The organism is Flavimobilis sp. BM9 (assembly GCF_058313055.1).
This window is the reverse complement of record NZ_JBZEMO010000002.1, coordinates 283,534-338,774: the sequence shown is the minus strand read 5'-3', so window position 1 is coordinate 338,774 and position 55,241 is coordinate 283,534. Positions and strand designations below refer to the sequence as shown.

Sequence of the window (55,241 nt, the reverse complement as noted above, 5' to 3'; positions counted from 1 at the left end):
GGTCGTCGTCGCAGGCCTCGTCGCCCTCGTCGTCCTGGTCGGCAACATCCTCCTGCCCATCGCCATCACGACCGGAGTCCTGTCATGACGTTCGAGGCCCCCGACAGCTCCGTCCCCGGCGTCGAGCCCGGATCGATCCTCGACGGCCGCGTCCCCGAGGGCGACCCCCGCACAGCGTGGGAGCGACGCCGCCTCTCCTACAAGCTCGTCAACCCGAACAACCGTCGCAAGTTCCGCGTCATCGTCGTCGGCACCGGTCTCGCCGGCGCTGGCGCGGCCGCTGCCCTCGGCGAGCTCGGCTACGACGTCCACGCGTTCACGTACCACGACGCCCCGCGCCGCGCGCACTCCGTCGCCGCGCAGGGCGGCATCAACGCGGCCCGCGCCCGCAAGGTCGACAACGACTCAGTCGACCGGTTCGTCATCGACACCGTCAAGGGCGGTGACTTCCGCGGACGCGAGGCCGACGCCTTCCGCCTCGGCGAGGAGTCCGTCCGCGTCATCGACCACATGAACGCGATCGGCGCACCGTTCGCCCGCGAGTACGGCGGCCAGCTCGCCACCCGCTCGTTCGGCGGCGTCCAGGTCTCCCGCACGTACTACACGCGTGGGCAGACAGGTCAGCAGCTCCAGATCGCCTCCGCGCAGGCCCTCCTGCGCCAGGTCGACGCCGGCACCGTCACGCTGCGCACCCGCCACGAGATGCTCGACCTCATCATCGAGGACGGCCGCGTGCAGGGCGTCATCATGCGCAACCTGCTCACCGGTGAGATCAGCGCGCACACCGCCCACGCCGTCATCCTCGCGACCGGCGGCTACGGCAACGTCTTCTACTTCTCCACCCTCGCGAAGAACTCCAACGCCTCAGCCGCCTGGCGAGCAGTCCAGCGCGGCGCGCTCCTCGCGAGCCCGAGCTTCATCCAGTTCCACCCGACCGCGCTCCCGGTGTCGAGCAAGTGGCAGTCCAAGACCATCCTCATGAGCGAGTCGCTGCGCAACGACGGCCGCATCTGGGTCCCCGTCGACCCCGACGACAAGCGTGCACCCGGCGACATCCCCGAGGATGAGCGTGACTACTACCTCGAGCGCAAGTACCCGGCGTTCGGCAACCTCACGCCGCGCGACGTCGCCTCGCGCAACGCGCACGAGCAGATCCGCGCAGGCCGCGGCGTCGGCCCGCTCAAGAACTCCGTCTACCTCGACTTCCGCGACGCCATCAAGCGCGTCGGCAAGAAGCAGATCGCGGAGCGCTACGGCAACCTCTTCGAGATGTACACCCACGCCACCGGCGAGGACCCGTACACCGAGCCCATGCGCATCGCCCCCGGCGCCCACTTCACGATGGGCGGCCTCTGGTCCGACTACGACCAGATGACCTCCCTGCCCGGCCTGTTCGTCGGCGGCGAGGCGGGCTGGGGCTACCACGGCGCCAACCGGCTCGGTGCGAACTCGCTGCTCTCGGCCTGCGTCGACGGCTGGTTCACCCTGCCGTACTCCGTGCCGAACTACCTCGCGCCGCTGCTCGGCAGCCAGCGCCTCCCCGACGACGCACCCGCCGTCACCGAGGCTCTCGAGCGCACCCGCGACCGCGTCGACCGCCTCATGTCCGTCCAGGGCGAGCACGGTCCCACGTACTTCCACCGGCTCCTCGGCGACATCCTCTACGAAGGCTGCGGCGTCGAGCGGACCCGCGAGACCCTCACGACGGCGATCGACAAGATCCGTGCGCTGCGGACACGGTTCTGGACCGAGCTGCGGGTCCTCGGCGACGAGGACCGGCTCAACCAGGAGCTCGAGAAGGCGGGCCGCGTCGCGGACTACCTCGAGCTGGCCGAGCTCATGTGCGTCGACGCCCTCGACCGCGAGGAGTCCTGCGGTGCGCACTTCCGCGCCGAGCACCAGCAGGACGGCGAGGCCGTGCGCGACGACGACCGCTGGGCGTTCGTCTCCGCGTGGGGCGTCCCCGGCGACGGTCGGCACGTCCGGCACGCCGAGCCCCTGGCGTTCGACGCCGTCCCGCTGACGAGGAGGAACTACAAGTGAGACTCGTGCTCGAGGTCTGGCGACAGGCCAACCCCGCAGACCAAGGCCGCTTCGAGACCCACGAGGTCGACGACGCCACCCCCGAGATGTCCGTCGTCGAGCTTCTCGACCGCCTCAACGAACGCCTCGTCGAAGAAGGACGTGAACCCTTCGCGTTCGAGTCCGACTGTCGCGAAGGCATCTGCGGCGCGTGCGGCGTCACCGTCGACGAACGGCCCCACGGCCCGCAGCCCAACACGCCGTCGTGCCACCAGCGCCTCAGCTCGTGGACCGACGGGCAGACCGTGCGCATCGAGCCGCTGCGCTCGCGCGTGTACCCGGTCGTCCGCGACCTCGTCGTCGACCGCTCCGCGCTCGACCGCGTCGTCAAGGCCGGCGGCCACATCGCCGTCCAGGCAGGCACCGCGCCCGACGCCGACACGACCCCCGTCGACCACGCGCTCGCCGAGATGGCCCTCGACTTCGCGGCCTGCATCGGCTGCGGCGCGTGCGTCGCCGCGTGCCCCAACGGGGCCGCGCACCTGTTCGTCGGCTCCAAGCTCGCTCACCTCGCCGCCCTGCCGGGCGGGAAGAAGGAGCGCGGACGGCGCGCCCGTGCCATGGTCGACGAGATGGAGCAGGACTTCGGCCCGTGCTCCTCCTACGGCGAGTGCGCCGACGTCTGCCCTGCAGGCATCCCGCTCGCGGCGATCGCCGTCGTCAACCGCGAGCGGATGAGGGTGGTGCTGCGCGGCAGGAACGACTGAGCAACCCACCCGGGCGGAGAATGTGCTCCGCCCGGAACACGGCAAGGGCGCCGTCCGCGCCCGACAGAATGATCTATGGCGGCAACGACGCCGCCGGACCGGCAATGACGCCGGTCGCGCCTACGTGAGCAACGACGCCCACGTATGACGGACGGAGAAGAGATGACCCAGCAATATCGCACAGAGGTCGACCTGCTCGGCCCCAAGGACGTGCCTGCCGACGCCTACTACGGCGTCCATACCCAGCGTGCCATCGAGAACTTCCCCATCAGCCCCGCGAAGATCAGCGACGTTCCCGAGTTCGTGCGGGCGATGGTCATGGTCAAGAAGGCCTCCGCACTCGCGAACAAGGACATGTTCACCCTCCCCGCGGACGTCGCCGACTCGATCGTCGAGGCGTGCGACCTCATCCTCGAGGACGGTCGCTGCATGGACCAGTTTCCCGTGGACGTCTTCCAGGGTGGTGCCGGCACGAGCGTCAACATGAACACCAACGAGGTCGTCGCCAACCTCGCGCTCGAGCTGCGCGGCCTGCCGAAGGGCAGCTACGACGTCATCAACCCGAACGACCACGTCAACCAGTGCCAGTCCACGAACGACGCGTACCCGACCGGGTTCCGCCTCGCCGTCCACACCGTCGTGGAGGGGCTGCGCGAGGAGCTCGGGCTGTTGGCCGAGGCGTTCGAGAAGAAGAGCGTCGAGTTCGCTGACGTCCTCAAGATGGGCCGCACCCAGCTGCAGGACGCCGTCCCCATGACGGTCGGTCAGGAGTTCGGCGCGTTCGGCCTCCTCATGCGCGAGGAGATGCGCTACCTTGCTCGGCAGATCGAGCTGCTGCTCGAGGTGAACCTCGGCGCGACCGCGATCGGGACGGGCATCAACACGCCGCTCGGCTACCCCGAGAAGGCGTCCGCGCGCCTCGCCGAGGTGACCGGGCTGCCGTTCGTCACAGCGGAGAACCTCATCGAGGCGACCTCCGACACCGGCGCCTATGTCGCGGTCCACGCCGGGCTCAAGCGCGTCGCCGTCAAGCTCGGGATGATCTGCAACGACCTGCGCCTCCTGTCCTCCGGACCGCGTGCCGGCCTCAACGAGATCAACCTCCCCGAGCTGCAGGCCGGATCGTCGATCATGCCCGCCAAGGTCAACCCGGTGCTGCCGGAGGTCGTGAACCAGGTCTGCTTCAAGGTCATGGGCAACGACGTGACCCTCACCATGGCCGCCGACGGCGGGCAGCTCCAGCTCAACGTCATGGAGCCCGTCATCGCGCAGTGCGTGTTCGAGTCCGTGAGCCTGCTCCGCAACGCCGCCCGTGCGCTGCGTGAGAAGTGCATCGACGGCATCACCGTCAACGCCGACGTGTGCCTGCGCTACGTCATGAACTCCATCGGGATCGTGACCTACCTCAACCCGATCATCGGTCACCACAACGGCGACCTGGTCGGCAAGGAGTGCGCCCGATCCGGACGGTCCGTGCGAGAGGTGGTCCTCGAGATGGGGCTCCTCGACGAGGAGACGCTCGACGAGATCCTCTCGCCGGCCAACCTCATCCGGCCGCACTACAGCGGCCACCTCTACAAGTCAGACGACGACGTGACAAGGCAGGTTGACGCACGATGATGATTGCAGTCCAGTTCTTGGTCGTCCTCGCGGCGATCTTCCTCGGAGCCCGCCTCGGAGGCATCGCGATCGGCTTCGCCGGTGGTCTCGGTGTGCTCGTCCTCGCCATGCTCGGGGTCACGCCAGGGGCCATGCCTCTCGACGTCGTCTCGATCATCATGTCCGTGATCGCGGCGATCGCCGCGATGCAGGTCGCCGGAGGTATGGACTACCTCGTCGACCTCGCGGACCGGGCGTTGCGGAAGAACCCGAAGCACCTCAACTTCCTCGCCCCGGTCATCACCTACCTGATGACGATCATGGCGGGCACCGGCCACACGGCCTTCTCCACGATGCCGGTCATCACCGAGGTCGCCAAGGAGAACAACATCCGCCCAGCGCGCCCGCTGTCCATCGCGGTCGTCGCGTCGCAGATCGCCATCACGGCCTCACCGATCTCCGCGGCCGTGGTCTTCTTCTCCGGGATGCTCGAGGAGGGCAGCACCGGCGTCGACTACATCGGCCTGCTTGCCGTCGCGATCCCCTCGACGTTCCTCGCCTGCATGGCGACCGCCGCGATCATGATGGCGATCGACAAGGTGCGGGGCACGACGAAGCTCGACACGCTCCCCGAGTACCAAAAGCGCCTCGCCGAGGGCACCGTCGCCGCACCGACGGGGCGCAAGGAGCGCGACATCAGGCCGGGCGCGAAGCTCTCGGTGCTGATCTTCTGCCTCGGCCTCGTCGTGGTCATGACGTACGCGACGATCATCTCGGACAAGGTCGGCCTCATCGAGGAGCCGGTCATGGGCCGTGATGCCGCGATCATCTCGATCATGCTGTCGATCGCGACGATCATCGTCGTCTGCTGCAAGGTCAACACCTCGGAGATCCTGGGGGCGTCGACGTTCAAGTCCGGTATGAGCGCGTCCATCTGCGTGCTCGGTGTCGCCTGGCTCGGCACGACGTTCGTCAAGGCGCACGAGGAGGCGATCATGACGGCGTCCTCCGACATCCTCAAGGAGAACACCTGGCTGCTCGCGGTCGTCCTGCTGTTCGCTGCGGCGCTGCTCTACTCGCAGGCGGCGACGTCAAAGGCGCTCATGCCGACGGCGCTCGCGATCGGCGTCTCGCCGCTCGGCATGGTCGCAGCGTTCCCGGCGGTGTCCGCACTGTTCATCCTCCCGACGTACCCGACGCTGCTCGCAGCCGTCGAGATGGATGACACGGGATCGACGAAGATCGGGAAGGCGGTCTTCAACCACCCGTTCCTGGTCCCGGGCCTGATCAACATCGCGATCGCGGTGGCGCTCGGCTACCTGTTCGGGTCGTTCATCCTCTGACCCGCTGGCAGGACGGCCCTCGCACGCGACCCGTGCGGGGGCCGTCTCTGTGCGTGCTGGCGGCGGCGACGTGACATGGTTCGACGGCGATCGGGCGGCGCCAGCGGGGCGTCTGCCCAGGCCGATACGATCTGTACCGGCCTGGGCGGGTTCGCCGCCTGGCCGCACCAGGTCCGGGACCCCGGCCCGCACGACGACCGAGGAGCTGCCTCCCGTGCCCACCGACGGCCCCCGCCGACCGATCCCGTGGCGCATGCTGGCAGGAGCCAGCCTGCGCACGCTCGTGGCGATCGTCGGCGCGCACCTCGTGTTCGTCGGCCTCTTCGCGGCGACCTACGCGATCCCGGACGCCCCGATCGTCCGCCACGTCTCAGCCGACCTTGCCGCAGGGCGCCTGGCTGACGTCTACCCCGACAACCCGCTCGGTGGGCGCCTCGACGGGTACACGCAGTGCCTGAGCACGACGAGCGGCGTCCTCCCGACGTCGTCGACCACGAGCCTGGTCGACAGGATGACGATGGTGCCCCGTGGGCCGGGCGAGTGCGAGAAGCTCGGCGCCTACTTCGGGAGCCTCGCCACGGACGGCCCCTTCGCTGATCCCGACCGGGGCGAGGCGTTCGGCTACATCCGGTACTGGTCGGGCTACTCGATCGTCTCGCGCCCCCTCCTTGCGCTCGGCGGCATCGTCGCCGCTCAGACGGGCAGCGCGATACTGCTCGTCGGCGCGCTCGCAGGTCTCGCACACGGGGTGCTGCGCCGTGCTGGCGGCCTCGCAGCAGCAGCGCTCGTCGGCACGTACGTGCTCACGTCGAACGTCACGACGACGCCGCTCGCCTACACGATGGCCGTCTCGGAGTCCGTCGCGCTCGCGGGCGCCGCCCTGGTCCTGCTCGTCCCGCGGCGCTGGGTGGTTCCCGCAGCTGCCGCGGCGGCGTCGGCGTTCGTGTTCGTGGACCTCCTCACGGTGCCCAGCACGTCGTGGGCGCTCACGGTGTTCGCCGTGGGTCTGCGCGCGTGGTCCGCGTGGGCGGCAGGGCAACGGACCGCCAGCCCCGCCCGCACCGTGCTGACCGCCGCCGCGGGTGGCGCTGTCGCGTGGTGCGCCGGATACGGGGTCTCCTGGGCATCGCGCTGGGCGTACGCGACGGCATACGTCGGCGTGGACGGGGTGGTCGACGACGTGCTTCGCACGGCGCGCTTCCGGATCGACGGCGACACGACCTTCACCGGGGCGGCCATCGAGCTCAGCGACGTGCCGCTCGGCTCGCTCGGCAAGAATCTCGGCTACTGGGCGATGACCGTGGGCCTGTGGGCCGCCGTCGTCATCGTCGTGGCTCTCGTGGTCACCGTGGTGCTCCGGCGCGCGGACCTGCGCGCGGGCGTCGCGGCACGGGGCGGTTGGACTACTGTCGCCGCACTCGCCGCTCCTGCCCTGCTCGTCGTCGTCTGGTACGAGTTCCTGCGCAACCACAGCCAGATCCACGCGTTCTTCACCCACCGGAGCCTGGGAGCCGCGACGGCGATCCTCGTCGCCGCCCTCGTCATCGGGTGGCGAGGGGCTCCTCGGCCGACGTCGGCACGGGCGGCAGGCGCAGATAGGCGAGACGCATCGACTCCCGACGGAGCCGCAGCACGCCCGTGAGCAGCAGCCCCACAGCCCCGGAGAGGACGCTGAGGATCGCGAGGCTCGACGCAAGGATCGCCGTCGGGAACCGCTCGACGAGACCCGTCTGCGTGAACTCGTAGACGACCGGGATGCCGAGCGCGAGGGACGCCACGAGAAGGAGGGCCGCGACCCCGCCGTAGATCGCGAACGGGCGCTCGTGGACGAGCATGCGCGCGAGCGCCCAGACGATCCTCAACCCGTCGCGTACCGTGCGCAGCTTCGAGGCGGAGCCCTCGGGCCGTTCCTTGAACCCGACCTCGACCTCACGCTGCGGGACGCGCAGCGCCATCGAGTGGATCGTCAGCTCCGTCTCGATCTCGAACTCGCGCGAGAGCGCGGGGAACGACTTGACGAACCGACGTGAGAAGACGCGGTACCCGGAGAACATGTCGGTGACCTTGGCGCCGAAGAGCAGCCCGACGACCTTGTTGAACGCGGCGTTGCCGCGGGCGTGGCCTGGACGGTGGGCCGAGGCCGCCGGGTCGTCAGCACGGCAGCCGAGGACCTGGTCGTACGGTCCCTCGAGGAGCGTGCGGATCAGCTCCGGGGCGGCGCTCGCGTCGTAGGTGTCGTCGCCGTCGATCATGAGGTAGACGTCGGCGTCGATGTCGGCGAACGCGCGCCGCACGACGTTGCCCTTGCCCTTGGTGTCCTCGCACCGCACGATCGCACCGTGCGCGGCTGCGACCTCGGCGGTGCGGTCCGTCGAGCGGTTGTCGTAGACATAGACGTCGATGCCCGGTACCGCCGCGTGCAGGTCGTCGACGACCTTGCCGATCGCGACCTCCTCGTCGTGGCAAGGGACGATCGCCGCGATGGTCAGCCTGTCGGTCACGGTGCCTCCGGACTCCGTCGAGTGTCGCCTGAAGCGTACCGGTCCGGGGTGTGTCGTGGCTGGTGGCGCCGCTACAGCACGACGAGGATCTGGACCAGGAGGATCTTCACGACGATGCCGAGGGCGAAGGTGGCGGCGTACCCGGCGTCGATGCGGTCGTCCATGATGCGGGAGTTGGCGTCGGCGAGGATGACGGGCTGGCCGAGGAGCCCGGCGAACGCTCCGGACGTGCGTTGCGCGCTGATGCCGAGCCGGTGCGCACCGGCGTACAGGACCAGGGCGGCGACCGCGACGACGGCGGCTGCGGACGCGCCGACCGCGAGCCCCTCGAGCGAGAACGCCCGCGCCGCGAAGTCCTGGCCGGAGGAGAGGCCGACGGCGGCCAGGAACAGCACGAGGCCGAGCTGCCGGATCGTGAGGTTGGCGGCGTGGGGCATGCCCCAGACGACGGGACCGGTGCGCTCGAGCCCGCCGAGGATCATCCCGACGAGGAGCGGGCCGGCAGCGGACCCGAGGGAGAAGACGACGCCGCCGGGGAGCGGGATCGACACGAGCCCCGCGAGCAGGCCGACGGCCATGCCGATGCCCATCGTGAGGGCGTCGATCTCGGAGACGCGACGCTCGGAGTCGCCGAGGAGCTTGCGCACCTCCTTGAGGCGGTCGCGCGGCACGACGGGCAGGACGCGGTCGCCGAGCTCGAGGACGAGGTCGTCCTTCGCGAGGAGGTCGGCGTCGCCGCGGCGGACCCGCGTGATGACGCCGCCGTACCGGCCGGGCAGGTCGAGGTCGCCGACGGTGCGGCCGGCGATGCGGCGGTTGGAGACGACGACGCGGCGGTAGTCGACGGACCGGCGGTCGTCCGCGAGGTGCATCTCGACCTCGCGGCCGAGGTGCTCGACGGCGAGCGCGACGGCGTCGGCGGGGCCGACGACGACGACCTGGTCGCCGGGGCGCAGCTCGTCGTCGGGTGCGACGACGCGGGTGCGGCCGCCGCGCGCGAGGTACGACATGCGGACCTCCTGCGCGTCGAAGCCGGGGATCTCTCCGAGCCAGGTCTGGCGCTCGACCTCGACGGTCGTCGCGTACAGGCCGGCGCCCGAGGCTGAGGCGGGGTCACGGCGGGCGTCCCACATGCGACGCACCGTCGAGGCGACGACGAGGATCGCGACGGTCACGCCGACCGGGTAGCCGAGCGAGTAGCCGACCGCGGGGTTGTTGTTGCCGGCGGCCTCGGTCGCGGCGGCGAGAGCGGGGGTCGCGGTGAGCGCTCCGGTGAACATCCCGGCGGCGACCTCGCTGCCGAAGCCGAAGGCCTTGCCGGCGATGCTCGCGACACCGGCGGAGGCGACGATCGCGACGACGGTGACGACCATGAGAGGCCACTGGCGGCGCAGGTCGCGGAAGAACGTGGAGCCGGCGGCGAGGCCGACGCAGTAGACGAACAGCGCGAGGCCGAGGGTGGACAGGAGCCCGAGGCCTTCGCCGAGGCGGGGGTCCGCTGCGCCCACGGCGAGGCCGACGAAGAGCGCGCCGGCGGCGCCGAACCGTAGAGGCCCGAACGGCACGGTGCCGAGGGCGGTGCCGAGCGCGACGACCAGGAAGACGGTCAGGACGGGGGACTGTGCGAGGAGGTCCAGCACGGCGGACACGGTCAGCTCCGGGAAGGTGTGGGGGATCTGGTGTCAACGCTAGAGGGTCACGAGGGCGAATCATAGGATGTTTTGCCGGGTTGTGAGCGACGAGACATGACCGCTGCGTCACGACGCCGTGCAGAGATTCTGACGTTCCATGAGATGGTGTCGTTATGATGTCGGTGACGACCCCACGCGCGACGAAGCGACGTCGTCGGAAGCCTCCGCGCGGCTGGATCCCAGACCAGCACGGAGCCTGGGCGATGCTCGTCGTGCCGCTCCTCGTCGGCGTCGCAGCCTCCGGTGGCGCCTGGGTGCACGTCCCCCTCGCGCTCCTGTGGTTCGTCGGATACTTCGCCTTCTTCACGACCGGCCAGTGGCTCCGTTCGCGTCGCAAGGCCCGCTACTTCCCGCCCGTGCGCGCCTACGTCCTCGCGAGCGCACCGCTAGGCGCCGTCGTCGCGCTCGCCGAGCCGCGGCTCCTGCGCTGGGTTCCCGTCTTCCTGCCGCTGCTCCTCGTCTCGCTGTGGTGCTCCCACCGCCGGAAGGACCGCTCCCTGCTCAACGACGCCGTCTCCGTCACGGCCGCGTGCCTCATGCTGCCCGTCGCGTACGACGCCGGACACGGCCCGGCGGACGGTTGGCCCGCCGTGTGTATCGCGACCGTCCTCGTCCTCGCGTACTTCGTCGGCACCGCGTTCTACGTCAAGACGATCATCAGGGAACGCGGCAACCGCACGTACCTCACGCTGTCGCGCGCCTACCACGCAGCGATGGTCCCCCTGCCGCTCGCGGCTGCCGCGATCACGGGACGGATGGTCCCGGGCGCAACAGGCTCCCAGGTCGCTACGCTCGACCTAGGGCTGCTGGTCGCTCTCAACGTGATCCTGCTGCTCCGCGCGCTGGCCGTGCCTCGGACCGGTGCGACGCCCAAGCAGGTCGGGGTCGGCGAGATCCTCGTCTCGGCGACGTTGACCGTCCTTCTGCTCGTAAAGGTCGTCTGAGATGTCCGAGCTCGCACCTGCCACCCAGTCCGCACCGGCCGACGCCCCCCGCGAGCCTCGCGTCGTCGTCGTCGGCGGAGGCTATGCCGGCGCCACCGTCGCACGCGAGCTCGACGCGGTCGCCGATGTCACCGTCGTCGAGCCGAAGGACCACTTCGTCCACGCGGTCGCGACGCTGCGCGCCACCGTCGACGAGGCGTGGGAGGACAAGGTCTTCCACTCCTACGACAAGCTGCTCGAGCGTGGCCGCGTCATCCACGACACCGCGCGCCTCGTCACGCCGACGCAGGTGCGCCTCTCGCCCGTCTCCACGCTCGACGCCGACTACCTCGTCCTCGCGACCGGCACCACGTACCCGTTCCCCGCCAAGTACATCGAGCAGCAGGCCTGGGTCGCGCGCTCGCGTCTCGCGCGGCTGCGGGAGGCGCTCGCGGTGACGCGCGACGTCCTTCTCGTCGGCGGCGGGCCCGTGGGTGTCGAGCTCGCCGGCGAGCTGCTGCACGCGTTCCCGCACCTCAACATCACGATGGTCGAGCGAGAGTTCGACATCCTCCCGAGCCCCGACTACCTGCCCGAGTTCCGGACCGCGCTCCACGAGCAGCTCGAGGCCGCGGGCGTGCACTTCATCCTCGGGCGCCAGCTCGCCTACTGGCCGTCCGGCGACGTCGGAACGCTGCACGACTTCACCGTCCACACGACCGACGGGCAGCGCATCGACGCGCAGATGTGGTTCCGGTGCTTCGGCAACCAGCAGGAGTCCGACTACCTCGACGCCGCGTTCGCGAACGTGCGCCGTGGCGACGGCCGCCTCGCCGTCCAGCCCACGATGCAGGTCGAGGGGTTCGAGACCGTGTTCGCGGTCGGTGACGTCACGGACGTCCCCGAGTCCAAGCGCGCGCAGGCAGCCATCGCTCACGCGCGCGTGGCGGCGGCCAACATCCGCTCGCTCATCGCCGGTGAGAACCCGACCGTGACCTATACGGCAGCGCGCGAGCAGATCGTGGTTCCCCTCGGGCCGACGGGTGGGGCGTCGCAGCTGCAGCGGCCTGACGGGAAGCGCGTCGTCCTCGGCAGCGAGGAGACTGCGCGGATCAAGGGCGCCGACCTCATGACGGGCCCGATCGAGGAGATCCTGGGCCTCGCCTGACTCGCGGTGCCCGAAGTAGGGCTTCCTGCGCGAGGTAGGGCTTCGCGCGCGAGGTAGGGCCTTGCGCGGGCCTGTCTCCCGTGGAGACCCCTACCTCGTGAGGGTGGGCCTCCCACGGAAAGGGCGGGGTGCGAGTCAGAGGCGCCGGGGTACGAAAAAGCCGCGACCATGTGGTCGCGGCTCTCGTGGGCGGCGCGGGCGGGGGTCCCGCGGCCCTGTGAATGTGCGCGTCAGCGCACGTTCATCCCGGTGAACGGCTCCTGGTGCATCGTGATGGCCGGGCTGATCCGCAGGTGCTCTCCGTGGACCCACGACGTGGCCGTGGCCCGACGCTTGAACCAACGTGCGGCCTTGGCGATGGAGTGCTGTGCGGCGGTCATCTCTCTGCTCCTTATCTCTGTCGTCCCGGTGGAGGAACACCTCTATCTTGACCGCGAATCTGCTTAAGCACAATTGAATCTTCTTTGATCCCCAGTGTAGTGTTGCTACATGACCGCGGACCCGAAGAGACTTGCCTTCCTCTTGGCCGTGCACAGGGCTGGAGGCGTCCTGGCGGCCGCAGACCTGCTGCATGTGACCCCTTCTGCGGTGTCTCAGCAGATTGCCCGGCTTGAGGCCGAGGAGCGTGTCACCGTGCTCGATCGCGGGCCGCGCGGCGTCACCCTGACGCAGGCGGGCCGCATCCTCGCTGAGGCGGCCGAGCACATCGAGGCGGAGCTCGTCACGGCCCGCAAGCGTCTCGCCGCGGCGGGCGACGGGGCGAGCGGGACGGTCACGGTCGCGTCCTTCCAGACGGTCACGATCGCGGCGCTCGTCCCGGCGATCCTCAAGTTGCGCGAGTCCGCTCCCGGCGTCGAGCCGCACGTCCGCGAGATGGAGTACGCGGAGGCGCTGCGCGCGCTGCGCGCGGGCGAGGTCGACGTCGTCCTGCACGAGCGCGACGAGGACACCGCGCCGAACATCCCGCGCGGCCAGCGTGAGATTCCGATCCTCGACGAGCCGTGGCGGCTCGTCATCCCGTCGTCGTTCCCGACGCCGACGTCGCTCCACGACCTCGCCGACGTGCGCTGGGTCGCCCCCGACCCGTCGACTGCGGCCGCGCGCGCCCTCGGGCGAGTCGCGCAGGCGCTCGGCGTCGAGCTGCAGATGCGGCACACGTTCTTCGACTTCGACATCGCGCTCACGCTCGTCGCCGCAGGCGACGGCCCCGCGCTGCTGCCTGCGCTCGCGCTGCAGTCCGGCATCCCTGAGGGGGTCGAGGTCGTGTCGCTCCCTGGGCTCGGCAGCCGCCGCATCGTCGCCCGGCACCGCAAGAGCCGGCACGAGCCGGGTGCCGCGGTCGAGGCGCTCCTCGAGGCGCTCGTCGAAGAGGCGCGTGGGCTCGAGCTCGTCTGAGTGGTCCGGGAACGACGAAGGGGCCGACGGTGTGTCGGCCCCTTCAAAGGTGGGTGTGGGTGGTGGTGCGCCTCATCGGATGATCAGGTTCGGCATCGGGCGGTTCGCCTGGTAGATGTCGACCGCGGTGCGCTGGTCGTGCGACATCGGGTCGCCGTCCGGCACGGCCGCGCGCCTGTAGCGCTGGGTGACCGAGGTGACGGGAGCCCTGAGCGAGCGCCCGCTGCGGAATACGGACATGACGTATCTCTCCTGGTAGATGGGGGGAGTCCTCGTTCTCGAGGACTCCCCGAGTCTGTCGCGGCCCGTCGAGCCCGGGCCACTCATTTATCGGTGGAAAGCCCCACGGTCAGGCGAGGCAGAACTGGTTCCCGTCCGGGTCGGCGAGCGTGGTCCACGTGAATCCGCCCTCCTCGCGGACACCGACGAGAGTTGCGCCCGCCTCGATGAAGCGCGCGACCTCCGTCTCGCGGTCCTCGACGTGGAAGTCGAGGTGCACGCGGTTCTTGCCGGGCGTCGGGTCCGGGACCTTCTGGAAGCCGAGGTTCGGGCTCGCGTCGCCGTACGAGACGACCGTGAACCACTCGTCCTCGTTCTCGATCGTGCCGGCGGTGACCCCCGCCCACCAGCGAGCGAGCGCGACGGCGTCGGAACAGTCGAACGTGACCATGGAGGCTGTGATCTGAGTCATAGCGCTAACGTATCGGCGCCCTCTGACAAGGAACCGACCTGCGAGCGGTGCCCCGACGTCGCGCGGGCAAAAGCGCGGCGACGTCCGTGTGAAGACGTGAGAGGACCCGTGGGTCGCGCGCTCTGCGCCGGTGCGGTGGACTGGTCCGCACCCCCACGGGTCCCGGTGGCCGCCTGGGATTGGCGGACCGTCCGGTCGGGCCGGCAGTCAGCCGGCGACCACCTCGAGAGTCCTGGAGTACTTCATCTCGTGGACCACCTCCTTTCCCTACGTGCGAGCGACGCTACGCCTGCCCCGGAGGCCTCGCACGGCTTTTTCTTCGATGGGCGAGGATGGTGCCCATGACCAGCGCGAACCCCTTCTCGACCGACGGCCCAGCGCTCACCCGGGTCGGCCCGCTGCGCGTGATGATGGTCTGCACGGGCAACATCTGCCGGTCCCCCATGGCGGAGATCGTGCTGCGCGCGCGGCTGCGCGAGCACGGCCTGGACGACCGCGTCGTCGTCGACTCGACCGGCATCAGCTCGGAGGAGCACGGCAACCCGATCGATCGACGCGCCCGCACGGCGCTCGCGCGCCGTGGCTATGCGGGGGACGACGTCGACGCGCACCGCGCGCGTCGCGTGCGGCCCGACGAGATCGGTGAGCGGGACCTCGTCCTCGCGATGACGGCGCACCATGCCGCGACCCTGCGCCGTCTTGCACCCGACGCCGCCGACGGCGTGCACATGTTCCGCTCGTTCGACCCGGCCGCGCCAGCTCCCCGGCGTGACAGCGACCTGGACGTCGCCGACCCCTGGTACGGCGGGCCCGAGGACTTCGAGCTCTGTCTCGACGAGGTCGAGGCAGCGGTCGACGGTCTCATGGCGGAGATCCGCACCGGGCTCGCCCGACAGGCTCGATGACAGGCGGGACGGGGCTAGCGACGTACGCCGTGGATGCGCGCCTCGTGCGTGGGGGCGAGCGATCGGCCGCGCGAGGCAGGATGGACGCATGAAGATCGCTCGCCGGGCCGCCGTCCCCGCCTTCGCCGTCATGGAGATCGTCGCCGCGGCCAACGCCCGCCGCGCCGCCGGTCAGTCGATCATCAACCTGTGTGTCGGCGAGCCGACGACGGGCGCGTCCGACGCGGTGCGCGACCTCGCCCAGGAGATCCTCGCGACGGGCAGCCTCGGCTACACCGAGGCGATGGGCTCGCCCGCCCTGCGCCGCGCGATCGCCGCGCACTACGGCCGCTGGTACGGGACAGACGTCGACCCGTCGCGCGTCGCCGTGACGACCGGGTCGTCTGGCGGGTTCATGCTCGCGTTCCTCGCCGCGTTCGACGTCGGCGACCGCGTCGCGCTCGTCCGCCCCGGCTACCCCGCCTACCGGAACATCCTCGCGTCGCTCGGCTGCGACGTCGTCGAGATCGGCTGCGGCCCCGCCGAGGGGTACGTGCCGACGGTAGCGCAGCTCGACGCCGCGCACGCCGCGGCGCCGCTCGAGGGCCTCGTCCTCGCGAGCCCCGCCAACCCGACGGGCACGATGGTCGACGCCGTCGCGCTCGCCCAGATCGCCTCCTGGTGCACGTCGCACGGCGTGCGCCTGATCAGCGACGAGATCTACCACGGCATCGTGTACGACGACGCGCGCTGGCCTGGCGCGAGCGCCGTGCACCACGTCGAGGGTGGCGCCGTCGTCGTCTCGTCGTTCTCGAAGTACTGGGCGATGACAGGCTGGCGCCTCGGGTGGCTCGTCCTGCCCGACGACCTCGTCGCGCCCGTCGACGCGCTCGCGGGCAACGTCGCGCTGTGCCCGCCCGCCCTCGCGCAAGGTGCGGCGGTCGCGGCGTTCTCCGAGGCGGGCTACGCCGCAGCGCAGGAGAACGTGGCACGCTACGCGGCGTCGCGGGCGCTCCTGCTCGCGCGTCTCGACGAGCTGGGCTGGACCCAGGTCGCGCCCGCGGACGGGGCGTTCTACCTGTACGCCGACATCTCTCGCTCAGGCCTCGACTCGGTGACGTGGTGCGCACGCCTGCTCGACGAGGCCGGCGTCGCGCTCACGCCCGGGACCGACTTCGACGAGGTCGACGGCGCCCGCTGGGTGCGCCTGTCGTTCGCGCAGGACCCCGCGGTCATCGGCGAGGCCGTGGACCGGATCTTCGCCTGGCAGGCGACGACCCGGCCGGGCGTCAGCTGACGTCGCGCCTGCGGAACACGAGCCACACCACGAGCACGACGACGACGGCCATGCCGATCACGTACGTCGCCCCCGCGCTCGTCGTGATGTCGTAGACGACCTCGATGCACCGACGGGAGCCGTCGACCGGGCTGGCACCGCACCTGGTCCACGAAACCTCCGCACCGCCGTTCACGAGCGCCGCGACGTTGGGTCGCACGACCCACGGCTGCAGCGACGGGAACATGCCCCACACGACCGCCTCGACTCCCACCAGGTAGCCGAGGAGGACGCCGAGCACGCCGGTGGTGCTGCGCAGCGCCGCGCCGAGCGAGGCCGCCACGACACCGGACGCGACGGCGAGCGCCGTGCCGCGCGCGGCGACAGAGCCGAGCTCTTTCCAGAGCTCGGCAGACGCATCGAACGTGCCATGAGCGACGGCCACCGCGATCTCGGCGCACACGAGAGCCCCGAGAGCCGACACAGCGAGTGCGAGCGATGTCAGCGCCGCGCTCGCCAGCTTGGCGACGAGCACGCGGGTGCGACGTGGTTCGATCGTCAGCAGCATCGCGAGGCCGCCCGTGGCTCCCTCAGCACCGACGAGGCTGGCACCGACGAGGAACGTGCCCGCCGCGACCACCAGGGCCAGCCGGCTCAGATGAGCGGGGACGAGGTCGCTGAGCTCGATGGTCGACTCGGCCCATTCCTCCCGCACGGGCGGCTCGAGGAACCACTCGCACGAGAACTCGAGCTCCGGGTCGGCGGCGCGCGCCTCGTCCTCGGCCTCGAGACACTTCGCATAGCTCTCCTCGTGGGTCTCCTCCCACCAGGCGAGGTCGCTCGCGTAGAGCGCGTCGAGCTCTGCGCGCTCCGACGCGCTCGGCGGAGCCGTCAGCGAGTACGACTCCGCGACGAACATGGCGGCCAGCCCGAGGAGCGCGACAGCGACCCACCGGACCAGGAGGCGCGAGCGGGCACGCCCGAGCTCGGCGCGCAGCAGGCGGAGCGGACGTAGGCGGGTCAGCCCGTCAGCCGACGTCACGGCGACGGAACACGAGCCACGACGCCAGGACGAGCAGTGCAGCCAGCACGCCCAGGTACAGCGCGCTGTCCGCCTGTGTGAGCACCTTGCTCATCTCGGTGCACACCTCGACACCAGTGGTGGGGTCGGCCTTGCACTCCGTCCAGTACAGCTCCTTGCGACCCTCGATCACGGCCGTCACGTTGTTCAGCAGGAGCCACTGCTGGATCTTGCCCGCACCCATCCCGAACATGGCCTCGAACACGAGGAGGTAGCCGAAGGCGGCCCCCAGGGCGGCCGCCGTGTGCCGCAGCAGCACCCCGAGCGTCGCGCCGACCACGCCGGTCGCGACGGCCAGGAGGATCGCCCGCACCGCCATGAGCGTGAGGTCCTCCCACTGCTGAGAGGTCAGGTCGAGCGCGCCGTTGATGGCAGCGGCGCCCGCGATGCCCGCGATCCCGGCTGCAGCGCCCACGATCGCGTACAGGAGCGACGTGACCGCGACCGCGACGAGCTTCGCCGCGAGGACCGCGCCACGTCTCGGCGCGAACGTGAGCCAGAGCCCAAGGTTTCCCGTGGCGATCTCGGCGGCGAGCAGGCTCGCGCCGATGACGAACGCGCCGCCGAGGAGCACCTGCAGGAAGCCGCTGTACGTGTACGGAGCGACGTCGCTCGCCGTCTGCGTGTAGAGCCAGTCGTCGAGGGTCGGTGCCTTCTTGAGGTTCTCGCACCCATAGTCGATCGTGGGGTCGTTCATGGCCTCACGATCGTCTGCCTGCGACGTGAGGCAGTCCTGGTACTGCTGGACGTGGTTCAGCTCCCAGTCCTTGAGGTTCTCCTCGAAGAACTGCGTCTGCTGCGCGAGCTCGGTCTCGCTCGGGGGGACAGTCGAGGAGTAGACGCTCAGCGCGACCATCGCCGTCACCGCGAGCGTCGCGACGAGCGCGATCCAGACGAGAAGACGGGAGCGGGACCGGCTGAGCTCGGCGCGTACGAGGCGGATCATCGCGCGCCTCCCTCGGTGTCCGTGGCTCTCGGGGCGTAGGGGCTCTCCGGTGCTGCGGGCGGCACCCTGTCGGTGCCGGGGCCTGCGTGCTGCGGACGGGGGGCGGCAAGCGCGCCGGCGCCCGCCGTCGTCCCTGGTCCCTCGCCTGCGGTGAGCTCGAGGAACACCTGCTCGAGGCCAGCCTTCACGGTGACGAGCTCGTTGACCCACAGGTCGTGGTGACCGAGCCTGCGCGCGATCTCCGCTGCGTCGTCGACGCCGCGGACGACCACGTGGCTCGCGTCGTCGGTCAGGTCGAGCCCGGCCTCCCGCAGGACGCGCACGGCAGCAGCATGGTCCTCCGAGCGGACGGCGACGCGGACGGACGAGCCGCCGGCGGCGCTGATGATGTCGGCGACGCGTCCCTCGGCGAGGAGGCGGCCGCGGCCGATGATCGACACGGTGTCGGCGACCTGCTCGACCTCCGCGAGGATGTGGCTCGACACGAGGACCGTCTTGCCGTTCTCCGCGAGCTGGCGCATCGTCTGGCGGATCTCGTGGATGCCCGCCGGGTCGAGGCCGTTGGTGGGCTCGTCGAAGATCAGCAGGTCCGGGTCCTTGAGCAGGGTCGCGGCGATCGCGAGGCGCTGCTTCATGCCGAGGGAATAGGTGCGGTACTTGCTCTTCGCCCGGTCGTGGAGGCCCACGTCCGTGAGCACCTGGTCGACGGCGCGGTCGGGAGCGCCGATCGCGGTCGCGAGGAGCTCGAGGTTGCGGCGGGCCGAGAAGTTCGGGAAGAACTTGGGCGACTCGACGATCGCGCCGACGCGCCCGATGACGTCGGGCAGGGCCTTGGGCACCTGCTGCCCGAAGAGGTGCATCGTGCCGGAGTCTGCCCTGGCGAGGCCGAGGAGCATCCGGATGGACGTCGTCTTGCCGGAGCCGTTGGGGCCGAGGAACCCGTGCACGCCGCCGTACGGGACGCGAAGGTCCAGGCCGGAGACGGCGGTGGAGCGTCCCCGCAGGGACGCGTAGGTCTTGCGGAGCCCGGACGTGCAGACGGCGAGGTCGCGCGGGTCGGGTCCGTCGGTGGGCGGAGGCGGTGCCGGTGTGGTCATGAGTTCCCCTGCTGGTGTCGATGTGATGCTCCCGCCGACCCTAGCGGGGGGCGTCGCGGCGTCGTGCGTGGCACGCCGCCCGCCGTCTGCCGGGTGAACAGCCCAGATGTATCACGTGGTCAGAAAGAAGTTCCTCAGAGTTGCGTCATGGTCTGCGGGCATCGCCCTCTCATGACGTGTGAGCAGCAACGCGCACGACGAAGAGCAACCGCCCGGGGGGGCCGGTGCGCGTGAGAGTGAGGACAGTGACATGACCCTGATGGACACCATGACCCGGCCGACGCTGACGAGGCGTGAGCGTGTGGTGCTGGCGCGGCTGGACGAGGAAGTGACTCTCGAGGAGATCGCGCGCGAGCTGTACGTCACGCGCAACACGGTGAAGTCGCAGGTGCGCAGCGTGTACCGGAAGCTCGGGATCAGCTCGCGCGCGGAGGCCGTGCGGGCGGCGAAGGGCCTCGACCTGCGCTGACCCCCGCCGCAAGTCATGGGATCTCTGGGGAGGTCCTGGCAAGATAGGGGCATGAACCGCAAGCTCGTGGTGGCCGCAGCGATCGTGGACGACCTGTCTGCGCCGTCGATGTTGCTCGGGGCGCGGCGCTCCCGGCCCGAGCACCTCGTGGGCATGTGGGAGTTTCCCGGTGGGAAGGTCGACCCGGGCGAGACGCCCGAGGAGGCGCTGCACCGAGAGCTCTGCGAGGAGCTCGGCGTGAAGGTCGAGCTCGGCAGCGAGGTCGTCGGACCTGACGATGGCGCCTGGATCATCACGGACCGCCACGTCATGCGGCTGTGGTTCGCGCAGGTCTGCGAGGGCGCGCCTGAACCTCTCGTCGAGCACGACCTGGTGCGCTGGCTCGCTCCCGAGGAGTGGGACTCGGTCCCGTGGTTGCCGGGAGACGTGAGGATCGTCGAGGCGCTGCGGCAGCACGTGGGGGCGCGCTTCCGCGGCGCGGACGCGTGAGCCGTCCAGTTTGACGAGGGCGCGGGTCGTTCTTTGTACTAGTTCACATGGATGACAGCTGTAGTACCGACGACCTGCTCCCCAGCGAATGCCGGCGGGGGTGGGTCTGATGGACCAGGACACTCTTGTCTCTGCCGGCCTCGTCCTGGTGTTCATCCTCGTCGGCGGCGTCTTCGCCGGCACGGAGATGGCTCTCGTCTCGCTGCGCGAGTCCCAGGTGGACCGCATGGCCAAGGAGGGCGGGCGCAAGGCCCGCACGGCGCAGCTGGCGCGTGACCCGAACAGGTTCCTCTCCGCGGTGCAGATCGGCGTGACCGTCGCCGGGTTCTTCTCGGCGGCTTTCGGCGCCTCGACGCTCGCGCCTGACGTCGCCCCGCTCTTCGTGAGCGCAGGGCTGTCCAAGGGAGCAGCGGAGACGACGGCGCTCATCGCGCTCACGCTCGTCATCGCGTACCTCTCGCTCGTCCTGGGCGAGCTCGTGCCCAAGCGCATCGCGCTGCAGCGCACGGAGCAGTTCGCGACCCTCGTCGCGCCACCCCTCGACCGGTTCGCGCGGCTCATGCGCCCGGCGGTGTGGACGCTGTCCCGCTCGACCGACGTCGTCGTCAAGCTTCTGGGCGGCGACCCGACGGCGCGCAACGAGGAGATGAGCGAGGAGGAGCTCCGCGGGATCGTCGCGGGCCACGGCGGCCTCGAGGACATGGAGCGGCGCATCCTCGACGATGTCTTCGCTGCAGGTGACCGCTCGCTGAGCGAGGTCATGCGCCCGCGCGGTGAGGTCGCGTTCATGGAGGCGGACCTGACGGTCGCCCAGGCGCTCGACGTCGTGGCGGACGCGCCGTACTCGCGCTACCCGGTGATCGACGACAGCTTCGACGACGTCCTCGGGTTCCTGCACGTGCGCGACCTGCTGGCAGCGGACAGGGAGCTGCTCGTGCGCGACCTCACGCGCGAGATCCTGCTGCTCCCCTCGACGAACCGGCTGCTGCCGTCGATGTCGCGCATGCGCGCCGAGCGGGTGCACATCGCGGTCGTGGTCGACGAGTACGGCGGCACGGACGGCATCGTCACGCTCGAGGACATGGTCGAGGAGCTCATCGGCGACATCCGGGACGAGTACGACACGGACGAGCCGGCGTTCGAGAGCGCGGTCGACGGCGTGTTCACCGTCGACGCGGGGCTCACGATCGAGGAGTTCGAGGAGCAGACGGGCATCACGCTCGTCGACGGCCCGTACGAGACGGCCGCGGGCTACGTGATCGACCGGCTCGGGCGGCTGGCCGAGGTGGGCGACGTCGTGCACGTGGGCGAGGACGAGCTGCGCGTCGCCGAGGTCGAGGCGCGTCGCATCAAGGTGCTCGAGGTGCACCTGGCTGACCGCGACTGACGAGCCTGCGTGCGCCGGCCGTCTCTCCGACGGTCGGCGCGCCGGGGTCAGCTGCTCAGGCGCGCGTCAGCCGGGTGATGACCTCGTAGTGGGCCGTCTGCGGGAACATGTCGAGCACCCGCGCCTCGGCGACGCGCAGGTGCGGCATGGCTGCGAGGTCCCGCGCGAGGGACACGGCGTTGCACGACGAGTAGACGACGTCGCGCACACCTGAACGCTCGAGCCAGCTCGCGACGTCGGCGCCGATGCCGCGCCGCGGCGGGTTGACGATCACGAGGTCCGGGGCGGCGTCCGCGCCGAGCGCGAACGCTGTCGCGTCACCCACCTCGAAGCGCACGCCGAGGCCGGCCTCGGCGGCTGTCCGGCGCGCCGACCCGATCGCCTCGGCGCTCAGCTCGATACCGAGCACGTCGCGCCCGGGTGCGGCGACGTGCAGCGCGAAGCCGCCGACACCGCAGTACAGGTCCCACACGGACCGGGGCGCGGACGCGTCGACCCAGGCCGCCCCCTGCGCGTACAGGGCCTGCGCGATCGCGGTGTTCGTCTGGAAGAACGACTGCGGCCGCAGGTGCAGGTCGAGGGTCCCGACGCGCATGCGCAGCGAGTCCTCGGGCGTCAGCACGATCTCCTCGGGGCCCTCGAGGACCGCCTTGTGCTCCGGCTGGATGTTCGCGGTGACGACCCGGAGTCCCGGGAGCGCCGCCACGAGCGCGGGCAGGTGCTTGCGAAGGCGGGGCACCGCCTCGGTCGAGCGCAGCACGAAGCGCGCCATGAGCTCGCCGTCGGGCGAGAGGGTGAGCAGCACGTGCTTGAGCTCACCGCGCCGCGACGGGACGTCGTACGGGGTCAGGCGCGCAGTGGTGATCGCGGCGGCGACCGCAGGCAGCGCGGCCCGCAGAGGTTCCTCGTGCAGGCCGCAGCCCTGCAGGTCGACGCCGCGACCGGCCTCGTCGAGGATCCCGAGCGTCGGGGCCTCGACGGTCCCGGCGACGACCATCTTCGCCTTGTTGCGGAACCCCTGCTCGGGGCTCGCGACAGGCTCGTGCCAGACCGCGTCCGAGGCGCTCGGGACCTTGCTCAGCAGGGTGCGCGCGTGCGCGTCCTTCGCAGCGAGCTGATCGAGGTACGGCTCACCCAGGTGGGTGCAGGACCGGCACACGCCGGCCGCGTGGTACGCGCAGCGCACGACGCTCGACGGCGTGCTCAGGAGCCGCAGCCGCACCCGCCGCAGCCGCAGCCGCCGGCCTGCGGCGCCTCGGCGTCGGCGAGGATCGCAGCGTCCGCGTCCTCGCGGGAGGTGAGCGAGATGCCGACCGGCCCGACGGCGACGGCCGAGCCCGAGCCGATCATGCCGGTGCCCGCGTAGACGCGCTCGCGCGTGTCCGCGAGGTGGCTGAACTCCTGCTCAGGGCTGTGCGTCGCGATGCCTGCGAGCTCGTAGCCCGCCTCGTCGATCGCCTCGCGCAGCGCGTCCTCAGGGAGCGGGGCGTCCGACACCACGGTGACGGTCGACGCCTCGCCAACGTTCAGGTCCACGCTGACGTTCTTCACGCTGGGCACGGCCTCGAGCTCACGCGTGACGGCGGAGACGCAGTGTCCGCAGGTCATGCCGGTGACGTCGAGCGTGGTGATCGTAGACATCTCGGTTCCTTCGGGCTGGGCAACGGGTCCGGTGCCATTCTCGCACCGCACACCGACATGGAGGAGGGGGTGGTGCGTCACCACGCCGACGGGCGGTAGTCCTTCAGGAACGCGCCGAACACGTCCTCGCCGGCCTCGCCGCGCACGATCGGGTCGTAGACGCGCGCGGCGCCGTCGACCAGGTCGAGGGGAGCGTGGAAGCCCTCCTCGTGGAGCCGCGCCTTCGTCGTGTGCGGACGCTCGTCCGTGATCCAGCCCGTGTCGACGCTCGTCATGAGGATGCGGTCGCTCTCGAACATCTCGCGCGAGCTCGTGCGCGTGAGCATGTTCACGGCGGCCTTCGCCATGTTCGTGTGCGGGTGGCCGGGGCCCTTGTAGCCGCGGTTGAACTGCCCCTCCATCGCCGAGACGTTGACGATGTACTTGCGGCGGGCCGGCGACGCGGCGAGTGCAGCGCGCAGCCGCGAGATGAGGATGAACGGCGCGGTCTCGTTGCAGAGCTGCACCTCGAGCATCTCGAGCGGGTCGACGTCCTGCACCTTGTCGACCCACGAGTTCTGCGAGACCAGGTCGGGTACGAGCCCGCCCGCGTCGATCGCCGTGCCGGTCGCGACACGCTCGAGCGACGACGAGCCGGCACGCAGCGCCAGCTCGGTGAGCAGGCCCGGGGCCGTGACGGACTCGTCGACGACGGTCGACACGGGCTTGCCCTCGTCGCGCCCACCCGCGCGCACCGACGCCTCGAGCGCTGCCGGGTGCGCGTCGTGCGATCGACCGTAGGTCGTCACGGGCGGCAGGAAGCCCGATGGCAGCGGCGCGTCCTCGGCCTTCGCGAGCGGCGCGTACGCGCCGGGCGAGCGACGCACGGTCTGCGCCGCGTTGTTGATGAGGATGTCGAGCGGACCCTCCGCGGCGACGTCGTCGGCAAGCGCCATGACCTGCGCCGGGTCGCGCAGGTCGATGCCGACGATCTTGAGGTTGTGGATCCAGTCCGCCGAGTCCTCCATCGCCGTGAAGCGACGGATCGCGTCGTTGGGGAAGCGCGTCGTGATCGTCGTGTGCGCGCCGTCGCGCAGGAGGCGCAGCGCGATGTACATGCCGATCTTCGCGCGGCCCCCCGTGAGCAGGGCGCGCTTGCCCGTCAGGTCCGTCCGGGCGTCCCGCTTCGCGCGGTTCTCCGCAGCGCAGCGCGGGCAGAGCTGGTGGTAGAAGACGTCGATGTCCTGGTACGGCTCCTTGCACACGTAGCAGCCCTGCGGCTTCGACAGCCGACCCGCGAACGGGCCGGTCGCCGTGCCGGGCCGGATGTCGACGCCAGCCGTCTCGTCGTCGATCCGCGTCGGAGCGCCCGTCGCCGTCGACTCGATGACCGCGCGGTCCGCCTCCTGGATCGCCGACTTCGCCTCGTCGCGGCGCTGCTTCTTCACCGTCTTGTAGAGCTTCGCCGTCGCGCGCTGCAGCGCCACCTTGTCCGGGTGCTCGGGCGGCAGGGCGTTCGCGGCCTCGAGGATCTCGAGAGCGCGCGCGAGCTCGTCCGGGTTCACGCCCGCGGGCACGTCGTCGACAGAGGGGGAGGCTGATTCAGGCACGTGCTCCAGTATCTCAGGCGCTGCAATGACGGGGACCACACCCGCGATCGCATACCTGGGTCGGTTCCGCCCCTACCGACGTCGCAGGTAGCGTCGCGGGGACGCCGCCCACCGGGTGGCGCAGAGGGAGGAGCAGATGGACGTCGCGCTCGGTATGCAGGGGCTGCGCAAGAGGTTCGGCGACAAGGTCGCCGTCGAGCACGTCGACCTCGCCGTGCCCGCGGGGTCGTTCTACGGGCTCGTCGGCCCGAACGGCGCAGGCAAGACGACGACGCTCTCGATGGCGACCGGCCTGCTGCGGCCCGACGCGGGCCGAGTCGACGTGCTCGGCGTCGACCTGTGGGCAGACCCGGTCGCAGCGAAAGGGCTGCTCGGCATCCTGCCCGACGGCGTGCGCCTCTTCGACCGGCTCACCGGGCTGCAGCTCGTCGTCCACGCCGGCATGCTGCAGCGCCTGCCGCGCGCGACCGCCGTCGAGCGGGCACAGTCCCTCCTGCGGGCCCTCGACCTCGAGCAGGACGCCGACACGCTCGTCGCCGACTACTCCGCCGGCATGACCAAGAAGATCGCGCTCGCGTGCGCACTCGTGCACGGGCCGCGCCTTCTCGTCCTCGACGAGCCGTTCGAGGCCGTCGACCCTGTCTCCGCCGCGTCGATCCGCGGCATCCTCGCCGAGTACGTCGCGACGGGCGGCACCGTCATCGTGTCCTCGCACGTCATGGACCTCGTCGAGCGCATGTGCGACCACGTCGCCGTGCTCGCCGCCGGACGCGTCCTCGCGGCAGGGACCGTCGACGAGGTGCGCGCCGGGGCGTCGCTCGAGGACCGCTTCGTCGAGCTCGTCGGCGGACGCCGCACCGGGGAGGGGCTCGAGTGGTTGCACCGCTCCTGAGCCTGCGCTGGCAGGTCTACCTCTCGACCTTGCGGCGCAGCGTCTGGCAGATGATCGGGTTCGCGTTCGCGGCCCTCTACGCCGTCGGCTTCGGCCTCCTCGCGATCGTCGGGCTGCTGTTCCTCGGCCTGCGCGGTGACGTGTCCGACGACGTCGTCGCGCTCGGCTCGCTCCTGGTCGTCGTGTGGACCGTCGGACCGCTCGTCGCGTTCGGCGTCGACGACACGTTCGACCCGCGACGCCTCGCCCAGTTCCCGCTGAGCACGCGCGACCTCATGCTCGGCACGGCCGTCGCCGCACTCATGGGACCCGGCGGGCTGGCCACCGTCCTCGTCACGCTGGGCCTCGTCGCCGCGTGGGTGTCGCAGCCCGCCGCGCTCGTGGCCGCGCTCGTCGGCGCGGTGCTCGCCCTCGCGACCGCCGTCGTCGGGTCACGCGCGACGACATCAGCCGTCCGCCCCCTCCTCGAGGGACGGCGCGGCCGGGACATCATGCTCGGGGCGACCGTCGTCGGCGTCAGCCTCATCGGGCCGGGCATCGTGCTGCTCTCCGGGACCGAGATCGAGTACACCGCGCTCGCCCACCAGGTCGCACCGGTGCTCGCGTGGACCCCCTTCGGAGCGCCCTTCGCGCTCCCCGCCGCCGTCGCCGCAGGCGCCTGGGGCGCCGCGCTCGGTCACCTCGCCGTCGCCGTCGCGAGCCCTGTCCTGCTCACGCTCTGGTGGCGCAGCTCCCTCGAGCGGGCGTTCCTGCGGCCCCGCCGCGCGTCGGCCGGGCGCGGCCACGGGCTCGGCGTGCTCGGCCGCGTCCCCGACTCGCAGCTCGGCGCCGTCCTCGCGCGCTGCCTCACCTACTGGACGCGCGACCCGCGCTACGTGACGTCGCTCCTGTCGATCCCCGTCGTCGTGATCCTCCTCGTCATCTTCGCCGGAGACGGCGCCGGGCTGCTCATCGGCGGGCCCCTGATCGCGTGGACGTGCGGGTGGGCGATCTCGACGGACGTCGCGCTCGACTCCACCGCGTTCTGGACCCACGTCGCCGCACCCCTGCGCGGTACCGCGGACCGCTGGGGCCGGAGCCTCGCGATCGGCGTCCCTGGGCTGGTCCTCAGCCTCCTGGTCGCGCTCGGCACCCTCGGCTACACCGACCGCTGGGACGCGACCGCCGCCGTGCTCGGCGCAACCGTCGGGACGCTCCTCGCGTCGCTCGGTCTTGCGTCCGTCGTCTCCGCGATGGTCGTCTTCCCGGTCACCGCACCCGGTGAGAACCCCTTCGCCGCACAGCAGGGCGGCTCCATGGCCGCGGTCATCTCGCAGACCGTCGGGTCGTTCGCGCTCCTCGTCGTGCTCGCCCCGACCTACGTCGTCGGCGTCCTCGCGATCGTCAAGACGTCCGCCGTCCTCGCGGCCGTCGCCGCGGTGCTCGGCGTCGTGACCGGCGTCGCGGTGCTGCTCGGCGGCATCACGGTCGGCTCGCGACGGCTCGAGGCCGGCGCACCCGAGCTCCTCGCCCGGCTCAGGTCCTTCTGAGGTACGCGGGCGCGCTCACGCCCACGCGTCGTCGGGGTGGTGGTGGGGCGCGCCCGGCGTCTCGTGCGGCGTGAAGTCCGGGTGCGGGCCGCGCTGCAGGTAGGTGCGCGCGAAGAGCAGCGACTGCTCGACGTCGTCCCTGCGCTCCTGCGCGGAGCGCGCCTTGCGCGTCCCGATCTCGACGACGACGTCCCCGTCGAAGTCCGACCTCGCGAGCCGCTCGAGGAGCTGCCGCACCGGCTGCGTGCCACGCCCCGGCACCAGGTGCTCGTCGAAGCCCGACGACGTGCCGTCCGTCAGGTGCACGTGCGCGAGCCGCGACCCGAACTGCTCCGCGAGCTGCAGGCACGACTGCCGCGACGTCGCCGCGTGCGACACGTCGAGCGTCACCTTGTCGTAGTCGTGCTCCGTCGGGTCCCAACCCGGCAGGTAGCCCGTGATCTCCCGCTTGCGGCCCCGCCACGGGTACATGTTCTCGACCGCGATCGTCACACCCATGTCCTCGGTCAGCTCGTGCACCTGGTCGGCAAAGCCGCGCGAGTACTTGCGGTGCCACGCGAAGGGCGGATGCACGACGACCGTGCTCGCCCCGAGGGTGAGCGCCATGTCCACGGTCTTCGCGAGCTTGCTCCGAGGCCGGGCGCCCCACACCTGCTGGCTCACGATGAGCGTCGGCGCGTGGACCGACCGGATCGGTACGCCGTGCTCCTGCGCGAGGTGGCTCAGCGCGACGTCGTCTTGCGAGATCTTGTCGCCCCACACCATGACCTCGACGCCGTCATACCCCAGCTCGGCAGCGAGCTCGAACGCATACGGCACCTTGCGCGGGTACACCGACGCGGTCGAGAGGGTCACGTTGATCTGGCGTGCACTTCCCTCAGCAGGCATATCAGCACGATAGCCCCGACCTGGCGACGCGGCACCGGGTCGCGCAGACACGCACGGCGCAGACCGTCGGCTGGAATGATGGGCGCATGGCCGCTGATCCCCGCTCGCTCTTCCCCGGCAAGCACTTCATCTCCGCGATCCTCGACGCCCTCGAGACCAAGACGGAGATGTCCGGGCTGATCGCCCGTCGCTACCTCATGCGCGCCGGCATGGCTGGGATGCTCATCGGCGTCTTCTACGTCGCCAACTACACCGTGATGGGCGCGTTCGCGCAGGTCGGCGGGGACGGAGAGCTGACGACCATCGGCCGGGTCGCCGGGGCGCTGACGTTCGGGTGGGCGCTCGTGTTCATCTACTACACGCGCTCCGAGCTGCTGACGTCGAACATGATGATCGTCAGCATCGGCCACTACTACCGGCGGGTCAGCCTCGGCAGGTCCCTGCGCCTGCTCGCGATGTGCCTCGGCGGCAACTTTCTGGGCGGGCTGCTCGTCGCCGTCCTGCTGCGGTTCTCGTCGATCCTCGACGGGGTGACCGGTGGCCTCGCGCGACTCTCCGTCGAGCACAAGCTCGACTACGTGACCAGCCTGTCCGGCGCGGGCGACCTGTTCGTCCGCGCGATCCTGTGCAACTTCCTCATCAACGTCGCGATGCTCATGGTCTACAACGGCTACGTCAAGGAAGACCTCACCAAGTCGCTCGTCATGATCGTCGCCGTCGCGCTGTTCGCCTACCTGGGCTTCGAGCACTCCGTGGCGAACACGGTGCTGTTCTCGATCGCAGGGCTCGACGGCGGCCTCGGCCTCGGCGCCGGGGAGATCGGGCTGGCCGCTGCGAACGTCGGGATCGCGCTCGCCGGGAACTTCGTCGGTGGTGGGCTGCTGATCGGCTGGTACTACGCCTACTGCAACGACGACCGGAAGTACGTCACCTCGGCGTGATGCCGGAGGGGCGCGCCGTCAGCCGTTCGCTGGAGGGGCTGCGTCGTCGGCTGCGCCCGACGGGTCCGCGGCGCCGTCCGTGAGGGACTGGTCGCCGGCGTCAGGCGTCGGCTCGACGGGCGGGGCGGTCGGGCTCGGCTCGGGGGTCGGCGTCGGTGCGGGCGTCGTGGGCGCCGGGGACGGCACGTCCGTCGGTGCGGGCTCGGGAGCGGGGGTGGGCTCGGGGCTCGTCGTGGGCTCCGGCGTCGGCTCGTCTGTCGGCGCAGGTGTCTCCTCCGGCGTGGGCTCCGGCGTCGGCTCGTCCGCGGGCGTCCCGCGCTGGGGCCGCACGCCCGAGATGGTCGTCCCCGAACCCTCGTTGCCGCGCACGACGTCGGAGAGAGGCTTGCCGAAGCCCAGCTCGACCGCCGTCACCGCAGCGATCAGCAGCACGAACGTCACGAGCGCCGTCACGACGTACGGGCGACGCGAGCGGCGGGCCGGTGCCATGAGAGCCTCGGGCGACCTGCCCGACCCGTCCTGCGCCCGCCCGCCCCGCAACGCGGGCAGCACCGCGGTCTCGCCGGGAGCGCGCACGACGCGCGGCGCGAGCGTCGTCACGACGTAGTGCGTGCGGACGAGCGACCGCGTGTAGAGGTAGTTCGCGAACGCCGTGAGGATCGCCGCGACGGCCGCACCGATGAGCGTGCCGGCGACACCCAGGTACGAGAGCGCGACCGTCGACGTGAGAGCCGTGAGCACCGACGCGGTGATCTGCACGAAGGACGGCTTCGCGACGTCGGACGGGCGCTGCTCAGACGCAGACGACGGAGCCCCGGTGCTCTCGGGAGAGGCCGGGGCAGGAATTTGGGAGTTGCGAGTGGTGGGAGAAATCATCTCCTGCGACGCTACCGACCGGCCGTGCACCCCGGGTGAAGGCGACGTGAGAAGGCAGGGCGGCTCTCGCTCGCTCCGTGCGCACCGGTGGAGGGCGCTCCGGGGCGGCGCTCGTCAGCCAGCGACGCGCGCCGGCAGGCCCTCCACCGACGCGACCTTCCAGCCCAGGAACGCCTTCGTGACGGTGAACGTCAGCCGCACCGTCTGCCCGACCAGTGCGGAGTCAGGATGCGCTGAATCTTCCGCCTCGCGGAACGTCACGTCGTAGACCGCCGTCGGCGAGTCCTCCGTCGCAGGCGTCACGACCGTCGCGCGCTCCAGGGCGAGCCCTTCTGCCCTGGTGCAGCCCTTGACCTCGCGGAACCGAGCCACGTCGGGGGAGGACGGGTCGGCGAGCATCGCGTCCGTCGTCGGGCAGCCGCTCTTCTCCACGGCAGCCGACCCGACGCCTCGCGGGGCACGCAGGAGCGCCGCGACCCTCTCGGCAGGTGTCGTGTGCTCGAGCGCCGGGAACCGGTCGGCAGCGGCCTGGAACGCCACACCCCCGACGACCCACAGCACGATCGCCGCGACGAACCATCCGACGATCCGCCCGCGGCGACGGTTCCAGGAGCGTTCACGCTCTCTCTCCGCGGCCTGCTGCGGCGTCGCCGGCCGCGAGACTGTTCGTACCTTGCCGTCGACGCGCTCGGACTCGGTCCACGCCGTGCCGTCCCACCAGCGCTCGCCACCCTCGGGATGCCGGTACCAGCCAGCAGGTCCGACGAGGACGTCGCCGCCGCCGTCGGGCGTGGTCACCGTGGTGGTGCGAGGCGTGCCCGGAAGAGGCGGAGGGGTTGCGGTCACACGCGGCAGCGTAGCCGCCGCGGCGGGCGCACGCCCCGGTGCCTCGACACCTTCCGGCGCTCCGGCGCCCCGCCGATCCGCGGCGGGGCGCCAGCCCGGCTAGACGGTGACCTGAGCGCCGCGGGCGGCGCGGGTCGCCGCCACCAGGTTCGTCAGCGCGGGCTCGACCTCGGCGTAGCCGCGAGTCTTGAGACCGCAGTCCGGGTTGATCCACAGGAGGCCCAGGTCGACGTCCGCCGCCGCGAGACCGATCAGCTCACCGAGCTCCTCGACCGACGGCACGCGCGGGGAGTGGATGTCGTAGACGCCCGGCCCCACGCCGCGACCGAAGCCAGAGGCACGCAGCTCGTCGAGGATCCCCATGCGCGAGCGCGCGGCCTCGATCGACGTGACGTCGGCGTCGAGCGCGTCGATCGCACCGATGACCTCGCCGAACTCCGAGTAGCACAGGTGCGTGTGCACCTGGGTGCCCGGACGCACGCCCGACGTCGCGAGCCGGAACGACGACACCGACCAGTCGAGGTAGGCCGGCTGGTCCGCGCGCCGCAGCGGCAACAGCTCTCGCAGCGCCGGCTCGTCGACCTGGATGATCGCGACGCCCGCAGCCTCGAGGTCCGCGAGCTCGTCGCGCAGCGCGAACCCGATCTGGTTCGCGGTCTCGGCGAGGGGGACGTCGTCGCGCACGAACGACCACGCCATGATCGTCACCGGCCCGGTGAGCATGCCCTTGACCGGCCTCGGCGTGAGGGACTGCGCGAACCGTGTCCAGCGGACCGTCATCGGCGCGGGCCGTGACACGTCGCCCCACAGGATCGACGGCCGCGTGCAGCGCGTCCCGTACGACTGCACCCAGCCGTTGCGGGTGACCGCGAAACCGTCGAGCAGCTCGGCGAAGTACTGCACCATGTCGTTGCGCTCCGGCTCGCCGTGCACGAGGACGTCGAGGCCGATCTCCTCCTGCAGCGTGATCACGCGCGCGATCTCCGCCTCCATCGCGGCGTCGTACTGCGCGTCGCTCAGCTCGCCGCGCGCGTGCGCGGCCCGCGCGACACGGATGTCCGTCGTCTGCGGGAACGAGCCGATCGTCGTCGTCGGCAGGGGAGGCAGTCCGAGGCGCTCCGCCTGGGCGGTGCGGCGGTGGGCGGCGTCGCCGCGCTCGAGGTCCGACGGCGTGAGCCCGGCGGTGCGCGCACGCACAGCCTCGACGCGCACGCCGGCCGCGGTCGCACGGTCGGCGAGCGCCGCGCTCGCGGTGGCGAGCTCCTGGGCGACGGCGTCACGGCCCTCGACCAGGCCGCGGGCGAGGGTGACGACCTCGGTGACCTTCTCGTCGGCGAACGCGAGCCACGAGCGCAGGCCCGCGTCGAGCTGAGTCTCGGCGGCGGTGGTGTGCGGGACGTGGAACAGGGACGTCGACGTCCCGACGGTCACCCGGCTGCCGATCGCCGCGAGGGCCTCCACCTGCGCGAGGCGTGCGTCCAGGTCGGCGCGCCACACGTTGTGCCCGTCGACGACTCCCGCGACGAGCGTCTTGCGCGCGAGCCCCGCGACGACGTCGGCAGACGCGGCGGCCGGGCGGCTGCCCGTCCCGGCGGAAGCCGCGCGGTGCCCGCCGTGCCCGCCGTGCCCGCCGTGCCCGCCGTGCGAGTCCGTCACTTCCGGCGCGGGCCCGTCAGTTCCAGCTGACGCAATCGAGCCGGAACTGACGGACTCACGGTAGACAGGGGCCGGGGCGGCCTGGGCAGCCAGGGCGGGGGCCGGGGCGGGAGGGGCAGCGGGCAGGGCCGGGGCGGGGGTGTGGCCCTTGACCAGGTCGAGTGCCACGGCCTCGACGTCCGACGCCGCGACCGTCGGCAGGTTGTCACCGAGGTCCCCGTAGGGGGCGGCGAGCAGGATCGCCGGGCGCTGCCTGCCCACGGCGAGGTCGGACGCGAGCGCGCGGTACGCCGCCGACGTCGCGGCGCGCACCAGCTCGGCGGGCACGTCGAGCGCGTCCGTCACGAGGGCCGGCTCGTCGAGCTGGACCCACGGCGCGCCCGCGTCCGCGAGGCGGCCGAGCAGCTCCGCGTACACGGGCAGCAGGTCGGGGAGGCGGTCGAGCGGGCGGAACCCGGCCGGGGCGTCGTCGCTCGGCTTGCTGAGCAGCAGGAACGTGACCGGCCCGACGACGACGGGCCGAGTCACGACGCCCGCCTCGCGAGCCTCCACGTACTCCGCGACGATCCGGTCGCTCACGAGCCGCAGCTCCGTCTCGGGACCGATCTCCGGGACGAGGTAGTGGTAGTTCGAGTCGAACCACTTCGTCATCTCGAGCGGCGCGACCTCGTCGTCGCCGCGGGCGAGCGCGAAGTACGCGGCGAGGTCGAGCGAGCCGTCTGCGGCGCGGAGGTGCGCGAACCGGGGCGGGACCGCCCCGACCGTGGCGACGACGTCGAGCACCTGGTCGTAGAAGGAGAACGACGACGGCACGGCGGCCGGCTCGGTCAGGCCGAGCGACACGAGGTGGTCGCGCGTGCGGGACCGGAGCTCCGCGACATGCTGCTCGAGCTGGGCCGCGCTGACGCGGCCCGCCCAGAACGACTCGACTGCGCGCTTGAGCTCACGGTTCGGGCCGATGCGCGGGTAACCGAGGACGGTCGCTGCCGGGAATGCGAGGTTTGCGCCCTGGATGAGGGCAGGGCTGTGCTGCTGGTTGGACATGGTGCGTCTCTTCTCGGGGTCAGTCGACGGCGACGGTGTCGCTCGTCGAGCTCAGCTGTGCGTGTGCTGCCCCGACCCACGGCCCGCTGGCCAGGTCTGGCTCCGCCAGCCCGGCCGGAGCCGGGCCCGTGGAACCGCCGCCGAGGTGAACACCCTCGAGCAGGTCAAGTGCTGGACGTGACTTGTTGAACGTGTAGATGTGGAGGCCGGGGGCGCCGGCCTCGAGGACGGCGGAGACGAGCCCCACCGACGCGTGGATGCCGCGCTCGTGGCGAGCCGCGTCGTCGGGCAGGGACTCGAGCTCGCGGACGAGCGCCGACGGCGCGGGCACCCCCGTGAGCTCCTCGACGCGCCGCAGACGGCCCGGGTCGGTCGTGGGCAGGACGCCCGCGAGGATCGGGATGGTGACGCCCGCCGCGCGGGCAGACTCGACGAACGACAGGTACGTGTCCGCCTCGTAGAAGAGCTGGGTGATCGCGAAGCTCGCACCCGCCTCCTGCTTCGCGAGGAGGTGCTCGACCTCCTGCGCGGGCGTGGTCCCGGCGGCGCGGTTCCCGCCCGGGAAGGTCGCGACGGCGATCGTCAGCGGGCGCGCAGCCCCGCGCAGGGCCGACGCCGCGCTGCGGTCGCAGCGGTTCGCCTCGACCTCGCGCAGGAGGGCGACGAGCTCGATCGACGAGTGCACGCCGTCGGACGGCGGGCGCCAGTCAGGCTGGTCGCGCGGCGGGTCGCCGCGCAGCGCGAGGAACGAGCGGACGCCCGAGTCGAGGAACTCGCCGATGACCTCGGCGACGTGCGGACGCGTCGCGCCGACGCACGTGAGGTGCGCGATCGGCAGGACCGGCGTCTGCCGGGCGAGCGTGGTGACGACGGCGCGGGTCGTCGCGCGGTCCGTGCCTGCGGCGCCGTAGGTGACCGACATGAAGTCGGGGCGCGCCGTGAGGAGCTGACGCACGGTCGTCCAGAACTTGGGCGCGGCGTCGGGGTTGCGCGGGGGCATCAGCTCGAACGACACGGTCGGGCGGACCGACGAGTCGACGAGGTCGGCGATGCTCATGAAGCCTCCATAGGAACGTCCATCGAACCTGGCTTTAGCACCCGCACCCTCAGGAGGCTTCCGTAGTGGGGGGTTGCTGCGGCGTCGACGAGCCAGGACTCTCGACCGCTCTGGATGGTTGTGACTCGAGGTTAGGCCCGCGAATCACGGCCTCCAAGGGGTGTCCGGATGGCGAGATCGAGTGTCCACGGTCGCCGTCGGCCGCCATCGGCGACGGATCGCCCGGAGGCACATCCGAAGTGTGCAGAGGGGCGATCGGTCGGACGGGGGGACGGCTGTCAGCGGCGACGCGGCTCGCCCGGCGGGAACTCGCCGTCGTCGGAGCTGTCGTCCGCCCGGAAGATCAGGTCGGAGAGCTGGCGCTGCACCTCCGCGATGCGCGGCACGTCGTACAGCAGCACGCCAGCCTTCTCGGTCGCGTCCGACACGACGATCGTCCCGCAGCCCAGCATGCGGTCGAGCAGGTCGCGCTCATACGTGAAGTCGTTGATGCGGAACAGCGGGATGTCGCGACCCACGCGCGTGATGATGCCCTCGCGGGTGATCAGGCGCTTGTTCGTGAACGTGTAGCTCGAGTGCCGCCACCGCAGGTACGGGACCAGCACCCACGTCACGAGCGTGACGACCGCGACCGCACCGACAGCGACCAGGACCCACTGCTTCGCGTCGTTCTCGGGGAACCACACGAGTGCCGCGACGAAAGCCGCCACGACCAGCAGGAACAGCAGGAACGGCTTGAAGAGCGCCTTGGGGTGCGTCCGGGTCGTCAGGACCACGAACTCGCCGTTGCCGAGGGTCTTGTCGATGCTCATGGCGGCATCCTTCCACGCGGCGGCCCCGCTGGGCAGGGCCTTCGTCGCGCCGCGCGACGACGGCCCTGCCGCGACGACCTGGGTCAGGACCGCCAGGGCACCTGCGGCGACCGGTGGAACGCGACGCCCTCGCGCGCCCACCGCTCGCCGTGCACGGCGAGCGACTCGAGGAACGTGCCCGTGTCGCGCGGAGACCCCCACGCGACGGACGCGACGGCGGGCAGGCGCGGGAGGAGCATCGTCGTGACGTCGTCCCACGTCCGCAGGGTCTCCGTCCACAGGCACGCCTCGACGCCCTCGATCTTGTCCGCAGGCACCCCCGGGAGCGCGTCCGCGGGCTCCCACTCGTACGCGTCGCGAACCTCGACCGTGCCCGCCCAGGTCAGGCCGAGCTCCTGGCTCTCGTCGTGCTTGAGGTCGAGGTAGGCGTGCGGCGCCGGCGAGGCGATGAAGCGGATGTCGCGCTCGCGGGCGAGCTGCGCGAGGTGGCTCGTGTCGATGTCGTGCGTCCAGTACTGCAGGAGCGTGCCGGGCGGGAGGTGCGCGGGTGCGGCCTCCTGCCACATGACGAGCTGCTTGCCGTGCTGCGCCACGACCCCGCCGAGCCGCTCGACGAACCCCGCGTACTGCTCGGCCGTGAGCGTGTGCACCTCGTCGCCGCCGAGGTGCAGGCGCGGGCCGCGCGTGTGCCGCGCGAGCGTGCCGACGACGTCGTCCACGAACGCCCACGCCTCCGGGGACGTCAGGTGCAGGGTCGAGAAGCCGACCTCGATACCGGCGTACGGCTCTCGCGGCTCACCGTCCGGGCTGATCTGTGGATAGGCGACCTGGGCGGCATGAGTGTGGCCGGGCATGTCCACCTCGGGGACGAGCGTCACGTGCCGGGCCTCGGCGTAGTCCTGCAGGTGCGCGTAGTCGGCGAGCGTGAGGAAGCCGCCCGCGCCGCCGTCGACGTCGTTCGTCGACGCGCGCTCGACGAGCAGCGGGCGGTCCTCGATCTCGAGTCGCCAGCCCTGGTCGTCGGTCAGGTGCAGGTGGACCTGGTTGAGGCGGTACGTCGCGGCGAGGTCGATCAGCCGCTCGATGTCGGGGACGCCGAAGAAGTGCCGGGCGACGTCGAACGACACGCCGCGCAGCGGGTACGTCGGGGCGTCCTCGCACGCGAGGGCGGGGACCGTCGTGAGGCCGTCGTCGTGCTGCGCGCCGGCGAGGAGCTGGAGCAGGACCTGCACCGCGTAGAACGCGCCCGCGGCGTCGCCTGCGCGGAGGTGCCAGCCGGCGTCGGACAGGTCGAGGGTGTAGCCCTCGCTCGGCAGGTCGGGGCCGGGTGTCGCGGTCGCGGGGGTCGCGGCGCGGCCCGACGGCGCGACGAGCGGCCCGTCGGTCCGCGCGTCGCGGAGCGCGCGGGCGGCGTTCGGCGCCCAGGGCTCGAGGGCGACGGCGAGCGCGGCGAGCGTGCGCGGGTCGACGACGGTCGTCCCGCGGTCGGGGTGCACGGTGCGGGGGGCGGGGATGACGGCTGGCGACGTCGGCATGGGTCCATCCTTGCTCGGGAAGGTCACGATTTGGTCGCGGGGTGCGATACCCCTTGACCGAACTAAGTAAGTAAACTGTACTAACTAGATGGCCAGGACAACACCCCTCACCGACGCCCGCCGCGGGACCACCCGCATCGTCGCGCCGGCCGCCAAGATCCTCCCCGGCGACGCACGCCTCCACCACCGTGCGCTCGTCCTGCAGAACCTCGCCGACCAGGGCCCGCTGTCCCGCGCCGACCTCGCCCGCCTCACCGGCCTCACCCGCGTCACGATGTCCGACGTCGTCGCCGGGCTCCTCGACGACAACCTCCTCGTCGACCTCGGGCCGCGCCCCGGCACCCGCATGGGCAAGCCCGCGACCCTCGTCGGCATCAACCCCTCCGGCGCCTACGTCGCGAGCCTCGACCTCTCCGGCGAGGACGCCCTGCGCGGCGCCGTCGTCGACCTCGCCGGCACGATCGTCGTCGAGCACGAGCTCGAGCTCGGCGAGGACCGCGGGGAGGACGCCGTCGACCGCACGATCGAGCTCGCCCGCCGCCTCGTCGCCGACGCACCCGGGCCGGTGCTCGGCCTCGGGGTCGGCACCCCCGGCGTCGTCGACGCCGAGGGCGTCGTCCGCAACGCCCCCAACCTCAGGTGGTCGCGCCTGCCCCTGCGCGACCGCCTGGCTGACGCCCTCGGCGTCGCCGTCCACGTCGCCAACGACGCCGACACCGCAGCGCTCGCCGAGGACTCGGTCGGCCGCAGCGGCGGCGCCGGGCTCATCCTCGTCGAGATCGGCCGCGGTCTCGGTGCCGGGATCCTCCTCGACGGCCACCTCCTGCGCGGCCCCCTCGGGACCGCCGGCGAGATCGGGCACGTCACCGTCGACCCCGACGGGCCGGAGTGCTCGTGCGGCCGCCGCGGCTGCCTCGAGTCGTTCGTCTCCGTCCCGCGCCTGCGCGCCGAGCTCGCTGACCGCACGCCCGCCGAGGCTGACGAGGTGCTCGCCACCGCCGGGCGTCGCCTCGGCCTCGCCCTCGCCCCCGTCGTCCAGGCCCTCGGCCTGCACGACGTCGTCCTCTCCGGACCCGAAGACCTCGTCGACGGCGCCCTGCGCGAGTCGACCGCCGCCACCCTCGTCGCACACACCCGCCCCTTCGGCGAGGACGAGGTGCACCTCCGCATGTCCGCCCTCGGGCACGACGGCGTCCTCACCGGCGCCGCCGCGCTCGTCCTCGACGGCGAGCTGGGCCTCGCCTGAAGCCACAGCCCATCGCACGACCTTCACGACACCCCAGGCCGCACGCGGCCGAACCGGAAGGAAGATCAATGAAGATCCGCAAGATCGCACTGCTCGGCGCTGCCGCAGCGCTTGCGCTCACCGGCTGCTCGACGAACGGCTCCACCACGGACCCGACGTCGGCCGCCCCGACCGACGCTGCCACCACCCCCGCCGGGGACCGCAGCATCACGCTCTGGCTCGCCGACCAGGAGAAGGACGTCGCGCCCGCCCTGCCCGAGTACCTCAAGAAGGAGTTCGCCGCCGCGACGGGCGCGACCCTGAACATCGAGTTCATCGGCTGGGGCGAGCTCCTGCCGCGCCTGTCGACCGCGCTGTCCAACCCGGACCAGACGCCCGACGTCGTCGAGATCGGCAACACGCAGGCGCCGACGTTCACGACCGTCGGCGCGTTCACCGACCTCACCGACAAGATGGACGAGCTCGCCGGCGGCGCGAAGGTCGTCCCGCAGGGCTTCGTCGACGCGGGCAGCGTCGACGGCAAGGTCTACGCCGTCCCCTACTACTGGGGTTCGCGCTACGTCTTCTACGACAAGGGCGCGTTCAAGGACGCCGGGATCGAGGTGCCGAAGACCCTCGCCGAGTTCGGTGACGCCGCCACGAAGCTGACGACCGACAAGAAGAGTGGGTTCTGGCTGCCCGGCCAGGACTGGCGCAACGGCATCTCGTGGCTCTTCGCGAACGGCGGCGACATCGCCGTCAACGAGGGCGGGAAGTGGGTGGGCAAGCTGTCGTCGCCCGAGAGCCAGAAGGCGCTCGCCGAGGTCAAGGACCTCTTCGAGAACGCGACGCACGCGCCGAAGGACGGCGAGGACAAGGAAGCCTGGACGCCGTTCAACAACGGCGACACGGCGATGTTCATGGCACCGAGCTGGGCGCGCTGGTCCGTGACCGAGGACCTCGCCGAGAACCTCGGCGCGTTCGCCCTCCCGGGTGTCGACGGCGGCACCGCCCCCGTCTTCGCGGGCGGCTCCAACATGGGCATCTCGAAGGCGTCGAAGAACCAGGACCTCGCGTTCGAGCTTCTCAAGGTCGTCTACTCGGACGGCTACCAGAAGGTCCTCGCCGAGAACGGCATGGGTCCGGTGCGTGACTCGTTCACGAGCCTCATGGGCGACGACGAGTTCGCCCAGGCGGCGATCGCGGCGTCCGCGACGTCGAAGCTCACGCCCGCCTCTGCGGGCTGGGCGTCCGTCGAGCAGTCGCGGGTCATGGAGGAGTTCTTCGGGAAGATCGCGCAGGGCGGCGACGTCGCCGCGCTCGCGGCCGAGACCGACGCGACCCTCAACAAGGTTCTGAACTAGTCGCGGCTGCGGGGTGCCGGTCGTCTCCCCGGGACCGGCACCCCGCCCTGCAAGGAGACCCACCATGAGCGACCTCCTCGTCGCACCGTCCGCGCCGCCGACGCGCAGACGCCCCGGCGCCCGGCGCCGGCCCCCGAGCTCGAAGGCCTCCCGCCGTCTGCGGACGGTGGCGCCGTACCTGCTCGTCCTGCCCGTCGTCGTGACGCTCGCGGTCGCGCTCGGCTACCCGCTGATCCGGCAGCTCGTCATGTCGTTCCAGGAGTTCGGGCTCGCCCAGCAGTTCGGCGCGGATCCCGAGTGGGTCGGCCTCGAGAACTACAAGACCCTCCTGACCGACGACGCGACGTGGGCGGTCATCATCCGCTCGCTCGTGTTCTGCGCGGTCAACGCGGCCGTGACGATGATCCTCGGCATGGCCGTCGCGGTCCTCAAGACGAAGCTGTCGACGTGGGTGCGGATCGTCGTGCAGTCCGTCCTGCTCCTCGCGTGGGCGATGCCCGTCATCGCGTCGATGACGGTGTGGCAGTGGCTGTTCGACACGCAGTACGGCGTCATCAACTGGTTGCTCGTGAAGCTCGGGCTCGGCCAGTACGAGCAGCACTCGTGGCTCCTCGAGCCCATGTCGTTCTTCTTCGTCGCGACCGTGATCGTCGTGTGGATGAGCGTGCCGTTCGTCGCCTTCTCCCTGTATGCGGCGCTCACGCAGGTCTCTGCCGAGCAGCTCGAGGCCGCGCAGCTCGACGGCGCCGGCCCCTGGCAGCGGTTCCGGCACATCACGGTGCCGACGATCATGCCGGTCGTGTACGTCGTCTCCCTCCTGCAGGTCGTGTGGGACCTGCGCGTGTTCGCGCAGATCTACTACCTGCAGGGTGCGGGCGGGCTGCGCTCCGAGACGGACCTGCTCGGCACGCACATCTACAACCTCGGCATCGGCCAGTCGAGCTACGGCATGGCGTCCGCCGTCGCGATCTTCATGCTCGTGCTCACGCTCGTGCTGACCATCGGCTACGTCCGCAAGCTGGCGAAGGAGGACTGACATGTCACGCAAGGTCTCCAACGCCCTCGGGCTGGTCGTCGCGCTCGTCTGGGTGTTCCCCGTCTACTGGATGGTGAGCTCGTCGTTCCTCGACTCCGCCCAGGTGCGCAGCAAGGACCCGGTGTTCTGGCCGTTCGGCGGCGACGCGTCGGCGTACGGTCGCGTGTTCGACGACGCGTTCCTCGCGTCCATGAAGCTGTCGGTGACGGTCACCCTCATCACGGTCGTCGTCGCGCTGCTGCTCGCGTTCCTCACCGCGATCGCCGTGTCACGGTTCCGCTTCCGCGGCCGCAAGGCGCTCATCCTCACCGTGCTGATCGTGCAGATGATCCCCGCCGAGGGCCTGTTCATCTCCCAGTACAAGATGCTCGAAGGCTGGCACCTGCTGAACTCGATCCTCGGGCTGTCGCTCCTCTACGTCGCGGCCGTGCTGCCGTTCACCGTGTGGATGCTGCGCGGGTTCGTCGAGGGCATCCCCGTCGACCTCGAGCATGCGGCGATGATCGACGGCTGCTCGCGCACCCGTGCGTTCTTCGTCGTGACGTTCCCGCTCCTCGCGCCCGGCCTCGTCGCGTGCGGCGTGTACGCGTTCCTGCAGGCGTGGAACGAGTTCACGCTCGCGACCGTCGTCATGAGCCCGTCCAACCGGACGGTGCCGCTGTGGCTGCGCGGCCTGACGACGTCGTCGAACGCGGCGATCGACTGGCCCGGCGTCATGGCAGGCGCCGTGCTCGTCGCGGTGCCGGTCATGGTCTTCTTCATCATCGTGCAGAACAAGATGACGTCCGGCCTCGTCGCCGGCGCCGTCAAGGGCTGACACCGCCAACCCAGAGAGGTACCTCCCATGGAGATCGTGATCCTGCCGTCCGCGGCAGAGATCGGACGGCTCGGAGCCGACGTCGTCGAGCAGCTCGTGCGCACGTCGCCCGCGCCGGTCCTCGGCCTCGCGACCGGCTCGTCGCCGCTGCCCGTGTACCGCGAGCTGATCGCGCGGCACCGTGCCGGACTGTCCTTCGAGCACGTGCAGGCGTTCCTGCTCGACGAATACGTCGGGCTGCCCGCCGGGCACCCGCAGACGTACGCCCGCACGATCCGCCGCGAGCTGACCGAGCACCTCGACATGCCCGACGCCGCGGTGCACTCGCCCGACGGCGCCGCGGACGACATCCCTGCGGCGTCGGCCGCGTACGAGGGGGCGATCCGCGCCGCAGGCGGCGTCGACGTGCAGATCCTCGGGATCGGCGCGAACGGGCACCTCGCGTTCAACGAGCCGGGCTCGTCGCTCGCGTCGCGGACGCGGATCCTCACGCTCACGGACCGCACCCGCCAGGACAACGCGCGGTTCTTCGACTCGGTCGACGACGTGCCGCGCTGGGCCCTCACACAGGGCCTCGGCACGATCAGCGACGCGAAGCACCTGCTCGTCGTCGCGACGGGCGAGGCGAAGGCCGCAGCGGTCGCGGCGATGGCCGAGGGTCCGGTGAGCGCGTCGTGCCCTGCGTCGGTCGCCCAGCTGCACCGCCATGTCACGGTCCTGCTGGACGAGGCGGCTGCGAGCCGCCTCACCGGGGCCGAGCGCTACCGCGAGGTGTACGCCCACAAGCCCGCGTGGCAGGGGCTGTGAGCACCGACGCGCTCGTCGCCCTCGACGTCGGCGGCACGAGCATCCGCGGCGAGCTGCTCCGCCCCGTCCGGGACGCCGGAGAGGTCGTTGACCTCGAGGTCCTCGAGCGGGTGCTCGCGGACACCCCGCGCGGAGGCGCGGAGCCCGACGGCGGCGCGATCATCGACGCGATCGAACGCGTCTGCAAGGCCCTCCTCGACTCCGCGACGTCGCACCGCGTCTCCGTCGGCGCGGTCGGCGTCGCGGTACCGGGCGTCGTCGACACCGCCGCAGGCGTCGTGCACCTCGCCGGGAACCTCGGCTGGCGCGACGTCCCCGTCGCCGCCGAGCTCTCGGCACGCCTCGGCGTGCCCGTCCAGGTCCACCACGACGTCGCGTGCGCCGGCCTCGCCGAACGCACCCTCGGCGCTGGACGCGGCGTGCGCGACCTCCTCGCCGTGTTCATCGGCACCGGCATCGCCGCGACCCTCACGGTCGCGGGCACGCCCGTCACGGGCGGGCACCACGCGGGCGAGCTCGGGCACGTCCCCGTCCGCGAGCCCGGGCGGCCCTGCCCGTGCGGACAGACCGGCTGCCTCGAGGTGTACGCCTCCGCACGCGCGATCGGCCGGGCCTACGCCGCCGCGACCGGCCGCGACGACGTGACCTCGCGTGACGTCGTCGCCGCCCTCGGCACCGACCCTGCCGCCGCCGCCGTGTGGGACGACGCGCTCGACGCCCTCGCCCACGCACTCCTCGGCGCCATCACCCTCCTCGGCACCGAACGCATCGTCCTCGGCGGCGGCCTGTCCCTCGCAGGCGACGCGCTCGTCGCGCCGCTCCGCGAACGGCTCCTCGCCCGCGCCCGCGTCGCCGTCGTCCCCGACATCGTCACCGCGGGCCTCGGGCCGCGCGCTGGAGTGGTGGGCGCGGCGCTCGCGACGCTCGGCTGACCGGGTCTCTCGATGACCCACTTCGGAGGGTTGACCTGCAGATATGAGAGCGGGTAGCCTCCCGGCTAAGCCCCGGGGCAGGGGGTAGACGAGCCAGGGGGACGGCACCGTATGCAGTCGAGCGTGTGTACTGAGCGGCGAGTGAGGGCTGGAACCACGGGTGGCAGACGCCGCGCTCGGTGCCGGACGGTTTGCACACGGGGCGGCGTTGAGCGGCGCAGTCGCCCGGCTGTGGCGACACTCGTTCCGGTCGCCAACGATCCGCCTCGGAGCTAGCACCGCGTGCGTCGGGGGCGACATCAGGGGATCCGCCGGCGGTGTGCAGTTCCATTCGTCCACCCGGTCTCTGGGGCGCAATCGTCGACCGGTGATTAGGCCAGCCGATGAGCAGCCTAGCGCTAGGGTGCGATCCCGTCAGTGCGGCGCACGCTCGTCCCTGAGAATGGTCGACTGGCGAAAGCATGGGCTATTCGGCAGCCGCGAACGACCCCGCGCCCTCGTCATATAGTCCTCCATGCGAAGATGGCTGGGGCAATCGCTCGAACCCTGGAAGCCGTTGCGACCCGCTCTTTACTTCCTTGTTGTCAAATGCCCAGTCCGATGCTATATTTCCGAATGCGGGGGGCGCCGCGCAGTACTTGCATCTCTCGCTGCCTGTGCGGAGTTTTGTGCGCACAGGCGTGCCCGTAGAATCATGCATTGCCTAATAGAAAGCGAGAGCGCATTGAAGCATTCTCTGACAGCTCGAGGACGACGGACCGGGCTTACGGTTCTCACGGTGGTAGCGATGATGGCGGCGGGAGCTGGTAGCGCTTCAGCCTGGACGTATGCCACCCAGAGTGCACCACAGTCGGCCATCTACAAGGGCGTCTCGCACGGTGACGGGTACGGTGCGATGTACCGGTCGGGCTACAATTACGTAATCACGACCGCGACGCTGAGGGATAACAAGCCCGACAACGACCGAGCCATCTTCGTCAATTCGCAGGCGTGGGCCTCGTCGGGCACCGCCCGGACAAGTACTGCGAAGACTCATAGCCGCGTGTGGAAGTCGGTTGCTCAGACGCGGCTTCACAGCACCAGCGGTTGGGTTGGTGCGAGCGGATGGACCAAGGTGTGTGAGGACGCCTCATTGCGGCCTGACATCTGCTCGACGGAGCGGTACTCGCCGGTCGGAGGCTTGTAGGAAGTGAGCACACCAGCACTGACTTTGGCGACGGTGTCCCATTCCTATGGGGAGCGCTCCGCGCTCTCGGGGATTTCCGCTAAGATCGAGCGTGGCACCACCGCTCTTATCGGCGTCAACGGGGCCGGCAAGAGCACGCTGCTCACGATCGCAGCGGGCGGGATGAGGCCGACGTCAGGGTCGGTGCTGGTCGGCGGTGAGTCGCTGTACTCGCCGCGCAGCCGACGGCGCGCGCTCGCGGGCGTGGCGCTCATGCCACAGGCGTCGTCTTTCCCGGGGAACATGACGGCCCGCGAGATCGTCGAGTACCTCACCTGGATGCGCGGAGCGCGCGCCGGGGAGGCGCGCAGGATGGCGGTCGAAGCTCTCGACATCGTCCACCTGGGCGACCGGGCGAACAGCAGGACGAGCTCGCTCTCCGGCGGGATGCTGCGCCGCGTCGCGCTCGCCCAAGCGATCGCGACCAAGCCCGCAGTTCTGCTGCTCGACGAGCCCAGCACGGGGCTCGACCCCGAGCAGCGACGCCTCATGGTGGACAGGCTCCGCGAGCTCGACGGCGCAGTCGTCCTGAGTTCCCACGTCATGGAGGACGTCAGCGACCTCGCCGACCGCGTGCTCATCCTCGACGGTGGGTCGATCGTCTTCGACGGGACGCTTCCCGAGCTGTGCCGCCGAGGCCCGGACCCCGAATCGCCGCGTGCTGCCGAGGCAGGCTTCCTCGCAGTGCTCTCAACGCGAGCCGGGGTGACGGCATGATTCTCGCGCTGCGTCTGTGGCTGCGACGGTCCACCGCTCGACTGGCATTTCCCGGGATGGCCGTCATCGCGCTGTCTATCCTGTTCGGGCGGTCCGGGTGGGCCTGGGAGATCGGTCACGCCGTGAACCAGTCCACGACCGCCGTCATCATCCTCGGGCCGGTGGCCGCGGGCCTCGTCGCGTTCGACATCTGGCGACGGCAGACGAGCGCCATGCGCACGGTCGCGGCCACCACGCGGCGAGGCGCACGCGGGACGATGGCGCTCGTGGGTGCCACCCTCCTGTATGCGACTCTCGCCTGGCTCCTCGGTGTAGGTGTCGCCCTCACGCTCGCCGCACGCAACGGCGCGGCGGGCTCGTTGCCTTGGTGGATCCTCGGCGCGGGCATGGCTGTGCTCGTCGCGAGCGTCGGCGTCGGAGCAGCGATCGGCACTCTCATGCGCAACGTGGCGGCGGCGCCTGTTGCGGCGCTTCTCTGCTACGCGCTGCCCATCGCTGGCACCTTGGCCGGCGTTGACGGGATCATGCGGGCGGGTGGGGCCACGACGCTCACCATCGGGATCACCGCGGAGCCCACCGTCGCCGCAGCCAGCATCATGTGCACCGTTCTGATCGGTGCGGTCGCGTGGCGTGCGGTGGTCCACACAGCGGGGCCCCGGCGCGCGTCCGTCCTGCTGGGAACGGCTGGGCTCGCGATCGTGCTGGTCGGCGGGCTTGGTTATCTCCGGTCGCTCGACCCCATGTCGAACGCGTGGCGTCAGAGCGGCACGGAGGTCGTGTGCGCAGGGACGGCGCCTCGAGTCTGTGGCCCTGGCGAGGGCAAGGCGCTCTACGAGCTCGCGGCCCGGGACCTCGGGGCAGCCGGCCGGGTGCTCGCTGGTGACGGGATCACGATCGGAGACCGCTTCGACTACGTGAGAGGATTCGACCGGCCCGCTGACGGGGCGGGGATGCTCTCCGTCGACTCCAGCTCGATCCAGCCGGGGCACCTCGGGCGGTCCAACGTCGTGAGCACGATCTCGATACCGACGGTGTGCGACGCCTTCTACGACGACCTGGCGCCCGAGGATCTGCTTGCCGCTCAAGGGAACTTCATGACCTGGCTCGACGTCCGGCTCTCCGGCGACGGTGGCACCGACCCCGCAGATATCGACGGCGCCCGGCAGACTCTCGAGGCGCTCGCCACTTGCGACGAGGAGGCTATCCCCGCATGGACCTTCTCCTTCGAGTGAGCCCCGCGCTCAAGGCGCACCGATGGGGGACAAGCCTGGCAGTGGTGCTCGGTCTCGGACTCGTGGGCTATCTGAGCCGGGCGACGTACCTCGACATCCCATTTCTGCAGGACGTCCTGCCCGCGCGGGTCCTGGTCGCGGTCGTCGCCGTCGTCGTCGCGATCACGCCGCTCTACCTGACGTTCCCCGACCTCGTCGACACGCTCGACCGCGAGCGAGCCGTGAGACGCGTCAGGCCTCACGGGGTTGTCGCGCTCGCACTCATCGCGTACCTGCCCGCCGCCGTCGCCGTCCCGGACAGCGTCGACGACACACGCCTCTTCCTCGCCGCGCTGACGCTCGGGCTTCTCGCGGTCGCCGCCGTCGGCGACCTCGCGTGGACCGTCGTGTTCGCCACCGGCTTCGGCTCGCTCATCGTCGACACCGCGCCCGGCGCGCCTGTGACGAGCGCGCTCGCGGCCTGCACGACGCTCGGGTTGGCCGTGGCGCTCGCCGGAGCGACGGTGCTCGTCGGCGCCGTCGGTCCGCGGCGCCTGAGGACGCTCGCCGACTGACCACAAACGGGAGGTTGACGCACGTCAAGGTGGCGCCACGCCGTCGTCCCTAGCCTCGGGACGAGGCCGCGCTCGCGGCCCGCGAGCGAAGGCGAGGACCCGACATGACGACTGTCAGCACGTGGATGCGGAACCGGTGGACGGTTCCCGGAGTGCCGGGTCTGCTGGTGCTCGCGTCGTTCGCGGCGCAGCGCTTCTGGGGTGCGTCCGCCGGGGACGCGCTCATGGTCGCGGCGGCCGCTGTCGCGGGCACGCCCGTCGTCGTCAAGGCCGTGCGGGCCGCGCTCGTGCGGGTCGTGAGCATCGACCTGCTCGTCTCGGTCGCGGCGATCGGGGCCGTCCTGGTCGGCAACTACTGGGAGGCCGCCGCGGTGACGTTCCTGTTCGCCGTCGGGCACGCGCTCGAGACGGCGACGCTCGACCGGACGCGTTCCGCGCTCGCCGAGCTCGTCGCGCTCGCACCGGACCTCGCGGTCGTCCTGCGCGACGGCGTGCAGGAGGAGGTCCCGACGCGGGACGTCCGCACCGGCGAGACGGTCCTCGTGAAGAACGGCGCGAAGGTGCCTGTCGACGGCGTGGTCGTCGGCGGGTCCGGTGCGCTCGACGAGGCGTCGATCACCGGTGAGTCCATGCCCGTCGAGAAGGCCGACGGCGACCAGGTGTTCGCCGGCACCGTCGCGGTCAGCGGGTTCCTGCAGGTCCGCGCGACCGGCGTCGGCTCGGACACGACGCTCGCGCGCATCATCCACCGCGTCGAGGAGGCGCAGGACGCCAAGGCTCGCACGCAGGCGTTCATGGACCGGTTCGCTGCCTGGTACACGCCCGGCACGATCGTCCTGGCGGTCGTCGTCGGGCTGCTCACCCGGGACGTGGTGCTCGCACTGACGCTGCTCGTCATCGGCTGCCCGGGCGCGCTCGTCATCTCGATCCCCGTGTCGATCGTCGCGGGCATCGGCCGCGGCGCGCGGGACGGCGTGCTCATCAAGGGCGGCGAGCACCTTGAGACGTCGGCACGCATCTCCGCGGTCGCGCTCGACAAGACCGGCACCCTGACCGAGGGGCGTCCGTCGCTGACCGACGTCGTCGCCCTCGCCCCCGGCGTGACGCAGGACGAGGTGCTCGCGGTCGCCGCCCGCGCCGAGGCCGGGTCCGAGCACCCGCTCGCCCGCGCCGTCCTCGCCGCGGCGCGCCGCGCCGATCTCGCTGTTCCGGGGCTGCCGAGCAGCACCGAACCGGTCCCCGGCAAGGGCATCGTCGCCACGGTCGACGGCGCCCGCATCGCCGTCGGAAACCTCGCCCTCCTCGCCGGCGAGGGGGTGGACGGCGCGGCCGCCGACCTCGTCGTCGACGAGCTTGCCGCCGCCGGCCGCACGCCCATGGTCGTGGCGCGTGACGGCGTCGTCCTCGGGGTCGTCGGCGTCGCGGACCGCGTCCGTGCCGACGCGGCCGAGATGGTGCGCCGCCTGCACGCCGCCGGCGTGCGCACGGTCGTCATGCTCACCGGCGACCAGCAGCGCGTCGCCGACGCGGTCGCAGCGCAGGTCGGCATCGACGAGGTGCGCGCCGGCCTGCTGCCCGAGGACAAGCTCGAGGCGGTCGCCGCGCTGCAGCGCGACGGGCACGTCGTCGCGATGGTCGGCGACGGCGTCAACGACGCCCCCGCCCTCGCCACCGCGGACGTCGGCATCGCGATGGGAGCCGGCACCGGCGTCGCCCTCGAGACCGCGGACATCGCCCTCATGCGCGACGACCTGCTGATGATCCCGCAGGCCGTCTCCCTCGCCCGCCGCACCGTGCGGACCATGCGCCAGAACATCGCGGTCGCGCTCGTGACCGTCGCGACCCTGCTCGCGGGCGTGCTCGTCGGCGGCGTCACGATGGCCGTCGGGATGCTCGTCCACGAGGCGTCCGTGCTCATCGTCATCGCCAACGCGGTGCGGCTCCTGCGCCGCCCCCGCGAGACCCGTGCCGCCCGGTTGATGCACGTCAAGGACCTCGCTGTCGCCCGTTCGTAGTGTGCAACCAGAAGCCCGGACACCGGGAAGGACCCCCAGGAGAGGAGCTCACCATGAGCACCCGCACCACCACCCGCACCACCCTCCGCGCGCAGGGCTTCAGCTGCCCGTCGTGCGTCGCCAAGATCGAGAAGCAGGTCGGCCGGGTCGACGGAGTCGACTCCGTGACCGTCCACTTCGCGTCCGCGCGCATCGAGATCGAGCACGACGCCGAGCGTGCGAGCGTCGACGACCTCGTCGCCGCCGTCGCGAAGGCCGGGTACACCGCGACGACCGCCTGAGCCGGGGCGGCCGACCAGCCCCCAATGCCGAGAGCGCCCGCCACGAGGCGGGCGCTCTCGTGCGCTGCGCCCCGAGCTAGCGGACCAGGTCGTCCAACGCTGCGGCGTCGCGCACCAGGAGCTCGCGCTTGCCGCGCGACTCGACGATCCCCGCGTCGGCGAGGGCGCGCAGCGACCGGGACAACGACTCCGGCGTGGTTCCGAGGTAGGACGCGATGTCCTTCTTGCTGAGCGGCAGCTCGATCACCAGCCCGTCCGCGTGGGGCTGGGCGGGCAGGTCGAGCAGGTAGCCGACGAGGCGCCGCTCGACGGGCGCGAGCGTCTGCGCGGTGAGCCGCTCCTCCGTGCGGGAGAGCTGTGTGGCGAGGGTCGCGAGCATCGCGACACCGACGCCGGGGTGCGCGTCGAGGAGCGGCTGCAGGTCGGCGTGCCGGAACTCGCACAGCACGGTCGCGCCCATCGCAGTGGCCGTGTGCCCGGGCGTCGCGCCCGTGAGGAACGACTCGACGCCGATGAAGTCACCCGCGTCGAGCACGCGCAAGAGGTGCTCGCCGCCGTCGGGCGACGAACGGGTCAGGCGCAGCCGACCCGAGTTCACCACGAGGAGGCTCGCGACACGGTCGCCCTCGACGTACACCGTCTCGCCGTCGGGCAATCGGCGCGGCCGCGCGACGTCGTGCACCTCGCGCTGCTCGACGGGCGTGAGCCCGGCGAAGATCGGCACCCGCGACACGCACACCGGCAACGACGACATGCTCCAAGCCTAGGCCGCGCACCATCGGCCGCGCCTGAGGCACCCTCGATCTTGCCTGGCCGTTCAGACCACGCGGTGCATGCCCGTCCAGCGCGGCGCGACGTCCTCGAAGCCGCGCGACTCGTACAGGCGGACACCCTCGGGTTCCGCAGCGAGGTTCACCCACGCGCCCTGCGGGGCGCGCTCGCGGATGTCGGCGAGCAGCGAGTCGAGGATCGCGCTGCCGAGGCCGCGGCCCTGGAGCTCGGGGAGGGTCGCCATGTCGGCGACGAGGAAGTACCAGCCGCCGTCTCCGATGATGCGGCCCATCGCGACCGCGTCGCCGTCGGGGCTGACGACATGCCGGAACGACCACGATCCGGTGATCGCGCCCGTGCCCTGCGCGACGTTCTTGGGTCGCAGACCGCTCGCGGCCCGCAGGTGGAGGTAGTCCTCCAGCGCAGGCGGTGTCTCGAGGAGGCGGTATCCGGGAGGGAGAGTCATGCCCCCAGTGTGCGTCGTGTCGCGGGCGCCGCGGCAAGCCTGAGGAATAGCGTCTGATCCGTGAGCATCCCGGCGATCATGGTCGACGGACTGACGGTCCGCCGCGGCCCGCGCACGGTCCTCGACGGCCTCCGGCTGTCGATCGCGAGCGGCACCGTGACGGGCCTGCTCGGTCCGTCTGGCGCGGGCAAGACGACGCTCATGCGGGCGATCCTCGGCGTCCAGCTCGTCGAGGCGGGCGACGTGACGGTGCTCGGCGAGCCAGCGGGCAGCGCAGGGCTGCGGTCGCGGGTCGCTTACGTGACGCAGGCTCCGAGCGTCTACCTCGACCTCACGGTCCTCGAGAACCTGCGGTACTTCGGCCGGACGCTCGGCCTGCGCGGCCGCGCGCTCGAGGCGCAGGTCGCCGACGTCGTCGAACGCGTCGACCTCGGCAGTCACCAGCGCGCCCTCGTCGGGCGCCTGTCCGGCGGGCAGATGTCGCGCGTGTCGCTCGCGACCGCGCTCCTCGGCGCGCCCGAGCTGCTTGTGCTTGACGAGCCGACCGTCGGGCTCGACCCGGTGCTGCGGGAGTCGCTCTGGGCCCTGTTCGCCGAGCTCGCCGCAGACGGCGTCACGCTGCTCGTGTCGAGCCACGTCATGGACGAGGCGGAGCGCTGCGACCGGCTCGTCCTGCTGCGCGACGGCGAGGTGATCGCCGACTCGACCCTCCCCGAGCTGCTCGCAGCCACGGGCGCGTCGAACGCCGACGGCGCCTTCCTCACCTTGGTCCGCAGGGAGCGCCCATGATCGCCACAGCCCGCCGGGTGCTCGCGCAGCTGCGCCACGACCCGCGCACGGTCGCGATGATCGCCGTCGTGCCGTGCGTCCTGCTCACGCTCTTGTGGTGGGTGTACGACGGCGGGCTGGTGTTCCAGCAGATCGGCGGGTCGCTGCTCGGCATGTTCCCCGTGATCATCATGTTCCTCATCACGTCGGTCGCGACGCTGCGGGAGCGTTCGACGGGCACGCTCGAGCGGCTGCTGACGCTGCCGCTGCCCAAGGCGTCCTTCGTGCTCGGGTACGGCATCGCGTTCGGCCTGGTCGCGACCGTGCAGGCGCTGCTCGCGTCGGCGCTCATGATGGGGCCGCTCGGCCTCGACCCGCAGGGGCCGTGGCCGCTCATGGTGCTCGTCGCAGTCCTCGCCGCGCTCCTGGGGATGTCCTTCGGGCTGTTCGTGTCGGCGTTCGCGAGCACCGAGTTCCAGGCCGTGCAGTTCATGCCCGCGGTGATCCTGCCGCAGTTCCTGCTGTGCGGGCTGCTCGTGCCGCGCGCCGACATGCCGCGTGCCCTCGAGCTCGCGTCCGACGTGATGCCGCTCTCCTACGTCGTCGACGCGATGACGGAGGTGACCCGCCACGAGTCGCCCGACGTGCTGATGCCGCTCACGATCGTGGTGGGGTTCATCGTCGCGCTGCTGCTGCTCGGTGCGGCGACCCTGCGGCGCCGCACGCCCTGATCTGCACCCGCCTGCCCGGCGGGGCGTTCAGCCGGTCCGGTCCTCGAGGAGGGCGCGCACGGCCCCGACCGAGCGTCCGTCGACCCAGCGCGGCACGGTCGCCATGTACTCCGCATATGCGGCACCGAACTTCGCAGCGAGCATCTCCTCCTCCGCCGCGATCTGGCGGGAGTGCAGCAGGTAGGCGAGCGCGGCCGCAGGGGCGAGGGCGGCGACGGACCGCCGAGCGACCGCCCGCGCGACGATCACGCCGACCATCCCGACGTACATCGGGTTGCGGCTCACCGCGTTGACGCCGGACGTCACGAGCGTCGACGCGTCGGGGACGCGCGGGTCGACGGTCGTGCGGCGTCGCGCGAAGTCGACGACAGACGCACCGGCGAGCGCCACCGACGCGGCGCCCAGCGCCGTCCCGGCGAGGCGCGCGAACCTGCCGCCGCGCTCGCGTGACACGAGCGACTGCGCGACCCACGCCCCCGCAGCAAGCACGGCGGGCGGCACGCGGCCGTCCGTGACACCGAGGTGATCGACGATCTTCGTGGTGCTCATCGTGCTTCCTCCTGCTTGTCGTCCCAGGTCATGGTCTGTGTGAACGCGCGGAGCGCGGACGCCGCCGCTACGTTGGAGCGCGTGGAAACCCAGTCCGGCGGAGCGCCTGTCCGCCATCGTCACGCACCCGTGCCCGTCACCGCCACCGCTCTCAGCGAGGTGCTCGCGGATCTGGGGGTGCGTGGCCGGACGGTCATGGTGCACGTGTCGCTCTCGCGCCTCGGCTACGTCGTCGGTGGCGAGGCGGGGGTCGTACAGGGCGTGATCGACGCCGTCGGGCCCGATGGCACCGTCGTGATGCCGGCGCAGTCGTGGCAGCTGTGCGACCCCGCGTTCCTGCGCATGCCCGACGTGCCGGAGGAGTGGTACCCGACGCTGCGCGACAGCCTCCCCGCGTACGACCCGGCGCGTACGCCGACCCGCACGATGGGCGCGGTCGCCGAGCTGTTCCGCACGTGGCCGGGCGTGCTGCGCTCGGCGCACCCGCAGCGGTCGATCGCCGCGCTCGGCCCGGACGCGGCGCGCATCACCGCGACCCACGACCTGGACGACGCCGCAGGTGAGCGTTCGCCGATGCGCGCCCTGCACGACGTGGGCGGGTATGTGCTGCTCCTGGGCGTCGGCTTCGACAAGTGCACCGCGCTGCACCTCGCGGAGAACCGCATCACCTGGCCGACGCGCCAGTACGTCGCGCAGGGCGGCCCCGTGCTGCGCGACGGGGAGCGCGTCTGGGAGACGTGGCAGGAGCTGTGGCCCGAGGACGAGGACTTCGGCGAGTGCGGCGACGCGTTCTGCGAGGCGCACCCGGCGCTCGTCGAGACGGCGCTCGTCGGGAACGCGCACGCGGTCCTCGTCCCGGTCCGTGAGCTCGTCGAGTTCGCGACCCCGTGGCTCGCCCGCGCCCGCGGCGGCGCCGTCCTCTGACGCGTGGACTGACGGGTCAGGTCGTGCGGGCAGCGACCGGGCACGTCGCGACGTGGTCGTCGACGAGGCCGCACGCCTGCATCGCCGCGTAGGCGGTCGTCGGGCCGATGAACCGGAAGCCGCGACGCTTGAGCTCCTTGGCGAGGGCGACCGACGCGGGCGTCTGGCCCGGGATCTCTGAGAGGCTCGCGAGGCGGCGCTCGCGCGCGGGCGGCGCGAACGACCAGACGATGCCGTCGAGCGTCTCCCCTGCCTCGTGGAGTGCGACGACGGCGCGCGCGTTGCTGATCGTCGCCTCGATCTTCGCGCGGTTGCGGATGATGCGGGCGTCCAGGAGGAGCCGCTCGACGTCGTCCTCCTCGAAGCCCGCGACGGTCTCCGGGTCGAAGCCCGCGAAGACCTCGCGGAACGCCGGGCGCTTGCGCAGCACCGTGATCCACGCCAGGCCCGACTGGAACGCCTCGAGCGCGAGGCGCTCGAGCAGCGCTGCCTCGCCGTGCACCGGCATGCCCCACTCGTCGTCGTGGTACGCCTCGTACAGCGGGTCGCCGTCGCCGAAGCAGCGTGCGGCCTGGATCGTCGTCGTCATACGCACACTGTGCCGTACCCGACCGACAGCGCCGCGCGCCGTCGTCCCGCCCGGGCCGGTGCAGGTGCGGCTGGCGCTTTGTGGGCAGGGCGCAGCCCGCTCAGCTCACGAGCGTGACGCCGACTCCCGCGATCGTGGCGACGAGCACCGTGGCCAGGGCCGCGAGCACGAACGGCCGCGCGCCGACCTTCCTGAGGTCCTGGACCCGGACACCGCACCCCAGCGCGAACATCGCAGCGGAGAGCAGCACCGTCTGCAGGAGGCGACCCGTCGTGAGCGTCCACGCGGGGAGCGCGACCAGGGCCCGCAGCAGCACGAGCGCCAGGAAGCCGACGACGAACGGCGGGACGAGCGGCGGACGGCGCCGCGCGGGGACCGCGCCAGCGCCACGCGCGCGGGTGACCCGCCGCTGCCGCACGCCGAGTGCCGCCACGACCGGGGCGAGCAGCAGCACGCGCGCCAGCTTCACCACGACGGCAGCCGCGAGAGCGTCCGGGCCGAGGATGCCGCCCACCGCGACGACCTGCGCGATCTCGTGGACCGACGCCCCGGCCCACGTGCCCGCGGTGACCGCACCGAGGGCCAGCAGGTGGCTCGCGAGCGGGAGCAGGGCGATCATCGCCGTGCCGAAGATGACGACGAGCGCGACGGCGGTGACCGTCTGGTCCTCCGCGTCGTCGTCCGGGTCGGTGACGCTCGCGGCTCCCGCGACCGCCGCAGCCCCGCAGATGGAGAAGCCGCACGCGATCAGGAGCGCGAGGCCGCGCGGCACGCGCAGCCAGCGGCCCAGTGCGACCGTGCCGAGGATCCCGCCGCCGACGACGCACAGCACCACGAGCAGCATCGGCGCGCCCAGGCCGAGGATGTCGCCCAGGACGAGCTGCAGCCCGAGGAACACGATGCCGACGCGCAGCAGGACCTTCGCGGAGAAGTCGATCCCGGGCGCCAGGGACGCGGGCAGCCGCGTCGCGTTGGTCACGACGACGCCGAGGACGATCGCGACGATCATCGGGCTGAGCCCCGGGACGAGCTGGCCGGTCGCCCAGGAGAGCGCAGCGGCCGCGAGGCACAGCGCGACGCCGGGCAGTCGCGACGCCGCACGCGAGAGGGACGGCCGGAGGGTGCCGCGCTCGCGGGCGGCGCTGACCTGCGGCGCGGGACGTCGTCCGTCCTCGGACGCGTGCGCGGCGGCGTCGGGCTCGA

At 71.6% G+C, this 55,241-nt stretch carries 53 protein-coding genes, 1 pseudogene and 1 riboswitch (2 of these 55 only partly in view); of the genes and pseudogenes, 31 read left to right on the top strand and 23 right to left on the bottom strand.

Going from position 1 to position 55,241, the window contains the following annotated elements; all coding sequences use genetic code 11:
• From AC4F3Q_RS05620 to AC4F3Q_RS05595, 6 genes are all read left to right on the top strand, one after another.
• Positions 1–88: the final stretch of a succinate dehydrogenase cytochrome b subunit gene (locus AC4F3Q_RS05620; RefSeq protein WP_491039106.1), read on the top strand. Its footprint begins 716 nt before the window's first position; only the last 88 of its 804 coding nucleotides appear in the window; its start codon lies beyond the left edge, outside the window; it ends in the stop codon at positions 86–88.
• Positions 85–2,043: a fumarate reductase/succinate dehydrogenase flavoprotein subunit gene (locus AC4F3Q_RS05615; protein ID WP_491039105.1), complete on the top strand. Its 1,959-nt coding sequence runs from the start codon at positions 85–87 to the stop codon at positions 2,041–2,043. Before AC4F3Q_RS05620 ends, AC4F3Q_RS05615 begins: the two co-directional genes overlap by 4 nt.
• Positions 2,040–2,789, top strand: coding sequence for a succinate dehydrogenase/fumarate reductase iron-sulfur subunit (locus AC4F3Q_RS05610; RefSeq protein WP_168446753.1), 750 nt, complete (start codon positions 2,040–2,042; stop codon positions 2,787–2,789). The genes AC4F3Q_RS05615 and AC4F3Q_RS05610 overlap by 4 nt, the downstream gene beginning before the upstream one ends.
• 162 nt (positions 2,790–2,951) lie before the next feature.
• Positions 2,952–4,409, top strand: coding sequence for an aspartate ammonia-lyase (aspA, locus tag AC4F3Q_RS05605; RefSeq protein ID WP_491039104.1), 1,458 nt, complete (start codon positions 2,952–2,954; stop codon positions 4,407–4,409).
• Positions 4,406–5,731 (top strand): anaerobic C4-dicarboxylate transporter, encoded by a 1,326-nt coding sequence (locus tag AC4F3Q_RS05600; protein ID WP_491039103.1) that lies wholly within the window; start codon positions 4,406–4,408, stop codon positions 5,729–5,731. The genes aspA and AC4F3Q_RS05600 overlap by 4 nt, the downstream gene beginning before the upstream one ends.
• Before the next feature lie 214 nt (positions 5,732–5,945).
• Complete coding sequence (locus tag AC4F3Q_RS05595; RefSeq protein WP_491039102.1) at positions 5,946–7,373, top strand: hypothetical protein; 1,428 nt, start codon at positions 5,946–5,948, stop codon at positions 7,371–7,373.
• Here the strand turns inward: AC4F3Q_RS05595 and AC4F3Q_RS05590 are convergent.
• Together AC4F3Q_RS05590 and AC4F3Q_RS05585 are read right to left on the bottom strand one after the other, a co-directional pair.
• A complete protein-coding gene (locus AC4F3Q_RS05590; protein WP_491039101.1) occupies positions 7,273–8,232 on the bottom strand; it encodes a glycosyltransferase family 2 protein in 960 nt (319 codons plus the stop codon). The two genes, AC4F3Q_RS05595 and AC4F3Q_RS05590, sit on opposite strands and share 101 nt — an antisense overlap.
• A 71-nt stretch (positions 8,233–8,303) precedes the next feature.
• Positions 8,304–9,881 carry an aspartate:alanine exchanger family transporter gene (locus AC4F3Q_RS05585; protein WP_491039100.1) on the bottom strand — a complete coding sequence of 526 codons (1,578 nt, stop codon included), beginning with the start codon at positions 9,879–9,881 and terminating at the stop codon, positions 8,304–8,306.
• 164 nt (positions 9,882–10,045) lie between these two features.
• On the opposite strand from AC4F3Q_RS05585, the gene AC4F3Q_RS05580 reads away from it, so the two are divergent.
• Positions 10,046–10,867, top strand: coding sequence for a YwiC-like family protein (locus tag AC4F3Q_RS05580; protein WP_491039099.1), 822 nt, complete (start codon positions 10,046–10,048; stop codon positions 10,865–10,867).
• 1 nt (position 10,868) lies between these two features.
• A complete protein-coding gene (locus AC4F3Q_RS05575; RefSeq protein WP_491039098.1) occupies positions 10,869–12,014 on the top strand; it encodes an FAD-dependent oxidoreductase in 1,146 nt (381 codons plus the stop codon).
• Between the two features lie 230 nt (positions 12,015–12,244).
• On the opposite strand, the gene AC4F3Q_RS05570 is transcribed toward AC4F3Q_RS05575, so the two are convergent.
• Positions 12,245–12,394: a hypothetical protein gene (locus tag AC4F3Q_RS05570; protein ID WP_168446748.1), complete on the bottom strand. Its 150-nt coding sequence runs from the start codon at positions 12,392–12,394 to the stop codon at positions 12,245–12,247.
• 109 nt (positions 12,395–12,503) lie between these two features.
• On the opposite strand from AC4F3Q_RS05570, the gene AC4F3Q_RS05565 reads away from it, so the two are divergent.
• A complete protein-coding gene (locus tag AC4F3Q_RS05565; RefSeq protein WP_168446747.1) occupies positions 12,504–13,409 on the top strand; it encodes a LysR family transcriptional regulator in 906 nt (301 codons plus the stop codon).
• A 72-nt stretch (positions 13,410–13,481) separates the two neighbouring features.
• Here the strand turns inward: AC4F3Q_RS05565 and AC4F3Q_RS05560 are convergent, their stop codons facing one another.
• Positions 13,482–13,649 carry a hypothetical protein gene (locus tag AC4F3Q_RS05560; RefSeq protein WP_168446746.1) on the bottom strand — a complete coding sequence of 56 codons (168 nt, stop codon included), beginning with the start codon at positions 13,647–13,649 and terminating at the stop codon, positions 13,482–13,484.
• A 109-nt stretch (positions 13,650–13,758) separates the two neighbouring features.
• Positions 13,759–14,100: a VOC family protein gene (locus tag AC4F3Q_RS05555; protein WP_491039097.1), complete on the bottom strand. Its 342-nt coding sequence runs from the start codon at positions 14,098–14,100 to the stop codon at positions 13,759–13,761.
• A gap of 341 nt (positions 14,101–14,441) precedes the next feature.
• On the opposite strand from AC4F3Q_RS05555, the gene AC4F3Q_RS05550 reads away from it, so the two are divergent.
• Positions 14,442–15,005, top strand: a complete 564-nt coding sequence (locus AC4F3Q_RS05550; RefSeq protein ID WP_491039096.1) for a low molecular weight protein-tyrosine-phosphatase — start codon at positions 14,442–14,444, stop codon at positions 15,003–15,005.
• 88 nt (positions 15,006–15,093) lie between these two features.
• Complete coding sequence (locus tag AC4F3Q_RS05545; RefSeq protein ID WP_491039095.1) at positions 15,094–16,281, top strand: pyridoxal phosphate-dependent aminotransferase; 1,188 nt, start codon at positions 15,094–15,096, stop codon at positions 16,279–16,281.
• Here the strand turns inward: AC4F3Q_RS05545 and AC4F3Q_RS05540 are convergent.
• The 3 genes from AC4F3Q_RS05540 to AC4F3Q_RS05530 are packed head-to-tail and all read right to left on the bottom strand — an operon-like array spanning position 16,274 to position 19,384.
• Positions 16,274–17,302: a hypothetical protein gene (locus tag AC4F3Q_RS05540; protein WP_491039094.1), complete on the bottom strand. Its 1,029-nt coding sequence runs from the start codon at positions 17,300–17,302 to the stop codon at positions 16,274–16,276. The two genes, AC4F3Q_RS05545 and AC4F3Q_RS05540, sit on opposite strands and share 8 nt — an antisense overlap.
• Entirely contained in the window at positions 17,289–18,287 is a 999-nt protein-coding gene (locus AC4F3Q_RS05535) for a DUF2705 family protein (protein ID WP_491039093.1), read from the bottom strand. Before AC4F3Q_RS05535 ends, AC4F3Q_RS05540 begins: the two co-directional genes overlap by 14 nt.
• Complete coding sequence (locus AC4F3Q_RS05530; protein ID WP_491039092.1) at positions 18,284–19,384, bottom strand: ATP-binding cassette domain-containing protein; 1,101 nt, start codon at positions 19,382–19,384, stop codon at positions 18,284–18,286. Before AC4F3Q_RS05530 ends, AC4F3Q_RS05535 begins: the two co-directional genes overlap by 4 nt.
• Before the next feature lie 250 nt (positions 19,385–19,634).
• On the opposite strand from AC4F3Q_RS05530, the gene AC4F3Q_RS05525 reads away from it, so the two are divergent.
• The 3 genes from AC4F3Q_RS05525 to AC4F3Q_RS05515 all read left to right on the top strand — a co-directional run bounded on the left by AC4F3Q_RS05525 (position 19,635) and on the right by AC4F3Q_RS05515 (position 21,729).
• Positions 19,635–19,853, top strand: coding sequence for a helix-turn-helix domain-containing protein (locus tag AC4F3Q_RS05525; RefSeq protein ID WP_168446739.1), 219 nt, complete (start codon positions 19,635–19,637; stop codon positions 19,851–19,853).
• Positions 19,854–19,904: 51 nt separating this feature from the next.
• Positions 19,905–20,342: a (deoxy)nucleoside triphosphate pyrophosphohydrolase gene (locus AC4F3Q_RS05520; protein ID WP_491039091.1), complete on the top strand. Its 438-nt coding sequence runs from the start codon at positions 19,905–19,907 to the stop codon at positions 20,340–20,342.
• A 109-nt stretch (positions 20,343–20,451) separates the two neighbouring features.
• Entirely contained in the window at positions 20,452–21,729 is a 1,278-nt protein-coding gene (locus tag AC4F3Q_RS05515; RefSeq protein WP_491039090.1) for a hemolysin family protein, read from the top strand.
• 55 nt (positions 21,730–21,784) lie between these two features.
• Here the strand turns inward: AC4F3Q_RS05515 and rlmC are convergent, their stop codons facing one another.
• The 3 genes from rlmC to AC4F3Q_RS05500 form a co-directional block, all read right to left on the bottom strand.
• A complete protein-coding gene (rlmC, locus tag AC4F3Q_RS05510) occupies positions 21,785–22,915 on the bottom strand; it encodes a 23S rRNA (uracil(747)-C(5))-methyltransferase RlmC (RefSeq protein WP_491039189.1) in 1,131 nt (376 codons plus the stop codon).
• Between the two features lie 17 nt (positions 22,916–22,932).
• On the bottom strand, positions 22,933–23,370 hold the full coding sequence (locus AC4F3Q_RS05505; RefSeq protein WP_491039089.1) for a heavy-metal-associated domain-containing protein: 438 nt from the start codon (positions 23,368–23,370) through the stop codon (positions 22,933–22,935).
• Positions 23,371–23,447: 77 nt separating this feature from the next.
• Positions 23,448–24,959 (bottom strand): SDR family NAD(P)-dependent oxidoreductase, encoded by a 1,512-nt coding sequence (locus AC4F3Q_RS05500; RefSeq protein WP_491039088.1) that lies wholly within the window; start codon positions 24,957–24,959, stop codon positions 23,448–23,450.
• Positions 24,960–25,095: 136 nt separating this feature from the next.
• On the opposite strand from AC4F3Q_RS05500, the gene AC4F3Q_RS05495 reads away from it, so the two are divergent.
• Positions 25,096–25,851, top strand: a complete 756-nt coding sequence (locus AC4F3Q_RS05495; RefSeq protein ID WP_491039087.1) for an ABC transporter ATP-binding protein — start codon at positions 25,096–25,098, stop codon at positions 25,849–25,851.
• Positions 25,833–27,380, top strand: coding sequence for a hypothetical protein (locus AC4F3Q_RS05490; protein ID WP_491039086.1), 1,548 nt, complete (start codon positions 25,833–25,835; stop codon positions 27,378–27,380). The genes AC4F3Q_RS05495 and AC4F3Q_RS05490 overlap by 19 nt, the downstream gene beginning before the upstream one ends.
• Positions 27,381–27,395: 15 nt before the next feature.
• Here the strand turns inward: AC4F3Q_RS05490 and AC4F3Q_RS05485 are convergent, their stop codons facing one another.
• Entirely contained in the window at positions 27,396–28,268 is an 873-nt protein-coding gene (locus tag AC4F3Q_RS05485; protein WP_491039085.1) for a sugar phosphate isomerase/epimerase family protein, read from the bottom strand.
• A gap of 86 nt (positions 28,269–28,354) precedes the next feature.
• On the opposite strand from AC4F3Q_RS05485, the gene AC4F3Q_RS05480 reads away from it, so the two are divergent.
• Positions 28,355–29,209, top strand: a complete 855-nt coding sequence (locus AC4F3Q_RS05480) for a formate/nitrite transporter family protein (protein WP_491039084.1) — start codon at positions 28,355–28,357, stop codon at positions 29,207–29,209.
• An 18-nt stretch (positions 29,210–29,227) separates the two neighbouring features.
• On the opposite strand, the gene AC4F3Q_RS05475 is transcribed toward AC4F3Q_RS05480, so the two are convergent.
• The 6 genes from AC4F3Q_RS05475 to AC4F3Q_RS05450 all read right to left on the bottom strand — a co-directional run bounded on the left by AC4F3Q_RS05475 (position 29,228) and on the right by AC4F3Q_RS05450 (position 37,035).
• The gene (locus tag AC4F3Q_RS05475; RefSeq protein ID WP_491039083.1) at positions 29,228–30,085 is read right to left on the bottom strand and encodes a hypothetical protein; all 858 of its coding nucleotides are present in this window, start codon (positions 30,083–30,085) and stop codon (positions 29,228–29,230) included.
• A 114-nt stretch (positions 30,086–30,199) separates the two neighbouring features.
• The gene (locus tag AC4F3Q_RS05470; protein WP_491039082.1) at positions 30,200–30,931 is read right to left on the bottom strand and encodes a DUF2510 domain-containing protein; all 732 of its coding nucleotides are present in this window, start codon (positions 30,929–30,931) and stop codon (positions 30,200–30,202) included.
• A gap of 99 nt (positions 30,932–31,030) precedes the next feature.
• Complete coding sequence (gene metE / locus AC4F3Q_RS05465; RefSeq protein ID WP_491039081.1) at positions 31,031–33,631, bottom strand: 5-methyltetrahydropteroyltriglutamate--homocysteine S-methyltransferase; 2,601 nt, start codon at positions 33,629–33,631, stop codon at positions 31,031–31,033.
• A 19-nt stretch (positions 33,632–33,650) separates the two neighbouring features.
• On the bottom strand, positions 33,651–34,688 hold the full coding sequence (locus AC4F3Q_RS05460; RefSeq protein WP_491039080.1) for a methylenetetrahydrofolate reductase: 1,038 nt from the start codon (positions 34,686–34,688) through the stop codon (positions 33,651–33,653).
• Between the two features lie 16 nt (positions 34,689–34,704).
• Positions 34,705–34,809, bottom strand: a riboswitch (SAM riboswitch).
• 157 nt (positions 34,810–34,966) lie between these two features.
• Positions 34,967–35,500, bottom strand: a complete 534-nt coding sequence (locus AC4F3Q_RS05455; RefSeq protein ID WP_491039079.1) for a PH domain-containing protein — start codon at positions 35,498–35,500, stop codon at positions 34,967–34,969.
• 83 nt (positions 35,501–35,583) lie between these two features.
• Positions 35,584–37,035 carry a family 20 glycosylhydrolase gene (locus AC4F3Q_RS05450; protein WP_491039078.1) on the bottom strand — a complete coding sequence of 484 codons (1,452 nt, stop codon included), beginning with the start codon at positions 37,033–37,035 and terminating at the stop codon, positions 35,584–35,586.
• A gap of 88 nt (positions 37,036–37,123) precedes the next feature.
• Here AC4F3Q_RS05450 and AC4F3Q_RS05445 point away from each other — a divergent pair, with 88 nt between their 5' ends.
• From AC4F3Q_RS05445 to AC4F3Q_RS05395, 11 genes and pseudogenes are all read left to right on the top strand, one after another.
• Complete coding sequence (locus tag AC4F3Q_RS05445) at positions 37,124–38,281, top strand: ROK family protein (RefSeq protein WP_491039077.1); 1,158 nt, start codon at positions 37,124–37,126, stop codon at positions 38,279–38,281.
• A 68-nt stretch (positions 38,282–38,349) separates the two neighbouring features.
• Positions 38,350–39,624, top strand: coding sequence for an extracellular solute-binding protein (locus AC4F3Q_RS05440; RefSeq protein WP_491039076.1), 1,275 nt, complete (start codon positions 38,350–38,352; stop codon positions 39,622–39,624).
• Between the two features lie 64 nt (positions 39,625–39,688).
• Entirely contained in the window at positions 39,689–40,660 is a 972-nt protein-coding gene (locus AC4F3Q_RS05435) for a carbohydrate ABC transporter permease (protein WP_491039075.1), read from the top strand.
• 1 nt (position 40,661) lies between these two features.
• The gene (locus AC4F3Q_RS05430; RefSeq protein WP_491039074.1) at positions 40,662–41,477 is read left to right on the top strand and encodes a carbohydrate ABC transporter permease; all 816 of its coding nucleotides are present in this window, start codon (positions 40,662–40,664) and stop codon (positions 41,475–41,477) included.
• A gap of 27 nt (positions 41,478–41,504) precedes the next feature.
• The gene (gene nagB / locus AC4F3Q_RS05425) at positions 41,505–42,284 is read left to right on the top strand and encodes a glucosamine-6-phosphate deaminase (protein ID WP_491039073.1); all 780 of its coding nucleotides are present in this window, start codon (positions 41,505–41,507) and stop codon (positions 42,282–42,284) included.
• Complete coding sequence (locus tag AC4F3Q_RS05420; protein ID WP_491039072.1) at positions 42,281–43,216, top strand: ROK family protein; 936 nt, start codon at positions 42,281–42,283, stop codon at positions 43,214–43,216. Before nagB ends, AC4F3Q_RS05420 begins: the two co-directional genes overlap by 4 nt.
• A gap of 1,282 nt (positions 43,217–44,498) precedes the next feature.
• Positions 44,499–45,158, top strand: a pseudogene (locus AC4F3Q_RS05415) (ABC transporter ATP-binding protein); the annotation flags it as partial.
• Between the two features lie 56 nt (positions 45,159–45,214).
• Positions 45,215–46,390: a hypothetical protein gene (locus tag AC4F3Q_RS05410; RefSeq protein ID WP_491039071.1), complete on the top strand. Its 1,176-nt coding sequence runs from the start codon at positions 45,215–45,217 to the stop codon at positions 46,388–46,390.
• Positions 46,369–46,944: a hypothetical protein gene (locus AC4F3Q_RS05405; RefSeq protein ID WP_491039070.1), complete on the top strand. Its 576-nt coding sequence runs from the start codon at positions 46,369–46,371 to the stop codon at positions 46,942–46,944. Before AC4F3Q_RS05410 ends, AC4F3Q_RS05405 begins: the two co-directional genes overlap by 22 nt.
• A gap of 104 nt (positions 46,945–47,048) precedes the next feature.
• Positions 47,049–48,959 (top strand): heavy metal translocating P-type ATPase, encoded by a 1,911-nt coding sequence (locus AC4F3Q_RS05400; protein WP_491039069.1) that lies wholly within the window; start codon positions 47,049–47,051, stop codon positions 48,957–48,959.
• Between the two features lie 53 nt (positions 48,960–49,012).
• Positions 49,013–49,240 (top strand): heavy-metal-associated domain-containing protein, encoded by a 228-nt coding sequence (locus AC4F3Q_RS05395; RefSeq protein ID WP_491039068.1) that lies wholly within the window; start codon positions 49,013–49,015, stop codon positions 49,238–49,240.
• 76 nt (positions 49,241–49,316) lie between these two features.
• Here the strand turns inward: AC4F3Q_RS05395 and AC4F3Q_RS05390 are convergent, their stop codons facing one another.
• Both AC4F3Q_RS05390 and AC4F3Q_RS05385 read right to left on the bottom strand, forming a co-directional pair.
• Positions 49,317–49,994 (bottom strand): Crp/Fnr family transcriptional regulator, encoded by a 678-nt coding sequence (locus tag AC4F3Q_RS05390; protein ID WP_491039067.1) that lies wholly within the window; start codon positions 49,992–49,994, stop codon positions 49,317–49,319.
• 63 nt (positions 49,995–50,057) lie between these two features.
• On the bottom strand, positions 50,058–50,477 hold the full coding sequence (locus AC4F3Q_RS05385) for a GNAT family N-acetyltransferase (protein WP_491039066.1): 420 nt from the start codon (positions 50,475–50,477) through the stop codon (positions 50,058–50,060).
• A gap of 78 nt (positions 50,478–50,555) precedes the next feature.
• On the opposite strand from AC4F3Q_RS05385, the gene AC4F3Q_RS05380 reads away from it, so the two are divergent.
• Both AC4F3Q_RS05380 and AC4F3Q_RS05375 read left to right on the top strand, forming a co-directional pair.
• Complete coding sequence (locus tag AC4F3Q_RS05380; RefSeq protein WP_491039188.1) at positions 50,556–51,266, top strand: ABC transporter ATP-binding protein; 711 nt, start codon at positions 50,556–50,558, stop codon at positions 51,264–51,266.
• Positions 51,263–51,976 carry an ABC transporter permease gene (locus tag AC4F3Q_RS05375; RefSeq protein ID WP_491039065.1) on the top strand — a complete coding sequence of 238 codons (714 nt, stop codon included), beginning with the start codon at positions 51,263–51,265 and terminating at the stop codon, positions 51,974–51,976. Before AC4F3Q_RS05380 ends, AC4F3Q_RS05375 begins: the two co-directional genes overlap by 4 nt.
• A 27-nt stretch (positions 51,977–52,003) precedes the next feature.
• On the opposite strand, the gene AC4F3Q_RS05370 is transcribed toward AC4F3Q_RS05375, so the two are convergent.
• Entirely contained in the window at positions 52,004–52,525 is a 522-nt protein-coding gene (locus AC4F3Q_RS05370) for a methyltransferase family protein (protein ID WP_491039064.1), read from the bottom strand.
• Between the two features lie 129 nt (positions 52,526–52,654).
• On the opposite strand from AC4F3Q_RS05370, the gene AC4F3Q_RS05365 reads away from it, so the two are divergent.
• Positions 52,655–53,449 carry an AAC(3) family N-acetyltransferase gene (locus AC4F3Q_RS05365; RefSeq protein ID WP_491039063.1) on the top strand — a complete coding sequence of 265 codons (795 nt, stop codon included), beginning with the start codon at positions 52,655–52,657 and terminating at the stop codon, positions 53,447–53,449.
• Between the two features lie 16 nt (positions 53,450–53,465).
• On the opposite strand, the gene AC4F3Q_RS05360 is transcribed toward AC4F3Q_RS05365, so the two are convergent.
• Positions 53,466–54,038: a DNA-3-methyladenine glycosylase I gene (locus tag AC4F3Q_RS05360; protein ID WP_491039062.1), complete on the bottom strand. Its 573-nt coding sequence runs from the start codon at positions 54,036–54,038 to the stop codon at positions 53,466–53,468.
• Positions 54,039–54,138: 100 nt separating this feature from the next.
• Positions 54,139–55,241, bottom strand: the 3' portion of a protein-coding gene (locus tag AC4F3Q_RS05355; RefSeq protein ID WP_491039061.1) for a YeiH family protein. 10 nt of this gene lie beyond the right edge of the window; the window shows 1,103 of its 1,113 coding nt (coding positions 11–1,113); its start codon lies beyond the right edge, outside the window; it ends in the stop codon at positions 54,139–54,141.

Bases quoted from the DNA above. Each gene is read 5' to 3' on its own strand.
- AC4F3Q_RS05615 (WP_491039105.1), top strand. From the start codon at position 85: ATGACGTTCGAGGCCCCCGACAGCTCCGTCCCCGGCGTCGAGCCCGGA.
- aspA (WP_491039104.1), top strand. From the start codon at position 2,952: ATGACCCAGCAATATCGCACAGAGGTCGACCTGCTCGGCCCCAAGGAC.
- AC4F3Q_RS05600 (WP_491039103.1), top strand. From the start codon at position 4,406: ATGATGATTGCAGTCCAGTTCTTGGTCGTCCTCGCGGCGATCTTCCTC.
- AC4F3Q_RS05575 (WP_491039098.1), top strand. From the start codon at position 10,869: ATGTCCGAGCTCGCACCTGCCACCCAGTCCGCACCGGCCGACGCCCCC.
- AC4F3Q_RS05570 (WP_168446748.1), bottom strand. From the start codon at position 12,394: ATGACCGCCGCACAGCACTCCATCGCCAAGGCCGCACGTTGGTTCAAG.
- AC4F3Q_RS05565 (WP_168446747.1), top strand. From the start codon at position 12,504: ATGACCGCGGACCCGAAGAGACTTGCCTTCCTCTTGGCCGTGCACAGG.
- AC4F3Q_RS05560 (WP_168446746.1), bottom strand. From the start codon at position 13,649: ATGTCCGTATTCCGCAGCGGGCGCTCGCTCAGGGCTCCCGTCACCTCG.
- AC4F3Q_RS05555 (WP_491039097.1), bottom strand. From the start codon at position 14,100: ATGACTCAGATCACAGCCTCCATGGTCACGTTCGACTGTTCCGACGCC.
- AC4F3Q_RS05550 (WP_491039096.1), top strand. From the start codon at position 14,442: ATGACCAGCGCGAACCCCTTCTCGACCGACGGCCCAGCGCTCACCCGG.
- AC4F3Q_RS05545 (WP_491039095.1), top strand. From the start codon at position 15,094: ATGAAGATCGCTCGCCGGGCCGCCGTCCCCGCCTTCGCCGTCATGGAG.
- AC4F3Q_RS05535 (WP_491039093.1), bottom strand. From the start codon at position 18,287: ATGATCCGCCTCGTACGCGCCGAGCTCAGCCGGTCCCGCTCCCGTCTT.
- AC4F3Q_RS05530 (WP_491039092.1), bottom strand. From the start codon at position 19,384: ATGACCACACCGGCACCGCCTCCGCCCACCGACGGACCCGACCCGCGC.
- AC4F3Q_RS05525 (WP_168446739.1), top strand. From the start codon at position 19,635: ATGACCCTGATGGACACCATGACCCGGCCGACGCTGACGAGGCGTGAG.
- AC4F3Q_RS05520 (WP_491039091.1), top strand. From the start codon at position 19,905: ATGAACCGCAAGCTCGTGGTGGCCGCAGCGATCGTGGACGACCTGTCT.
- AC4F3Q_RS05515 (WP_491039090.1), top strand. From the start codon at position 20,452: ATGGACCAGGACACTCTTGTCTCTGCCGGCCTCGTCCTGGTGTTCATC.
- AC4F3Q_RS05505 (WP_491039089.1), bottom strand. From the start codon at position 23,370: ATGTCTACGATCACCACGCTCGACGTCACCGGCATGACCTGCGGACAC.
- AC4F3Q_RS05495 (WP_491039087.1), top strand. From the start codon at position 25,096: ATGGACGTCGCGCTCGGTATGCAGGGGCTGCGCAAGAGGTTCGGCGAC.
- AC4F3Q_RS05485 (WP_491039085.1), bottom strand. From the start codon at position 28,268: ATGCCTGCTGAGGGAAGTGCACGCCAGATCAACGTGACCCTCTCGACC.
- AC4F3Q_RS05480 (WP_491039084.1), top strand. From the start codon at position 28,355: ATGGCCGCTGATCCCCGCTCGCTCTTCCCCGGCAAGCACTTCATCTCC.
- AC4F3Q_RS05475 (WP_491039083.1), bottom strand. From the start codon at position 30,085: ATGATTTCTCCCACCACTCGCAACTCCCAAATTCCTGCCCCGGCCTCT.
- metE (WP_491039081.1), bottom strand. From the start codon at position 33,631: ATGTCCAACCAGCAGCACAGCCCTGCCCTCATCCAGGGCGCAAACCTC.
- AC4F3Q_RS05460 (WP_491039080.1), bottom strand. From the start codon at position 34,688: ATGAGCATCGCCGACCTCGTCGACTCGTCGGTCCGCCCGACCGTGTCG.
- AC4F3Q_RS05455 (WP_491039079.1), bottom strand. From the start codon at position 35,500: ATGAGCATCGACAAGACCCTCGGCAACGGCGAGTTCGTGGTCCTGACG.
- AC4F3Q_RS05450 (WP_491039078.1), bottom strand. From the start codon at position 37,035: ATGCCGACGTCGCCAGCCGTCATCCCCGCCCCCCGCACCGTGCACCCC.
- AC4F3Q_RS05445 (WP_491039077.1), top strand. From the start codon at position 37,124: ATGGCCAGGACAACACCCCTCACCGACGCCCGCCGCGGGACCACCCGC.
- AC4F3Q_RS05440 (WP_491039076.1), top strand. From the start codon at position 38,350: ATGAAGATCCGCAAGATCGCACTGCTCGGCGCTGCCGCAGCGCTTGCG.
- AC4F3Q_RS05435 (WP_491039075.1), top strand. From the start codon at position 39,689: ATGAGCGACCTCCTCGTCGCACCGTCCGCGCCGCCGACGCGCAGACGC.
- AC4F3Q_RS05430 (WP_491039074.1), top strand. From the start codon at position 40,662: ATGTCACGCAAGGTCTCCAACGCCCTCGGGCTGGTCGTCGCGCTCGTC.
- nagB (WP_491039073.1), top strand. From the start codon at position 41,505: ATGGAGATCGTGATCCTGCCGTCCGCGGCAGAGATCGGACGGCTCGGA.
- AC4F3Q_RS05410 (WP_491039071.1), top strand. From the start codon at position 45,215: ATGGCCGTCATCGCGCTGTCTATCCTGTTCGGGCGGTCCGGGTGGGCC.
- AC4F3Q_RS05405 (WP_491039070.1), top strand. From the start codon at position 46,369: ATGGACCTTCTCCTTCGAGTGAGCCCCGCGCTCAAGGCGCACCGATGG.
- AC4F3Q_RS05400 (WP_491039069.1), top strand. From the start codon at position 47,049: ATGACGACTGTCAGCACGTGGATGCGGAACCGGTGGACGGTTCCCGGA.
- AC4F3Q_RS05395 (WP_491039068.1), top strand. From the start codon at position 49,013: ATGAGCACCCGCACCACCACCCGCACCACCCTCCGCGCGCAGGGCTTC.
- AC4F3Q_RS05390 (WP_491039067.1), bottom strand. From the start codon at position 49,994: ATGTCGTCGTTGCCGGTGTGCGTGTCGCGGGTGCCGATCTTCGCCGGG.
- AC4F3Q_RS05385 (WP_491039066.1), bottom strand. From the start codon at position 50,477: ATGACTCTCCCTCCCGGATACCGCCTCCTCGAGACACCGCCTGCGCTG.
- AC4F3Q_RS05380 (WP_491039188.1), top strand. From the start codon at position 50,556: ATGGTCGACGGACTGACGGTCCGCCGCGGCCCGCGCACGGTCCTCGAC.
- AC4F3Q_RS05375 (WP_491039065.1), top strand. From the start codon at position 51,263: ATGATCGCCACAGCCCGCCGGGTGCTCGCGCAGCTGCGCCACGACCCG.
- AC4F3Q_RS05370 (WP_491039064.1), bottom strand. From the start codon at position 52,525: ATGAGCACCACGAAGATCGTCGATCACCTCGGTGTCACGGACGGCCGC.
- AC4F3Q_RS05360 (WP_491039062.1), bottom strand. From the start codon at position 54,038: ATGACGACGACGATCCAGGCCGCACGCTGCTTCGGCGACGGCGACCCG.